At 71.9% G+C, this 57,671-nt stretch carries 51 protein-coding genes (1 of these 51 running past the window's edge); 34 read left to right on the top strand and 17 right to left on the bottom strand.

The window, feature by feature from the left end; all coding sequences use genetic code 11:
• The 3 genes in view from nirD to IL992_RS19160 are tightly spaced (each overlapping or abutting the next) and all read left to right on the top strand, a layout consistent with a single transcriptional unit that may run on beyond the window.
• A protein-coding gene (gene nirD / locus IL992_RS19170; RefSeq protein WP_193204705.1) for a nitrite reductase small subunit NirD crosses the window boundary here: on the top strand, window positions 1–101 show its end. 256 nt of this gene lie to the left of the window's left edge; only the last 101 of its 357 coding nucleotides appear in the window; its start codon lies off the left edge, out of view; its stop codon occupies window positions 99–101.
• Entirely contained in the window at window positions 98–1,261 is a 1,164-nt protein-coding gene (locus tag IL992_RS19165) for a uroporphyrinogen-III synthase (protein WP_193204704.1), read from the top strand. Before nirD ends, IL992_RS19165 begins: the two co-directional genes overlap by 4 nt.
• Window positions 1,258–1,989 (top strand): sirohydrochlorin chelatase, encoded by a 732-nt coding sequence (locus tag IL992_RS19160; RefSeq protein WP_319018666.1) that lies wholly within the window; start codon window positions 1,258–1,260, stop codon window positions 1,987–1,989. The genes IL992_RS19165 and IL992_RS19160 overlap by 4 nt, the downstream gene beginning before the upstream one ends.
• Window positions 1,990–2,027: 38 nt before the next feature.
• Here the strand turns inward: IL992_RS19160 and IL992_RS48410 are convergent, their stop codons facing one another.
• The gene (locus IL992_RS48410; protein WP_319018665.1) at window positions 2,028–2,309 is read right to left on the bottom strand and encodes a plasmid mobilization protein; all 282 of its coding nucleotides are present in this window, start codon (window positions 2,307–2,309) and stop codon (window positions 2,028–2,030) included.
• A gap of 668 nt (window positions 2,310–2,977) precedes the next feature.
• Between IL992_RS48410 and epsC the strand changes: the two genes are divergently transcribed.
• From epsC to IL992_RS19110, 8 genes are all read left to right on the top strand, one after another.
• Entirely contained in the window at window positions 2,978–4,948 is a 1,971-nt protein-coding gene (gene epsC / locus IL992_RS19145) for a serine O-acetyltransferase EpsC (protein ID WP_226873307.1), read from the top strand.
• Window positions 4,945–6,219: an ATP-binding protein gene (locus tag IL992_RS19140; protein WP_193204703.1), complete on the top strand. Its 1,275-nt coding sequence runs from the start codon at window positions 4,945–4,947 to the stop codon at window positions 6,217–6,219. The genes epsC and IL992_RS19140 overlap by 4 nt, the downstream gene beginning before the upstream one ends.
• Window positions 6,216–7,547, top strand: coding sequence for an MFS transporter (locus tag IL992_RS19135; RefSeq protein WP_319018664.1), 1,332 nt, complete (start codon window positions 6,216–6,218; stop codon window positions 7,545–7,547). The genes IL992_RS19140 and IL992_RS19135 overlap by 4 nt, the downstream gene beginning before the upstream one ends.
• Complete coding sequence (locus IL992_RS19130; protein ID WP_193204702.1) at window positions 7,547–8,224, top strand: TRM11 family SAM-dependent methyltransferase; 678 nt, start codon at window positions 7,547–7,549, stop codon at window positions 8,222–8,224. Before IL992_RS19135 ends, IL992_RS19130 begins: the two co-directional genes overlap by 1 nt.
• Entirely contained in the window at window positions 8,221–9,156 is a 936-nt protein-coding gene (locus IL992_RS19125) for a PLP-dependent cysteine synthase family protein (protein WP_193204701.1), read from the top strand. Before IL992_RS19130 ends, IL992_RS19125 begins: the two co-directional genes overlap by 4 nt.
• A gap of 97 nt (window positions 9,157–9,253) precedes the next feature.
• Window positions 9,254–9,652: an ArsR/SmtB family transcription factor gene (locus tag IL992_RS19120; RefSeq protein ID WP_319018663.1), complete on the top strand. Its 399-nt coding sequence runs from the start codon at window positions 9,254–9,256 to the stop codon at window positions 9,650–9,652.
• Window positions 9,585–10,067, top strand: coding sequence for an SRPBCC family protein (locus tag IL992_RS19115; protein WP_193204700.1), 483 nt, complete (start codon window positions 9,585–9,587; stop codon window positions 10,065–10,067). The genes IL992_RS19120 and IL992_RS19115 overlap by 68 nt, the downstream gene beginning before the upstream one ends.
• Window positions 10,054–10,629, top strand: coding sequence for a TIGR03086 family metal-binding protein (locus IL992_RS19110; RefSeq protein WP_193204699.1), 576 nt, complete (start codon window positions 10,054–10,056; stop codon window positions 10,627–10,629). The genes IL992_RS19115 and IL992_RS19110 overlap by 14 nt, the downstream gene beginning before the upstream one ends.
• A 76-nt stretch (window positions 10,630–10,705) precedes the next feature.
• On the opposite strand, the gene IL992_RS19105 is transcribed toward IL992_RS19110, so the two are convergent.
• A complete protein-coding gene (locus tag IL992_RS19105; protein WP_079315266.1) occupies window positions 10,706–11,560 on the bottom strand; it encodes a PAC2 family protein in 855 nt (284 codons plus the stop codon).
• Window positions 11,561–11,779: 219 nt separating this feature from the next.
• Between IL992_RS19105 and metH the strand changes: the two genes are divergently transcribed.
• From metH to IL992_RS19065, 8 genes are all read left to right on the top strand, one after another.
• Window positions 11,780–15,244 carry a methionine synthase gene (gene metH, locus IL992_RS19100; protein ID WP_193204698.1) on the top strand — a complete coding sequence of 1,155 codons (3,465 nt, stop codon included), beginning with the start codon at window positions 11,780–11,782 and terminating at the stop codon, window positions 15,242–15,244.
• 81 nt (window positions 15,245–15,325) lie between these two features.
• The gene (locus tag IL992_RS19095; RefSeq protein ID WP_079315265.1) at window positions 15,326–15,967 is read left to right on the top strand and encodes an HAD family hydrolase; all 642 of its coding nucleotides are present in this window, start codon (window positions 15,326–15,328) and stop codon (window positions 15,965–15,967) included.
• Window positions 15,968–16,036: 69 nt separating this feature from the next.
• Window positions 16,037–16,516 (top strand): cellulose synthase, encoded by a 480-nt coding sequence (locus tag IL992_RS19090; RefSeq protein ID WP_193204697.1) that lies wholly within the window; start codon window positions 16,037–16,039, stop codon window positions 16,514–16,516.
• Window positions 16,517–16,882: 366 nt separating this feature from the next.
• Window positions 16,883–17,875 carry an ABC transporter permease gene (locus tag IL992_RS19085; RefSeq protein WP_193204696.1) on the top strand — a complete coding sequence of 331 codons (993 nt, stop codon included), beginning with the start codon at window positions 16,883–16,885 and terminating at the stop codon, window positions 17,873–17,875.
• A 52-nt stretch (window positions 17,876–17,927) separates the two neighbouring features.
• Window positions 17,928–19,703 carry an ABC transporter substrate-binding protein gene (locus tag IL992_RS19080; protein ID WP_193204695.1) on the top strand — a complete coding sequence of 592 codons (1,776 nt, stop codon included), beginning with the start codon at window positions 17,928–17,930 and terminating at the stop codon, window positions 19,701–19,703.
• Between the two features lie 90 nt (window positions 19,704–19,793).
• Complete coding sequence (locus IL992_RS19075) at window positions 19,794–20,813, top strand: ABC transporter permease (RefSeq protein WP_193204694.1); 1,020 nt, start codon at window positions 19,794–19,796, stop codon at window positions 20,811–20,813.
• A complete protein-coding gene (locus IL992_RS19070; RefSeq protein ID WP_193204693.1) occupies window positions 20,810–21,835 on the top strand; it encodes an ABC transporter ATP-binding protein in 1,026 nt (341 codons plus the stop codon). The genes IL992_RS19075 and IL992_RS19070 overlap by 4 nt, the downstream gene beginning before the upstream one ends.
• Entirely contained in the window at window positions 21,832–22,869 is a 1,038-nt protein-coding gene (locus IL992_RS19065) for an ABC transporter ATP-binding protein (RefSeq protein ID WP_193204692.1), read from the top strand. Before IL992_RS19070 ends, IL992_RS19065 begins: the two co-directional genes overlap by 4 nt.
• Before the next feature lie 211 nt (window positions 22,870–23,080).
• On the opposite strand, the gene IL992_RS19060 is transcribed toward IL992_RS19065, so the two are convergent.
• The 4 genes from IL992_RS19060 to IL992_RS19045 all read right to left on the bottom strand — a co-directional run bounded on the left by IL992_RS19060 (window position 23,081) and on the right by IL992_RS19045 (window position 26,974).
• Window positions 23,081–23,764, bottom strand: a complete 684-nt coding sequence (locus IL992_RS19060; protein WP_193204691.1) for a response regulator — start codon at window positions 23,762–23,764, stop codon at window positions 23,081–23,083.
• 82 nt (window positions 23,765–23,846) lie between these two features.
• Complete coding sequence (locus tag IL992_RS19055) at window positions 23,847–25,046, bottom strand: sensor histidine kinase (protein ID WP_193204690.1); 1,200 nt, start codon at window positions 25,044–25,046, stop codon at window positions 23,847–23,849.
• 86 nt (window positions 25,047–25,132) lie between these two features.
• The gene (locus IL992_RS19050) at window positions 25,133–25,993 is read right to left on the bottom strand and encodes a RecB family exonuclease (protein WP_079315258.1); all 861 of its coding nucleotides are present in this window, start codon (window positions 25,991–25,993) and stop codon (window positions 25,133–25,135) included.
• A gap of 66 nt (window positions 25,994–26,059) precedes the next feature.
• The gene (locus IL992_RS19045) at window positions 26,060–26,974 is read right to left on the bottom strand and encodes a sensor histidine kinase (protein ID WP_193204689.1); all 915 of its coding nucleotides are present in this window, start codon (window positions 26,972–26,974) and stop codon (window positions 26,060–26,062) included.
• Between the two features lie 262 nt (window positions 26,975–27,236).
• Here IL992_RS19045 and IL992_RS19040 point away from each other — a divergent pair, with 262 nt between their 5' ends.
• Together IL992_RS19040 and IL992_RS19035 are read left to right on the top strand one after the other, a co-directional pair.
• Complete coding sequence (locus tag IL992_RS19040) at window positions 27,237–28,406, top strand: site-2 protease family protein (protein ID WP_193204688.1); 1,170 nt, start codon at window positions 27,237–27,239, stop codon at window positions 28,404–28,406.
• Between the two features lie 187 nt (window positions 28,407–28,593).
• A complete protein-coding gene (locus IL992_RS19035) occupies window positions 28,594–30,099 on the top strand; it encodes an FHA domain-containing protein (RefSeq protein WP_193204687.1) in 1,506 nt (501 codons plus the stop codon).
• A gap of 43 nt (window positions 30,100–30,142) precedes the next feature.
• Here the strand turns inward: IL992_RS19035 and IL992_RS19030 are convergent, their stop codons facing one another.
• Entirely contained in the window at window positions 30,143–30,733 is a 591-nt protein-coding gene (locus IL992_RS19030) for a TetR/AcrR family transcriptional regulator (RefSeq protein ID WP_193204686.1), read from the bottom strand.
• Between the two features lie 52 nt (window positions 30,734–30,785).
• On the opposite strand from IL992_RS19030, the gene IL992_RS19025 reads away from it, so the two are divergent.
• Window positions 30,786–31,706, top strand: coding sequence for a carbohydrate kinase family protein (locus IL992_RS19025; protein ID WP_193204685.1), 921 nt, complete (start codon window positions 30,786–30,788; stop codon window positions 31,704–31,706).
• Between the two features lie 48 nt (window positions 31,707–31,754).
• Window positions 31,755–32,978 (top strand): aminotransferase class III-fold pyridoxal phosphate-dependent enzyme, encoded by a 1,224-nt coding sequence (locus IL992_RS19020; protein ID WP_193204684.1) that lies wholly within the window; start codon window positions 31,755–31,757, stop codon window positions 32,976–32,978.
• Window positions 32,979–33,103: 125 nt separating this feature from the next.
• Here the strand turns inward: IL992_RS19020 and IL992_RS19015 are convergent, their stop codons facing one another.
• Window positions 33,104–34,216, bottom strand: a complete 1,113-nt coding sequence (locus tag IL992_RS19015; RefSeq protein ID WP_193204683.1) for a GNAT family N-acetyltransferase — start codon at window positions 34,214–34,216, stop codon at window positions 33,104–33,106.
• A 106-nt stretch (window positions 34,217–34,322) separates the two neighbouring features.
• Between IL992_RS19015 and IL992_RS19010 the strand changes: the two genes are divergently transcribed.
• From IL992_RS19010 to dop, 4 genes are all read left to right on the top strand, one after another.
• On the top strand, window positions 34,323–35,186 hold the full coding sequence (locus IL992_RS19010) for a tRNA (adenine-N1)-methyltransferase (protein ID WP_079315254.1): 864 nt from the start codon (window positions 34,323–34,325) through the stop codon (window positions 35,184–35,186).
• Window positions 35,187–35,391: 205 nt separating this feature from the next.
• Window positions 35,392–37,155, top strand: coding sequence for a proteasome ATPase (arc, locus tag IL992_RS19005; protein ID WP_193204682.1), 1,764 nt, complete (start codon window positions 35,392–35,394; stop codon window positions 37,153–37,155).
• A 235-nt stretch (window positions 37,156–37,390) separates the two neighbouring features.
• On the top strand, window positions 37,391–38,623 hold the full coding sequence (locus IL992_RS19000; RefSeq protein ID WP_319018662.1) for an acyltransferase family protein: 1,233 nt from the start codon (window positions 37,391–37,393) through the stop codon (window positions 38,621–38,623).
• A 75-nt stretch (window positions 38,624–38,698) separates the two neighbouring features.
• A complete protein-coding gene (gene dop, locus IL992_RS18995) occupies window positions 38,699–40,216 on the top strand; it encodes a depupylase/deamidase Dop (RefSeq protein WP_179155174.1) in 1,518 nt (505 codons plus the stop codon).
• Between the two features lie 28 nt (window positions 40,217–40,244).
• Here the strand turns inward: dop and IL992_RS18990 are convergent, their stop codons facing one another.
• Entirely contained in the window at window positions 40,245–40,724 is a 480-nt protein-coding gene (locus tag IL992_RS18990) for a septum formation initiator (RefSeq protein WP_193204680.1), read from the bottom strand.
• Between the two features lie 94 nt (window positions 40,725–40,818).
• Here IL992_RS18990 and IL992_RS18985 point away from each other — a divergent pair, with 94 nt between their 5' ends.
• From IL992_RS18985 to IL992_RS18970, 4 genes are all read left to right on the top strand, one after another.
• A complete protein-coding gene (locus IL992_RS18985; protein WP_193204679.1) occupies window positions 40,819–41,511 on the top strand; it encodes a response regulator transcription factor in 693 nt (230 codons plus the stop codon).
• Window positions 41,512–41,515: 4 nt separating this feature from the next.
• Window positions 41,516–42,796, top strand: a complete 1,281-nt coding sequence (locus IL992_RS18980; protein WP_193204678.1) for a sensor histidine kinase — start codon at window positions 41,516–41,518, stop codon at window positions 42,794–42,796.
• Between the two features lie 202 nt (window positions 42,797–42,998).
• Window positions 42,999–43,874 (top strand): hypothetical protein, encoded by an 876-nt coding sequence (locus tag IL992_RS18975; RefSeq protein ID WP_193204677.1) that lies wholly within the window; start codon window positions 42,999–43,001, stop codon window positions 43,872–43,874.
• Window positions 43,875–44,006: 132 nt separating this feature from the next.
• Entirely contained in the window at window positions 44,007–44,336 is a 330-nt protein-coding gene (locus tag IL992_RS18970; RefSeq protein WP_079315248.1) for a PepSY domain-containing protein, read from the top strand.
• Window positions 44,337–44,435: 99 nt separating this feature from the next.
• On the opposite strand, the gene IL992_RS18965 is transcribed toward IL992_RS18970, so the two are convergent.
• A complete protein-coding gene (locus IL992_RS18965) occupies window positions 44,436–45,515 on the bottom strand; it encodes a serine/threonine-protein kinase (RefSeq protein ID WP_193204676.1) in 1,080 nt (359 codons plus the stop codon).
• Window positions 45,516–45,819: 304 nt separating this feature from the next.
• On the opposite strand from IL992_RS18965, the gene IL992_RS18960 reads away from it, so the two are divergent.
• A complete protein-coding gene (locus tag IL992_RS18960; RefSeq protein ID WP_079315247.1) occupies window positions 45,820–46,029 on the top strand; it encodes a ubiquitin-like protein Pup in 210 nt (69 codons plus the stop codon).
• 230 nt (window positions 46,030–46,259) lie between these two features.
• On the opposite strand, the gene IL992_RS18955 is transcribed toward IL992_RS18960, so the two are convergent.
• The 7 genes from IL992_RS18955 to IL992_RS18925 all read right to left on the bottom strand — a co-directional run bounded on the left by IL992_RS18955 (window position 46,260) and on the right by IL992_RS18925 (window position 55,691).
• A complete protein-coding gene (locus IL992_RS18955; protein WP_319018661.1) occupies window positions 46,260–49,010 on the bottom strand; it encodes a glycoside hydrolase family 38 N-terminal domain-containing protein in 2,751 nt (916 codons plus the stop codon).
• A gap of 10 nt (window positions 49,011–49,020) precedes the next feature.
• The gene (locus IL992_RS18950) at window positions 49,021–50,235 is read right to left on the bottom strand and encodes a Gfo/Idh/MocA family protein (protein ID WP_319018660.1); all 1,215 of its coding nucleotides are present in this window, start codon (window positions 50,233–50,235) and stop codon (window positions 49,021–49,023) included.
• Window positions 50,236–50,301: 66 nt separating this feature from the next.
• Window positions 50,302–51,561, bottom strand: coding sequence for a CehA/McbA family metallohydrolase (locus tag IL992_RS18945; protein WP_319018659.1), 1,260 nt, complete (start codon window positions 51,559–51,561; stop codon window positions 50,302–50,304).
• A complete protein-coding gene (locus tag IL992_RS18940) occupies window positions 51,558–52,616 on the bottom strand; it encodes an ABC transporter ATP-binding protein (protein WP_193204675.1) in 1,059 nt (352 codons plus the stop codon). Before IL992_RS18940 ends, IL992_RS18945 begins: the two co-directional genes overlap by 4 nt.
• Entirely contained in the window at window positions 52,613–53,437 is an 825-nt protein-coding gene (locus tag IL992_RS18935; RefSeq protein ID WP_193204674.1) for a carbohydrate ABC transporter permease, read from the bottom strand. Before IL992_RS18935 ends, IL992_RS18940 begins: the two co-directional genes overlap by 4 nt.
• Window positions 53,434–54,324, bottom strand: coding sequence for a carbohydrate ABC transporter permease (locus IL992_RS18930; RefSeq protein ID WP_193204673.1), 891 nt, complete (start codon window positions 54,322–54,324; stop codon window positions 53,434–53,436). The genes IL992_RS18935 and IL992_RS18930 overlap by 4 nt, the downstream gene beginning before the upstream one ends.
• Window positions 54,325–54,326: 2 nt before the next feature.
• The gene (locus IL992_RS18925) at window positions 54,327–55,691 is read right to left on the bottom strand and encodes an extracellular solute-binding protein (protein WP_193204672.1); all 1,365 of its coding nucleotides are present in this window, start codon (window positions 55,689–55,691) and stop codon (window positions 54,327–54,329) included.
• Between the two features lie 233 nt (window positions 55,692–55,924).
• Here IL992_RS18925 and prcB point away from each other — a divergent pair, with 233 nt between their 5' ends.
• Entirely contained in the window at window positions 55,925–56,740 is an 816-nt protein-coding gene (gene prcB, locus IL992_RS18920) for a proteasome subunit beta (protein WP_193204755.1), read from the top strand.
• A 21-nt stretch (window positions 56,741–56,761) separates the two neighbouring features.
• A complete protein-coding gene (gene prcA / locus IL992_RS18915; protein ID WP_193204671.1) occupies window positions 56,762–57,583 on the top strand; it encodes a proteasome subunit alpha in 822 nt (273 codons plus the stop codon).
• Window positions 57,584–57,671: the final 88 nt, after the last annotated feature.

The following is a 57,671-nucleotide window of genomic DNA, read 5'->3' as shown; positions in this document are numbered from 1 at the left end:
TCTCGCTGGTGACGGGCGTGTGCGCGGACGACTCCGGTGTCGCCGTGCCGACCTACCCCATTCGAGTCACCGACGGAACCGTGGAGGTGAGCGTGGTATGACCGCGCTGGTGGACGAGACCTCGACGAGCCTGGAGACGGCGCCGGACGCGCTGGCCGGGTTCACGATCGGGGTGACGGCGACCCGCCGCAGCGAGGAGCTGGCCGCGCTCCTCGAACGGCGGGGCGCCCGGGTCGTGCGGGCGCCCGCGATCCGCATCGTGCCGCTCGCGGAGGACGCCGGGCTGCTCGCCGCGACCCGGGCCTGCCTGGAGGCGCCCGTCGACGACGTGGTCATCACCACGGGCGTGGGGTTCCGCGGGTGGATGGCGGCGGCGGAGGGCTGGGGCCTGTCCGCCGACCTGAACGCGCACCTGGGCGGCGCGCGGCTGCTCGCCCGCGGCCCCAAGGCGCGCGGGGCCGTCCGCGCGGCCGGCCTGGTGGACTTCTGGACGCCGGCCACGGAGTCGTGCGAGGAGGTCAAGGAGTATCTGCTCGCGCAGGACCTGCACGGCCGCCGCATCGCCGTGCAACTGCACGGCGAGCCGCTGGACGGCTTCGTCGCCTCGCTGCGGGAGGCGGGCGCGGAGGTGATCGAGGTGCCGGTCTACCGGTGGCTGCCCTACCGCGACACCTCGCCGCTGCGCCGCCTGATCAGCCAGGCGATCACCGGCTCGGTGGACGCGGTGGCCTTCACCAGCGCGCCCGCCGTGCTGGCCATGCTGGGCGCCGCCCGCGCCGACGGGCTGGAGGACGCGCTGCTCGCGGCGTTCGACTCCCGCGTGGTCGCGGCCTGCGTGGGCCCGGTCACGGCCGGGCCGCTGACCCAGCGCGGCGTGCGGGTCGTCCAGCCCGACCGGGCCCGCCTCGGCGCGCTCGCCCGGGCCCTCGCCCGCCACCTGCCGGAAAGCGGCGTCACGCGGCTCCTCGCGGGCGGGCACGAGCTGGAGATCCGCGGCCACGCCGTGGTGGTCGACGGTGAGCTCAAGCCGCTGCCGCCCGCCCCGATGGCCGTGCTCAAGCGGCTCGCCGAGCGTCCCGGGCACGTGGTGAACCGGGCGGACCTGCGGGTCGTGCTGCCCGGCGGCCCCTCCCGCGACTCGGCCGAGCACGCGGTCGAGATGGCCATCACCCGCCTGCGCCGGGCGCTCGGCCCCTCGGGCATCGTCGAGACCGTCGTCAAGCGCGGCTACCGCCTCGCCTGCGGCCGGGACGAGCGGTGACCCCGACTCTGGTGATGGCGGCGCACGGGGCGCGCAGCGGCCACTGGGAGTCGGTCATGGACTCCCTGGCGGCCCGGGTGCGCCGCGCCCGGCCCGGCGCGCCGGTCGAACTCGCGTTCCTGGAGATCAGCGCGCCGCTGCTGTCCGACGTGCTGTCGCGGGTGGCGGGACCGGTCGTGGTGGTCCCCATGCTGCTCGCCGGGGGATACCACGCGCACATCGACCTGCCGGCCGTCGTCGCCCGCGCCCGGCCCGACGCGGTCGTCGCCGGGCAGCTCGGGCCGCACCGGCTGCTGACCTCGGTGCTGACGCGCCGCCTGGCCGCGGCTGGCCTGCGGCCCTGCGACGCCGTGATCCTGGGCGCGGCCGGTTCGTCCGACCCCGCCGCGCTCGACGACGTCCGCGCCGCCGCCCGGCTGCTGTCCGTACGGCTCTCGCGTCCCGTCACCGCCGCCTTCGCCTCGGCCGGGACGCCCACGCTCGCCGAGGCGCTGGAGCGCGTCAGGGCCGGCCTCGCCCCGCGCGTCGCCGTCGCCTCCTATCTGCTCGCGCCCGGCTTCTTCCACGACCGGCTGGTGAGCGGCGGCGCCGACCTGGTCAGCGCGCCCCTCGGCGTGGACGACGACCTGGCCGCGCTCGTCTGGACCCGGTTCGACGAGGCCCTCGCCCGGCCCGGCGCGGCCGTCCCGCCCGCCCGCGCGTCCTACACCGCGGGCACTCGGGCCTGAGCAGAGGACTACGTCCGCGCCTTCCCCTGAACGTCGGATCAGGCGGCGTGGTCGCGGAGGTACTGGGCGAAGGCCTCCCTGGCCAGTTGCGACACGGTCTTGCCCTCCCGCTCCGCCAGCGCCCTGGCGGCCGCCTTCTCCTCCGGACTCAGGCGGAACGTCACCTGAGGGGAGCGCCTGCCGGGTGCCGTGAGAGAGGGACGGCCTACCGTCCGGCGCACATGCTCGACCGCGGCTTCGACATCGGCCTCGTCGATCCGATTCCCCCGCCTGTCGTAGAGCTCCTCCGCGCCCAGGTCGACGTCCGACTCGTCGTCCACGGTGAGCTCGACGTCCTCCGGGGGTCAGGGGCCGGTGTACTCGGTCATGCTCGTTCCTCCTGAGCGCGGTCGGCATCGCGTGGATCACCAGCAGGTACTTCTCGGTCAGAACGGCGATCACCTCGAGCTCCAGCCCGCGATCTGATTGTTTGCTCTCGGTTGCAGGTGTGCTGTGTCGATGAGGGCATCGGGCGCCGGGTGCGGACGACGACCTGGCCGCCCTCGTCTGGGCCCGGTTCGACGAGGCCCTCGCCCGGCCCGGCGCGGCCGTCCCGACCGCCCGCGCGTCCTATGTCGTCGGCATCCGGAGCCGACGCCTGCCTCTCGCCTTCTTTCTTTTCTCGCCGCGCCGGTCTGTTCGCAGGCCGGCGCGCGCGTTTTCCGGCTCCGCAGGCCCGGAGAACTCCCATGGGCTCGGAGAATTCGGTACGGCGCCTGTCCGGTCGGGGTAGTCGCCCCGCCGAGCTCGGGTCATCGGCCGGACGCGTAGGGGTTGACCTGTGGTTCCTGGACCATCACGCTTACCCAATAACCGAGGAAAAAGGGTCCGTAATTCACATTCCCGGAAATGGCTGTGGAGGGTCTCCAGGCCAGTGGCAGTCTGCCATCCCATCGATCCGGGCTTTCATTCATGGTTTATTCGCCGAGGTGAATGTGAGGAGGCGAAGATGCCGCATGCCGATTTCAGGTCCTCTCCGCCGCCCCCGGGAAGCGAACGGCCGGAGAGACTGCTCCGCCTTCTGGCCGAGGACCTGCGGACGATCGTCGAGCGGGACCCGTCCGTACGCGACCGGAAGGAGGCGTTGCTGCACCCGGTGCTTCCGGCGCTGTGGCTGCACCGGGTCGCCCACCGGCTGCACCGGCGCGGCCGGCGACTGCCCGCCCGGCTGCTGATGCTCCTCGCGCGCGCCGTCACAGGGGTGGAGATCCACCCGGGTGCGGTGCTCGGGCGCAGGGTCTTCGTCGACCACGGCGCGGCCGTGGTGATCGGGGAGACCGCGGTCGTGGGCGACGACGTGACCATCTACCACCAGGTGACCCTGGGGGCGGTCGGCTGGTGGCGCGACAACCTGCGCGCGGACGGGGAACGGCGGCACCCGATGATCGGTGCCCGTGTGGTGCTGGGCGTCGGCGCGACCGTTCTCGGCCCGGTGCGCGTGGGAGACGACGCCGTCATCGGGGCGCGGGCGCTGGTCCTCCACGACGTGCCCGCCGGCGCGCGCGCCCTCGCCCCCGCCGGGACCGTGTCACCGCCTCGCGGCGGCGCGTCTTCCCGTACGGCCCGAGCCGACCTGCCCCGACCCACCGACGAAAGGAATGGATCGATGAATCCGGACAGCACGGTCCTGATAGTCGGCGCCACCGACGAAACCGTGCGCACGGCCAAGGAGCTGGGGCTGACCGTCCTGCTGCTCCAGCACCCCACGAAGGTCAGCCCCGAGCAGGAGGAACTCGCCGACGTCCTGCGCGTCCTGGACTACACCGACTGGGCGGCCGTCGAGCCCGTCGCCAGGGAACTGTGGCAGGAGCCCGGGTTCCGCGTCGCGCTGTCCATCACCGAGCCGGGGCTGGAGAACGCGGGACGGGTCAACGACCTGTTCGGCCTGGGCGGCACCGGCTACGAGGTCACCAGGAGGTTCCGCGACAAACTGGCCATGCGCTGCCACCTCGCGTCGGTTCCGGGCGCGGAGCTCGACCCCTCGGCGGTGGCCGCCGCGCCGCTGCTGCGGCGCGAGGACCTGGACGCCTTCGGAGCCGTCCACGGCTACCCGTTCATCGTCAAGCCGACCGACGCGACCGCGAGCATCGGCGTCTTCCGGATCGGGGGACCGGAGGACGCCGAGGAGGTCTGGGCCACGGTGGAAGGGCTGCGCGGCACCCGGACCGACCGGGTCTCGACCATGTACCTCCTGCGGGACTTCCTCATGGAGGAGTACGTCGAGGGACCGGAGTTCAGCGTCGAGGCGTTCAGCTTCGCGGGCCGCCACGTCGTGGTGGCGATCACGGAGAAGTTCGTGCACGCCGACCGGTTCGCGGAACTCGGCCACGCCGTGCCCGCTCGGCTGGACGAGCCGGTGCGGGAGCGGATCCGCGAGTGCGTGCGCCGCTTCCTCGACCTGATCGGCCTCAGGGACGGCGTCACGCACACCGAGCTGCGGCTCGGCCCGCACGGGCCGGTGATCATCGAGAGCCACAACCGGGTCGCCGGCGACATGATTCCGGAACTCGTGCGCGGCGCGTACGGCATCGACCTGGTCGAGTACGCCCTGGGCTGGCCGTTCGGGCTGGTCCCCGAGCTGCCGGACCGGCCCGAGGCGCACGCGGGGGCCAGCGTGCGCTCCCTGGTGAGCGAGCCGGGGCGGGTCGAGTCGGTGGAGGGCGTCGCCGACGCCGCGGTGCGGGACGGCGTGCTGGACGTGCGCGTCACCGCCAAGCCCGGCGACACCGTCCACGCGTTGCGCGACAACTGGGACCGGCTCGGCCTGGTGGCGGTGACCGGCCCCGACACGGATGCGGCCATCCGCCGCGGCGCGGAGGTCATCGACGAGGTGATCCGGATCCGGGTCGTGGGCGAGGACGGGCGGACCTGGCTCGCGCGGGTGGCCGAGGCCCGATCCCTTGCGGAGGTGCCGGCATGAGTGTCGTCATCGTGCACCGCAACCCGCTGGAGCCGTTCCCGTACGACCGCTGGCTGCGCGACTACGAGGGTCCGGTGGTGATCCTCGCCGCCCGCGACAGGTTCGAACCGTTCGGCGAGCGGATCCCCGTCGGGAACCTCGGCTACACGCACCTGGAGCTCTTCGACCACGACGACCAGGTGGCCGGGCGGGTCGCGCGCCTCGCCGCCGAGTACGGCGCCACGCACCTGATCGGGGAGCACGAGGCCGACGTGCTGCGCGTGGCCGCCCTGCGCGAGGAGCTCGGGCTGCCCGGCGCACGGGCCGCCGACGTGCTGCCGTTCCGGGACAAGGCCCTGATGAAGGAGCACGCGGCGCGGGCCGGCGTGGAGGTCGCGCCGCACACCGTGCCGCGGACCGCGGCGGACGCGCTGGACTTCGCCGGCGTCCACGGGTTCCCCCTCGTGGTCAAGAACAGGGCCGGTTTCAACTCCATCGGCCTGCGCATCCTGCGCGACCGGGACGCGCTGACGGCCTTCCTCACCGAGGCGTACGGCGCGCAGCGGGACGAGCAGCGGGACGACCTGCTGCTGGAGGCGTACGTGCCCGGCCGCATGTGCCACGTCGACGGGCTGGTGGTGGACGGCGAGGTCGTGCTGGCCTGGCCCTCGCAGTACCAGTACGAACTGGCCTCCTTCGGCACCGACCCCGGCTCCCGGGTCGACCTGGCGCTCGACCCCGGCGACCCGCTCACCGGCCGCCTGCTGGAGCTGACCGGCCGGACGCTGGCGGCGCTGCGGCGGCCCGGCGGCCGGCTGCGCGACCACGCCTTCCACGCGGAGATCTTCCACACGCCCGACGACCGGCTGGTGCTGTGCGAGATCGCCTGTAGGTCCGGCGGCGGGAAGATCCGCGAGGTCTTCCACACCCTGTTCGGGGTCAACCTCGCCGAGTGCTCCATCCGGGCCCAGCTCGGCCTGCCGCTGCCCGACGTGGAGCGGGCCGTACGTCCAGGGCGGCGGCCGGAGCCGGCGCGGATGGCCGGTCAGGTGCTGATGATGAAGCGGCCGGGACTGATCCACGCGCTGCCCGACGCCCCGGGGGAACCCTGGGTGGAGCACTTCTGGCTCTACGCCAAGCCGGGTCAGGTGGTCCCGCCCGCCTCGGGCTCGGCCGACTTCCTCACCGTGGCCATCGCCTCGGCCCCCACCCGCGCGGAGTGCGAGCGCAGGCTGCGCTCGCTCGGCGCACGACTGGAGGAGCAGGTGCGGATCGAGGCGGTGCCGTCGTGACCCGCCCGTCGACGCAGGTGCGATACATGGCCGGAATGGTGGTCGACGCCACCGGCAGCGGCATGTACCTGCCCCTGTCCCTGCTGTTCTTCCATCACGTCACCGGGCTGCCGATCGAGCGGGTCGGCGTCATCATGACCGCGGCGGCGCTGTTCAGCCTGGTCGGCAACCCCATCGCGGGCGTGCTCGTCGACCGCTTCGGCGCGCGGGCCGTCGTCGTGGGCGGCTACCTGGTGCGCGCCGTGGGATTCGCCGCCTACCCGCTGGTGGACTCGCCGCTGACGATGTTCCTCGCGGTGGCGCTGGTGGCGCTCGGCGACGGTTCCTACCCGCCGTCGATCCAGTCGTTCGTCGCCGCGATCGCGCGGGGCGCGGACCGCGACAGACTCCTCGCCGCGCAGCGCAGCCTGCGCAACGCGGGCCTCGGCGCGGGCGGTCTCATCGCGGGCGCCGCGCTCGGCCTGGGCAGCGACGCCGCCTACCGGGTGATCGTCCTCGTCAGCGCGGCCGCGTTCGCCGGCGCCGCGCTGATCCTCCGTACGATTCCTGTTCCCGGCGGCGCTGTTCCCGGCGGCGCTGTTCCCGGTGGCGCGGGTCCCGGAGGTCGGGCCGGTACGGCCCCGCGTACGACGAGGGACCGGCGGAGCGGGGGATACCGCCTCGTCCTGCGCGACCGGACGTTCCTCGCGCTGACCCTGCAGAACGTGCCGACCGCCTTCGGCTACATGGTGCTGTCGGTGGCGCTGCCCGTCTACGTCACCCAGGAACTGGACGTCCCCGCGTCGCTGGTCGGCGTGCTGTACGCGGTCAACACCGTCGGCATCGCGCTGCTGCAGATCCCGGTGACGCGGCGGCTGATCCGGTATCGGCGCACCCGCACGGTCGCGGCCGGTGCCGCCACGTTCGCGGCGTCGTTCGCGGCGTTCGCCCTGCTGTCCGGGGTTCCCGCGCGGCCGGTCGCCCTGGCCGGGGTCTTCGCCGCGACGGCGCTGTTCACACTGGGGGAGATGCTGCACGGCGCGCCGCTGTCCGCGCTCGTGTCGAGCGCGGCTCCCGAGGAGACCCGCGGCAGGTACATGGCCGTCTACCAGTTCTCCTGGGCGATCCCGATCACGCTGGCTCCGGCCGTGCTGACCGCGCTGCTGAGCCTGTCGCCGGTCTCCATGTGGCTGCTGCTCGCGGGAGGCGTCGCCTGCTCGGCCCTCACCATGCTCCGCCTGGAGCCCCGGCTGCCCGCCCGGGCCGTCCACGCGCGGATCCCCGAAGACCCGGAAGAGACAGATGACCGTCGCGCCGCGACGGCGACACAGAAGGCTGGTGTGGACTGATGGGCAGATCGAGTTGGCATGTGCTGCAGGGAGAGGACCCCGCGTACGCGCTGCCGGAGGCCGCAGGCCAGTGCGGCTGGGTGAGCCAGTTGCGGCCCCTGATCGTGGAGATGAGCCGGCCGGGCGACGTCGTGCTCGATCCGTTCGCCGGCTGGGGGACCACGCTGGTGGCGTGCGCGGTCGAGTCCCGGAAGGGAATCGGCTTGGAGGTCTCGCCCGAGCGGGCGGAGCAGGCGCGAAAGCGCCTGGAGGCGTACCCCGGCCAGACGATGCTGTGCGCCGACGCCCGCACGCCGCCGCTGCCGGCGGAGTCGGTGGACTTCGTCCTGGCCGACCTGCCCTATTTCGGCACCAACCTCGACACCGACTCCACGGTGGAGGGCCAGTTCTACGCGCTGCGGGACTACGACGAGTACCTGAGCGCGCTCGACGAGGCCTTCGCCGCGGTGACGAAGGTCATGCGGCCCGGCGCGCGGGCGGTGCTGGCCGTGCAGAACCGCCGCCTGGCCGGCAGGTTCGTGCCGCTGGCCTGGGACGTCGCCCGGGTGCTCGGCCGGCATCTGACCCTCGGTGACGAGCGGATCCACTGCTACGACCGGCCGGTGAGCGACGACGACCCGATGCTGACCAACCGCTCGCACGAATACCTGCTGGTGGCCGCGAAGGAGCAGGCATGATTCCCCTGATCGGCCGCGACATGGCGACCAGGATCGACGATCTCATCGGCAACACGCCCCTGCTCCGCCTCGCCCTCGACGGCCTGCCCCCGACCGCGACCCTGCTCGCCAAGCTGGAGGCGGCCAACCCGCTGTCGAGCATCAAGGACCGGGTGGCGCTGCGCATGATCGAGGAGGCCGAGGCGTCGGGGGCCCTGACCCCCGGCGCGACCGTGATCGAGTCCACCTCGGGCAACACCGGCATCGCCCTGGCGGCGCTCGCGGTCAGCCGGGGATATCCCTGCGTCGTCGTGATGCCGGACAACGCGTCGCGCGAGCGCACGCTGACCCTGCGCATGCTGGGCGCCCGGGTCGAGTTCACCGACCACGTCCTCGGCTTCCAGGGGTGCGTCGACCGGGCGACGGAACTGCACGCCGCCGACCCCGGATCCTGGTACGCCCGCCAGCACGAGAACCCCGCCAACGTCATGGCCCACTACACGACCACGGGACCGGAGATCTGGGCCGCCACCGGCGGCGAGGTGGACGTGCTGGTGTGCGGGGTCGGGACCGGCGGCACGCTCACCGGAACGGCCCGCTACCTCCGCGAGCGCAATCCCCGGCTGCGCGTCGTCGCGGTGGAGCCGGAGGGCTCGCCCCTGCTGTCGGGAGGCGCCCCGGGGCCGCATCGGATCCCCGGCCTCAACGGTGGCTTCACCAGTCCCGTCACCGACGTCACGCTGATCGACGACGTGATCACCGTGCCGGACGCCGAGGCGGCCGGCATGACCCGGCTCATCGCGGCCACCACCGGGCTGCTGGTCGGGGTCTCCTCGGGCGCGGCGGCGTACGGCTGCGCCGAACTCGCCCGGCGGCGGGACCTGTCGGGGCAGACGATCGTGACGATCTTCCCGGACACCGGCGAGCGCTACCTCAGCTGGTGGCCGGCCTGACCGGCGTACGGCGTGAGCAGCACTTTCAACCGCAGGGTTGACGAAGGAGGGAGTTGCGGCCTATGGTCCTTTAAACCATTGGGTTGAAACTGAGGGGGTGTCGGTCACGGACGCGCTGTCCCGAGTTTTCGCGGCCCTCGCGGATCCGACCCGCCGCGACATGGTCGCCCGGCTCTCGGAGGGCGACGCGACCGTGAGCCAGCTGGCCGAGCCGTACCGGATGACGCTGCAGGCCGTCTACAAGCACCTGCGGGTGCTCGAGGACGCCGGGCTCGTCAGCCGGCCGCGAGGGCCGCAGCCGCGGCCGGTACGGCTGGAAATCGAGGCCCTCGACCTGATGGACACCTGGATCGAGCGGCACCGGGACCGCGTCGAGCAGCGCTACCGCCGCCTCGACGCGGTCCTGGCGGAGATGGAGAGAGGCGAGCATGAAGAGGATCACGGAGACGGTCGTCGAGGCCGACCCGAGGCTGCCGGTCATCCGGATGACTCGTGACTTCGCGGCGACGCCGGAGCAACTGCTGCGCGCCCACACGGATCCCGCGTTGTTCGTCCGGTGGGTGGGTCCCGACGCCACGGTCACCCGGATCGAGCACTGGGACGCGCGCACCGGCGGCAGCTGGCGGTACGTCTCGGCGCACGACGGCACGGAATACGGGTTCCACGGCTGTTTCCACGAGGTTCGGCCGGACCGTATCGTGCAGACCTTCACGTTCGAGGGCGATCCCGACGGAGTCGCGCTGGAGACGCTGTGGTTCGAGGACCTGGGCGACGGCCGTACGCGGCTGCGCGCGCAGTCGCTGGTCGACAGCTTCGAAAGCCGCGACGCGTGGCTGCGCAGCGGCATGGAGACCGGCGTCGACGAGGGGTACGCGAAGCTCGACCGGATGCTCGCCGATGGCGCTGTCTGACGACCGCCCGGCCGAGCGGCACCGGCAGGTCGCCGGGCTGTTCACCGACCGGGTCCGCGGCGCCCGGTCGTGGGACGCGCCGTCCCCCGTCCCGGGCTGGACCGCCCGTGACGTCGTGCGTCACCTGATCGAATGGCTCCCCGGGTTCCTCGCCTCCGGCGCCGGTGTCGCCCTGCCGTGTGGACCGTCCGTGGACGAGGACCCGGTCGCCGCGTGGCAGGTTCACTGCGACGGGGTGCAGGCGGTGCTCGACGATCCGGAGACGGCGCACCGGGAACTCACCAACCCGCACGTCGGCAGCCTGCCGCTGGAGACCGCGATCGACCGGTTCTACACCACTGACGTGTTCATGCACACCTGGGATCTGGCCAGGGCCACCGGCCAGGACGACCGGCTGGACCCCGGCTTCTGCGCCCGGCTCCTCGCCGAGACGGAGCCGATGGAGCAGACGATCCGCTCCTCCGGCCAGTTCGGCGCCCGGGTCGAGGTGCCTGGCGACGCGGATGTCCAGACCAGGCTGCTGGGGTTCATCGGCAGGGACCCGTTCTGGCCGGGGCGGTGAGCAGGACGCTCCCCGGACCGGGCGACGATCGGCGAACGGCCGGCTCAGGAACGGGCCCGGACGCCGCCTCGCCGGGTCAGCGGTCGGTGCCGCGGTCGCGGCGGCGCAGGTAGCGCTCGAACTCCGCCGCGATGGCGTCGCCGCTGGCCTCGGGCAGCTCGGCCGCGTCCTTGCGCTCCTCGAGTTCCCGCACGTACTCGGCCACCTCGCTGTCCTGGGCGGCCAGCTCGTCCACGCCGTGCTCCCAGGCCCGCGCCTCCTCGGCCAGGTCGCCGTACGGCATCGGGATGTCGAGCATGTCCTCGATGCGGCGCAGCAGCGCCAGGGTGGCCTTGGGGTTGGGCGGCTGGGCGACGTAGTGCGGGACCGACGCCCACAGGGACACCGTCCGCAGCCCGGCGGTGCCCAGGGTGTGCTGCAGCACGCCCACGATGCCCGTCGGGCCCTCGTACTTGGTCAGCTCCAGGTTGAGCGCGCGGGCCATGCCGGGGTCGCTGACCGAGCCGGTGATCGGCACAGGCCGCGTGTGCGGCGAGTCGTTGAGCAGCGCGCCGAGCAGGATGGCCAGCTCGATGCCGAGATCGTGGCAGAGCCCGACGATCTCCGCGCAGAACGACCGCCACCGCATGTTGGGCTCGATGCCGCGCAGCAGCACCACGTCGCGCTTGGCGCCCGGCGGGCGGGCCAGCAGCAACCGGGTCGTCGGCCAGACGATGGAGCGGGTCACGCCGTCGCCGAGCTCGACCACCGGCCGGGTCACCTGGAAGTCGTAGTAGTCCTCCGGGTCCAGCTCGACGAGCGGGGTGGCCTTCCACTCGGACTCGAGGTGCGCGAGCACGCCGCTGGACGCCTCGCCGGCGTCGTTCCATCCCTCGAACGCGGCGATCAGCACCGGGTCGACGAGCTCGGGGAGCCCTTCGAACTCGATCACGCGCCGCCTCCTCACTGGCCTTGTGCAGTATGGCTCAGTCCAAGACTATTCGGTGAGGGGCCCCGTACGTCACCTCCGCCGGGCACCGGCCCGTCGCGCTGCCGTGACCTGCGGCGCCACGCCGGCGAATGTGGGCCCGCCGTTCCCTCGCGGAACCGGTATTCCCGTTTCGCGCGCGCGGACGATATTCCATTCGGCGGGGCCGATAGGCTTGCCTCCATGACCAGCAGACCGTCGTTCCGAGAAGTGCTGTCCGAGCGAGTTCTGATCGCCGACGGAGCCATGGGGACGATGCTGCAGTCCTACGACCCCACCCTTGACGACTTCCAGGGCCACGAGGGCTGCAACGACGTGCTCAACGTGAGCCGCCCCGACATCGTGCGGGCCGTGCACGACGCGTACCTGGAGGTGGGCGTCGACTGCATCGAGACCAACACCTTCAACGCCAACCGCGCGGCCCTGGGCGAGTACGGCATCGAGGACCGCATCTTCGAGCTCTCCGAGGCCGGCGCGCGCCTGGCCAGGGAGCGCGCCGACCACTGGTCGACGCCGGACCGGCCCCGGTTCGTCCTCGGCTCGATGGGCCCCGGCACGAAGCTCCCCACGCTCGGCCACCTGCCGTACGAGACGCTGCGCGACGCCTACCGGGACAACGCCGCCGGCCTGATCGCGGGCGGGGCCGACGCCCTGATCATCGAGACCTGCCAGGACCTGCTGCAGGTGCGGGCGGCGGTCGTCGGCGCCAAGCGCGCGGTCGAGGCGGCCGGGCGGGACGTGCTGATCATCACGCAGGTCACCATCGAGACCAACGGCGCGATGCTGCTCGGCTCCGAGATCGGCGCCGCGCTGACCGCGATCGAGCCGCTCGGCGTCGACCTGATCGGCCTCAACTGCGCCACCGGCCCCACCGAGATGAGCGAGCACCTGCGCTACCTGGCCAGGCACTCGCGGATCCCGATCTCCTGCATGCCGAACGCCGGCCTGCCGCAGCTCACCGCCGACGGCGCGTACTACCCGCTGAGCCCCGGGGAACTGGCGGACGCGCATGAGGCGTTCACCCGCGACTACGGGCTCGCGCTCGTGGGCGGGTGCTGCGGCACCACTCCCGAGCACCTGCGCCAGGTGGTCGAGCGGGTTGGCGGGCGCGCCCGCGGCGAGCGGCGGCCCCGCCCGGAGGCGGGGGCGGCGTCGCTCTACCAGCACGTGCCGTTCCGGCAGGACACGTCCTACCTCGCCATCGGCGAGCGGACCAACGCCAACGGTTCCAAGGCGTTCCGCGAGGCGATGCTGGCGGGCGACTACGAGGAGTGCGTGGAGATCGCCAGGGCGCAGGCCCGTGACGGCGCGCACATGCTCGACCTGTGCGTCGACTACGTCGGCCGCGACGGGGTCGCCGACATGAAGGAGCTGGCGTTCCGGTTCGCCACCGCCTCGACGCTGCCGATCGTGATCGACTCCACCGAGCCCGCCGTGCTGGAGGCCGGGCTGGAGATGCTCGGCGGCCGGGCCGTGGTCAACTCGGTGAACTACGAGGACGGCGACGGCCCGGATTCGCGCTACCAGAAGATCATGCGCCTGGTGAAGGAGCACGGCGCGGCCGTGGTCGCGCTGACCATCGACGAGGAGGGCCAGGCCCGCACCGCCGAGGGGAAGGTGCGCATCGCCACCCGGCTCATCGAGGACCTGGTGAACACCTGGGGCATGCGGGTCGAGGACATCATCGTCGACTGCCTGACGTTCCCGATCGCCACCGGCCAGGAGGAGACCCGGCGCGACGGCGTCGAGACGATCGAGGCGATCCGCGAGCTCAAGCGCCGCTACCCGGGCGTGCAGACCACGCTGGGCGTCTCCAACGTGTCGTTCGGCCTCAACCCGGCCGCCCGCATGGTGCTGAACAGCGTCTTCCTCAACGAGTGCGTCAACGCGGGGCTCGACTCCGCGATCGTGCACGCCTCCAAGATCCTGCCGATGAACCGGATCCCGGACGAGCAGCGGCAGGTCGCGCTCGACCTCGTGTACGACCGCAGGCGCGAGGGCTACGACCCGCTGCAGCGGTTCATGGAGCTGTTCGAGGGCGTGGACGCGGCGTCCATGAAGGCCGGCAAGGCGGCCGAGCTGGCCGGGCTGCCGCTGTGGGAGCGGCTCAAGCGGCGCATCATCGACGGCGAGCGCAAGGGCCTGGAGGCCGACCTCGACGAGGCCCTGGCCCAGCGGCCGGCCCTGGAGATCATCAACGACGTGCTGCTCGACGGCATGAAGGTCGTCGGCGACCTGTTCGGCTCCGGCGAGATGCAGCTTCCCTTCGTGCTGCAGTCGGCCGAGGTGATGAAGACCGCCGTGGCCTACCTCGAACCGCACATGGAGAAGGTCGAGGGCAGCAGCAAGGGCCGCATCGTGCTGGCCACGGTCAAGGGCGACGTCCACGACATCGGCAAGAACCTCGTGGACATCATCCTGTCCAACAACGGCTACGACGTGGTGAACCTCGGCATCAAGCAGCCGGTCTCGGCGATCCTGGAGGCCGCGGAGGAGCACCGCGCCGACGTGGTCGGCATGTCCGGGCTCCTGGTCAAGTCCACGGTGGTCATGAAGGAGAACCTCGAGGAGATGAACTCCCGGGGCATCGCGGAGAAGTACCCCGTGCTGCTCGGTGGCGCCGCCCTGACCAGGGCGTACGTCGAGCAGGACCTGGCCGACCTCTACCGGGGCGAGGTCCGCTACGCGCGTGACGCGTTCGAGGGCCTGCGCCTCATGGACGCCTTCATGGCGGTCAAGCGCGGCGAGGACGGCGCGACGCTGCCGCCGCTGCGCGCACGGCGGGTGAAGACCGGCGCCGTGCTGAAGCGGACCGCCGAGGAGGACCTGCCGGCGCGCTCGGACGTCGCGGCCGACAACCCGGTGCCCACCCCGCCGTTCCTCGGCGACCGGGTCGTGAAGGGCATCCCGCTGGCCGACTACGCCGCCTTCCTCGACGAGCGGGCGACGTTCATGGGCCAGTGGGGCCTCAAGGCCGCCCGGGGCGGCGAGGGCCCGTCGTACGAGGAACTGGTCGAGACCGAGGGCAGGCCCCGGCTGCGGATGTGGCTGGAGCGGCTGCAGACGGAGAACCTGCTGGAGGCGGCGGTCGCCTACGGCTACTTCCGCTGCGTCAGCGAGGGCGACAATCTGATCATCCTGGACGACGACGGGAAGGAGCGGACCCGCTTCACCTTCCCGCGGCAGCGGCGCGACCGGCACCTGTGCCTGGCCGACTTCTTCCGCTCCCGGGAGTCCGGCGAGACCGACGTCGTCGCCTTCCAGGTGGTCACGATGGGCAACCGGATCAGCGAGGCCACCGCCGAGCTGTTCGCCAAGGACGCCTACCGCGAATACCTGGAGCTCCACGGCCTGTCGGTGCAGCTCACCGAGGCGCTGGCCGAATACTGGCACGCGCGGGTGCGGTCGGAGCTGGGCATCGGCGGCGACGAGTCGCTGGCCGACATGCTCAAGGTGAACATCACCGGCTGCCGCTACTCCTTCGGCTACCCCGCCTGCCCCAACCTCGAGGACCAGGTGCAGGTCGTGGAACTGCTCGACCCCGCACGCATCGGCGTGACGCTGTCGGAGGAGTTCCAGCTCCACCCCGAGCAGGCCACCTCCGCCCTGGTCGTCCACCACCCCGAGGCGAAGTACTTCAACGTCTGACCGGCCGCACCGGCGTTCACGCGCGCCCCTTACCATGTTGGTCCCCCCCTGATCGGGGGTCTCACCGGGGGAAGGGGCCACGTGGACGCCGTGCTGTTCGACATGGACGGATTGCTCGTCGACACCGAAGGGGTGTGGTTCGAGGTCGAGACCGAGGTGGTCACCCGCCTCGGCGGGGCCTGGGGCCCGGAGCACCAGGAGCAGCTCGTGGGCGGTTCCTGGGACCGCACCGTCGCGTACATGCTGGAGCTGACGCAGGCCGACGTCGACCCCGCGGTGGTGGGGGAGTGGCTGATCGACGGCATGGAGAGCCGGCTGTCGACAGGCGTCGAGCCCATGCCGGGAGCCCTCGACCTGCTTCGGGGGCTCGGCGACCAGGGCGTGCGCACGGCGCTGGTCACCTCGTCGCTGCGGATCATCGCCGACGCCGTGCTCAAGGCCGTCGGCCGGGAGCACTTCGAGGTCGTCGTGACGGCCGACGACGTCTCGCGCACCAAGCCGCACCCGGAGCCGTACCTGACCGCGGCCGACCTGTTGTCGGTGGACCCGGAGCGGTGCGTCGCGCTGGAGGACTCGCCGAACGGCGTCGCCTCGGCGACCGCCGCGGGCTGCCGGGTCGTCGCCGTGCCGGGCGTCCTGCCGATCGCCCAGGCGCCCGGGCGGGTCGTCATGCCCTCGCTGCTCGACGTGGACGTGGACTTCCTGCGGTCGCTCGTCCGGTGACGCGGGCCCCCGCATGATCGCCTGCGGAGTGCCAGGATGGGGGTACGCCGTGGACGAAGGGGACCCGCCATGACATTCAACGACATCGCCTGGCTGCCGCTGTGCGCCGGCCTCACCGCGGTGGGAATCGGGCTCAGTTATCTGGCCTTCCGGCGCAGGGGGGTGACCGCCGGTCTGCGGGCCACCGCGTGGTCCCTGCTGCCGCTGGCCGCCTACCTCACCGGCGCGCTGCAGACGCTCTGGAACATCGGCGCGGCGGCGGTGGGCTTCGTGACCGGCCTGGTCCTGTCGCCCGCGGTGTGGGCCGGGGTGGTTCTGGCCGGGCTGTCGGCGCTGCTGTTCGTCGTCTCCGGCACGCTGCGCGGCCGCACCCTGTCCCGGGCCCGTACGGCACGGCCGGAGCCGGGCGGAGCCACCGCGGCGCCGGAGCGGCCTGCCGCGCCTAAAACGGCACAGACCGGAAAGACGGCACCACGACAGGTGGAACAGCCCGCCGGGGATGATTTCTCGGACATCGAGGACATCCTCAAGCGTCGGGGGATCAGCTGAACATCCCACATCGTGGGACCAAGTTACCGGCCAGTGCAATGTTACGGTTCCACGACATAATCGAAACGGGACGCGGACAAACCCTTCAAGATCAACACGAATGAGTTTCGCGTGAATCACAGTTGAGCCACAGGGCACCTCTGGGGACTGGTCAGCCCAGCTCAGACCATAGATTCTGCCTCCGGGGGTCGCACACCACGCGACCCCTTCGGACAATGTCGTCTGGGATCCAGGGGGCCTGCACCAAATGGCCGTGCGAGGCAAGGTCGTGAGCGGCCGCCGCTTCTCTGTCGCCGGATCGATCCCGGGCTACCCCGAGCGCGTCACCGCGGGCGCGGTCCGTTCGGGCAGGGCGAAGGAGGATCGATGACCGCGCCGATGGACGTCACCGGTGGGGACGCGCAGGCCACGCCGGAGGCCGTCGTCGAGGTGTCGGACGCGAAGGCGATCCAGGGCCGGTCTCTCGGTCAGATCGCCTGGATGCGCCTCAAGCGCGACAAGGTCGCCCTGGCCGGCGGACTGATCGTCATCCTCCTGATCCTGATCGCCGTCTTCGCGCCGGTGATCGTCGGGGCGTTCGGGCAGGACCCGACCCAGTTCAACTCCGACCTCATCGACTCCTCGACGATGGCGCCCAAGACGGGCACCGGCATCAGCGCCGAGCACCTGTTCGGCATCGAGCCGGTGAACGGCCGCGACATCTTCAGCCGGGTCGTGTACGGCGCGCGGATCTCGCTGCTCATCGCCTTCCTGGCCACCCTGCTCTCGGTGGTCATCGGCACCCTGCTCGGGGTCACCGCCGGATACTTCGGCGGCCTGGTCGACTCGATCATCAGCAAGGCCATGGACGTCTTCCTGGCGTTCCCGATCCTGGTCTTCGCGATCGCACTGGCGGGCATCGTCCCCGACTCGGCGTTCGGCCTGACCGGCGACACACTGCGCGTCTCGCTGCTGGTGTTCATCATCGGCTTCTTCAACTGGCCGTACATCGGGCGCATCATCCGGGGGCAGACGCTGTCGCTGCGCGAGCGGGAGTTCGTGGACGCGGCGCGCAGCCTCGGGGCGCGCGGGCCGTACATCATCTTCCGCGAGCTGCTGCCGAACCTGGTCGCGCCGATCCTCGTCTACGCGACGCTGCTGATCCCCACGAACGTCTTGTTCGAGGCGGCGCTGTCGTTCCTCGGCGTCGGCGTGCGCCCGCCCACCCCCACCTGGGGCGGCATGCTGTCGGACGCGGTGCGGTTCTACACGATCCCGCACTTCATGTTCTTCCCCGGCATGGCGATCTTCATCACGGTCCTGGCGTTCAACCTGTTCGGCGACGGCCTGCGGGACGCTCTCGACCCGAAGGCCCGCTGAGCCCTCCCTTCTCCGTAAAAGTCCCCCGGCTCCTATCACCAAGGGGTTTGCAATGCTAAGAAGAAGACTGGGTGTGGCGGCCACCGGCGCCGTGCTCGCCCTCGCCGTGGCCGCCTGCGGCGGCGGTTCGGGCACCAGCACGCCGTCGTCCTCCGGCGGCGCCGCGGCCGGCTCCGACGCCAAGAGCGAGTTCAACGCCGCTCTGACGCAGGTGGTCAACCCGTCGGACAAGAAGGGCGGCATCCTCAAGTTCGCCAACGGCGGTGACTGGGACTCCCTCGACCCGGGCGACACCTACTACGGCTACTCCTGGAACTTCATCCGCCTGTACGGCCGGTCGCTGCTGATGTTCAAGTCCGCCGTGGGCAAGGAGGGCAACCAGCTCGTCCCCGACCTCGCCGAGGACATGGGCACGCCGAGCGACGACGCCAAGACCTGGACGTACAAGCTCAAGAAGGGCATCAAGTTCGAGGACGGCACCCCGGTCACGTCCAAGGACGTGAAGTACGCCGTGGAGCGGTCGTTCGACAAGGAGGTGTTCCCCGACGGGTACACCTACTTCAACGACTTCCTCGACTGGCCGAAGGGCTACAAGGGCGCGTACAAGTCCAAGGACGTCAACACCGACAGCGCGATCGAGACGCCCGACGACTACACGATCGTCTTCCACCTCAAGCAGCCGCTGAGCAACTTCGACTACTTCGCCCAGCTTCCCGCCACGATCCCGGTCCCCAAGGACAAGGACACCGGCGCGAAGTACAAGGAGCACATCATCTCCACCGGGCCGTACAAGTTCGAGAAGAACGAGATCGGCAAGGGCTTCACGCTGGTCCGCAACGACCAGTGGGACCCGGCGACCGACCCGAACCGCAAGGCGCTGCCGGACGGCTACGAGGTCTCCACCAACGTCAACGCCGACGACATTGACAACCGGATCATCGCCGGCGACCTCGACGTCGACGTCGCGGGCATCGGCGCACAGCCGGCGGCCCTCGGCCGGCTCCTGTCCGACCCCGCGATGAAGGCGAACACCGACAACCCGACCAGCACCCGCCTCTGGTACACCTCGATCAACGGCAACGTCGCGCCGTTCGACAACATCGAGTGCCGCAAGGCCGTCGAGTACGCCGCGGACAAGGTGGCCCTCCAGACCGCCTGGGGCGGCGAGTTCTCCGGCGGGCAGATCGCGACCAGCATGCTGCCGCCGGCGATCCCCGGCCATGAGGACTTCAACCTCTACCCGCCGGGCGCCGACAACAAGGGCGACCTGACCAAGGCCAAGGAGGCGCTGACCGCCTGCGGCCAGCCCAACGGCTTCGAGACCAACATCTCCTACCGGGCCGAGCGGCCGAAGGAGAAGGCGGCCGCCGAGGCGCTGCAGCAGTCCCTCGGCCGGGTCGGCATCAAGCTCACGCTCAAGCCGTTCCCGCAGGCCGACTACTTCGCGCTGTACGCCGGCAAGCCGGGCTACGCCAAGGACAACAAGATCGGCCTGGCCATGAACGGCTGGATGTCCGACTGGCCCGACGGCTTCGGCTTCCTCCAGCAGATCGTCGACAGCCGCGTCATCCGCGACACCGGCGGCTCCTCCAACATCAGCGTTCGCGACCCCGAGGTCGACAAGCTCATCGACCAGGCGATGAAGGAGACCGACACCGCGGCCCGCAACGCGCTCTGGACCCAGATCGACAAGAAGGTCATGGAGGGCGCCTACGTCCTGCCGAACGTGTGGACGAAGACCCTGCTCGTGCGCAGCAAGAACGCGACGAACATCTTCGTCAACGAGGCGTACGGCATGTACGACTACCTCGGCATGGGCGTGAAGTAAGCGTCCGCCGAGACCAGACAGATCCGATAGACGCGTGAACGCGGCAAGGGGGCCGGTCCCACCGGGCCGGCCCCCGGAGCCGGGGGGACTGTGGTCACATACATCATCCGGCGGCTGATCTGGGCGGCCGCGATGCTCACCATCGTGAGCATCGTCACGTTCGGCATCTTCTTCCTGGTGCCCCGCCTGGCCGGCGCCACCTCGGAGAGCCTGGCCGCGCGCTACGTGGGGCGCACCGCCTCGGCGGAGCAGGTCAAGATCGCGGCTGAGAAGCTCGGCTTCAACGATCCGCTGGTCGTGCAGTACGGGCGGTTCGCCAAGGGCATCGTCGCCGGCGCCGACTACGACTACGGCCCCGGCGTGGAGCACTGCCCCGCGCCCTGCTTCGGATATTCCTTCCTCACCCGGCTCCCCGTCTGGCCCGACCTGATGGACCGGCTGCCCGTGACGATCTCGCTGGCCATCGGGGCCGCCGTCATCTGGGTGATAGCCGGTGTGGCGACCGGCGTCCTGTCCGCGCTGAAACGCGGCAGCGTGTTCGACCGCGCCGCGATGAGCGTCGCCCTGGCCGGCGTGTCACTGCCGATCTTCTTCACCGGCATCGTCTCGCTGGTCGTCTTCAGCTACGGCACGCCGTTCCGCATCACCGCCCCGGGCGGCAGCTTCACGCCGTTCGAGGAGAACCCGGCCATGTGGGCCTACAACCTGATCCTGCCGTGGATCACGCTGGCCTTCCTGTACGCCGCCGGCTACGCGCGGCTCACCAGGGCGGGCATGCTGGAGACGATGAACGAGGACTACATCCGCACCGCCCGGGCCAAGGGCCTGAACGAGCGGACCGTCGTGGTCAAGCACGGCCTGCGCGGCGCGCTGACCCCGATCCTCACGATCTTCGGCCTCGACCTCGGCCTGCTGCTCGGCGGCGCCGTGCTCACCGAGAGCACCTACTCGCTGCCCGGGATGGGCAAGTACGCGATCGACGCGATCCTCGCCCAGGACCTGCCGAAGGTCATGGGTGTGACGCTCGTCGCCGCGTTCTTCGTGGTCTTCGCGAACCTGATCGTCGACCTCCTGTACGCCGTCGTGGACCCGAGGGTGAGGCTGGGATGAGCTTCCTGGAACTGAAGGACCTGCGGATCCACTTCCCGACGGACGACGGCCTGGTCAAGTCCGTCGACGGGCTGTCGTTCACTCTGGAGCGGGGCAAGACGCTCGGCATCGTCGGCGAGTCCGGCTCCGGCAAGAGCGTGACCAGCCTCGGCATCCTCGGCCTGCACAAGGGCGGGCGCGCCCGCATCTCCGGCGAGATCTGGCTGGACGGCGAGGAACTCGTCGGCGCCAGCCAGGAGCACGTCCGGACGCTGCGCGGCAAGAAGATGGCGATGATCTTCCAGGACCCGCTGTCGGCGATGCACCCGTTCTACACGGTCGGCGACCAGATCATCGAGGCCTACCGCATCCACAACGACGTCAGCAAGAAGGTCGCCCGCAAGCACGCGATCGACATGCTCGGCCGGGTGGGCATCCCGCAGCCGGAGCGCCGCGTGGACAGCTACCCCCACGAGTTCTCCGGCGGCATGCGGCAGCGCGCCATGATCGCGATGGCGTTGAGCTGCGACCCCGAGCTGCTGATCGCCGACGAGCCGACGACCGCGCTCGACGTGACCGTGCAGGCGCAGATCCTCGACCTGATGCGCGACCTGCAGCGCGACTTCGACGCCGCGCTGATCATCATCACGCACGACCTCGGCGTCGTCGCCGAGCTGTCCGACGACATCCTCGTGATGTACGGCGGCAAGTGCGTCGAGTACGGCACCTCCGACGACATCTTCGAGCGGCCCGAGCACCCCTACACGTGGGGCCTGCTCGGCTCGATGCCGCGGCTGGACCGCGAGCCGACCGAGCGGCTGATGCCCATCAAGGGCTCGCCGCCCTCGCTGATCAACGTGCCGTCCGGCTGCGCCTTCCACCCGCGCTGCGCCTTCGAGGAGCGTACGGGCGGGCGGGCCGGCACGCAGGTCCCCGAGTTGCTGGAGACCGAGGGCGGCCACCTCGTGCGCTGCCACCTGCCGCGCGAGCGGCGGCGCGCCATCTGGGAGAACGAGATCAAGCCGAACCTGGAGGCTTCGTGAACGAGGAGCCCTTGCTGTCCGTACAGGGGCTGGAAAAGCACTTCCCGGTCACGAAGGGCCTGCTCAAGCGGCAGGTCGGCGCGGTCAGGGCCGTCGACGGCATCAGCTTCGACGTGAAGAAGGGCGAGACCCTCGGCCTGGTCGGCGAGTCGGGATGCGGCAAGACCACCACCGGACGCCTCATCACCCGGCTGATCGAGCCGACCGGCGGGAAGATCCTGTTCGAGGGCAACGACGTCACGCACATGTCCCAGGGCCGGATGCGTCCGCTCCGCCGGGACGTGCAGATCATCTTCCAGGACCCTTACAGCTCGCTCAACCCCCGGCACACGGTCGGCGCCATCGTGGGCGCGCCGTTCCGGATCCAGGGCATCAAGACCGAGCAGGGCACCAAGAAGGCGGTCCAGGAGATCCTCGAGCTGGTCGGCCTCAACCCCGAGCACTACAACCGCTACCCGCACGAGTTCTCGGGCGGTCAGCGGCAGCGCATCGGCATCGCCAGGACGCTCGCGCTCAAGCCCAAGCTGATCATCGCGGACGAGCCGGTGTCCGCGCTCGACGTGTCGATCCAGGCCCAGGTCGTCAACCTGCTGGAGGACCTGCAGAGCGAGCTCGACCTCACCTACGTGGTGATCGCGCACGACCTGTCGGTGGTGCGGCACATCAGCGACCGCGTCGCGGTGATGTACCTCGGCAAGATCGTCGAGATCGCCGACCGCAAGGGTCTGTACGAGTCGCCGATGCACCCGTACACCAACGCGCTGCTGTCGGCGGTCCCGATCCCGGACCCCAAGCGGCGCAAGGAGCGGGAGCGCATCCGGCTGCAGGGCGACGTGCCCTCCCCGCTCAACCCGCCGCCCGCCTGCCGGTTCCACACCCGCTGCTGGAAGGCGCAGGAGATCTGCAAGCAGGTCGAGCCGCCGCTGGAGACGCTCGCCCCCGGCCACCAGGTGGCCTGCCACTTCCCCGAGAACGCCCCGCTTGGCGGCGCGGCCGCGGCCCCGCAGGAGACGGCCGCCGCGCCCGCGGACTGAGTCTTTCCGCCGGTACGGCCCCCGCCGTCTTTCCCCCCAGACGGTCCGCGGGAGCCGTACCGGCGGGGCGTGTTCCGCCACCTCGGCCACGCCCCTGTCACGACGGTACCGGGGCGCGCCCCCGCCCGGCATCGGCCTTCCGTACGGCTCTCGCCCACGACCACGGGAGGACCGGGCCCGCCTCGCTCCTCCCGTGGTCGTAGGCCGAAGGTCAGGAGAAGGCGCCGGGGACGATCAGGCCGGTCTCGTACGCGAGCACGACCGCCTGGACGCGGTCGCGCAGCCCCAGCTTGGTCAGCACGTTGCCCACGTGGGTCTTCACGGTCGTCTCGCTGACCACGAGCTGGGCGGCGATCTCGGCGTTCGACATGCCCTTCGCGATCAGGCGCAGCACCTCCAGCTCGCGCTCGGTGAGCCGGTCGAGCCGCGCGGGGGTGGCCTGCTGGTGGGCGGGGGGCAGCCGGGTGGCGAACCTGTCCAGCAGCCGCCGGGTGACGCTCGGCGCCACGATCGCGTCGCCGGCCGCCACCACGCGGATCGCCTGGACCAGCTCGTCCGGCGGCACGTCCTTGAGGAGGAACCCGCTCGCGCCCGCGCGCAGCGCCTCCACGATGTACTCGTCCAGGTCGAACGTGGTCAGCACGAGCACCTTCGGCACGTGGGCGCTTGGCGCGGCCTCCCGCACGATGCGGCGGGTCGCCTCGATGCCGTCGGTGCCGGGCATGCGGACGTCCATGAGCACCACGTCGGGCAGCAGGGCCCGGGACTGCTCCATGGCCACCGCGCCGTCGCCCGCCTCGCCCACGACGGTGACGTCAGGCTCCGCCTCCAGGATGAACCGGAACCCGGTGCGCAGCAGCGGCTGGTCGTCGACCAGCAACACCCGGATCGTCATGATGCGTCCGTCCTGGGATGGGCGGTGGACCGCCGGGTGGAGGGGGACACCCTGATCGTCATGGTCTGTCCTTGAAGGGGCTCTACTTGAGGGGGAACTGGGCGCGGACCTCGAACCCGCCCCCGGCGCGGGGACCGATCCGCAGAACTCCACCATAGAGCGCCACACGCTCGCGGATGCCGACGAGGCCGTGTCCCTTGCCCCCGATCCGCACCGACTCCTCCGCCGCGCCGCGCCCGTCGTCCTCGACGTGGACGCTCAGCTCGTTCGGCTCGTGCCGTACGGTGACCCAGGCGCGGGCGGCGGGCCCGGCGTGCCGCAGGCTGTTGGTCAGCGCCTCCTGCACGAGCCGGTAGGCGGCCAGGTCCACCCCGGGCGGCAGGCCGCGCCGCTCGCCCTCGATCCACAGCTGGGTCCGCAGCCCCGCCTCGCGCATCTGCTCCACCAGCGCGGGCAGGTCGTGCATGCCCGGCTGCGGCCCGCGCTCGGCCGGGCCGTCGGTGCGCAGCACGCCGACGATGCTGCGCATCTCCGCCATCGCCGTACGGCCCATCTCCTCGATGGCGGTGAGGGCGTCCCGCGCGACGTCGGGCTTGGTGTCGAGCATCTTGCGGGCCGCGGCGGCCTGGACCGTCATCACGCTGACGTGGTGGGCGACGACGTCATGCAGCTCCCGGGCGATGCGGGAGCGCTCCTCGGCCCTGGCGGCCCTGGTGTCGGCCTCCCGCGCGCGCTCCAGCCGGTCGGCCCGCTGCACCAGCTCCGCGAGGTAGGCGCGGCGCAGCCGCACCGCCCGGCCGCACACCCAGCACAGCAGCAGGACGGCGGTGACGACGACGTGGTCGGTCCAGGACGGGGCGATGACCCCGGCGACGACGCCGGCGACGTAGGAGGAGAAGGAGACGACGAGGGCGGCCAGGCTCAGCGCCAGCCCCCGGCAGACGGCCACCGAGTAGAGCAGGACGAGCCCCCCGAACTCGCTCAGGCCGGGGTCGTAGTGGAGCGCGTCCAGCGCCGCCTGGGGGACGCAGGTGGCCACCAGCAGCACGAAGGGCCGGCTACGCCGCAGGGCCACGGGCAGCGTGCAGGCCGCCGCGAGGATCAGGTTCAGCGCGTCCGCCGGGTGCGGCGGGACGGACCGCAGCCACCCGGCTCCCTCACCGGGGCCGGTCGAGGCGATCCACCACAGGGACGCGGTCGTCAGCACCACCGCGAGGATCGAGTCGGAGACCAGGGGATGAGCCCGAAGCCAGGACCGCGTACTGCCGGGGGTGGTGCGCACGAACCAAATCTAGGCGTTCGCCGCCCGCGTCCACCCTGCCCGGGAGGGATATCCGGCCTCCTCCCCACGGAGGAGTTCCCCGGGGGTCACAGTTCGTCGCTGGCCGACCTTCTGCTGACGCGGGCGGAGAGCCCGGGCTCGCGGTCGGGCACGGGCGGCGGAGTGCCGCCGAACTCCGGGCACAGCGCCTGGTGGTCGCACCAGTCGCACAGCCGCGAACGGCGGGCGCGCCACTCGCGGGTGCGCACGGCGCGCTCGATGGCCGCCCAGAGCGCCTCGACCTTGCGCTCGGTCGCCCGCAGGTCCGCCTCGTCGGGGACGTAACGGACGATCTCGCCGTTGCCCAGGTACATGAGCTGGAGCATCCGGGGGACCTGGCCGCTGCGCCGCCACAGCGCCAACGCGTAGAACTTCATCTGGAACAGCGCCTTGGCCTCCCACTCGCGCCCCGGCGCCGTGCCCGTCTTGTAGTCCACGACCCGCATCTCGCCGGTCGGGGCCACGTCGAGCCTGTCGATGTAGCCGCGCAGCAGCAGCCCGCTGTCGAGCACGACCTCGACGTACATCTCCCGCTCGGCGGGCTCCAGCCGCCGGGGGTCCTCCAGCGTGAAGTAACGCTCGACCATGCCGCGGGCCTGCGTCAGCCAGGCGTCCCGCTCCTCGTCGTCCTCGAACAGCCCCGCGTAGTCGGGCTCCTCGGAGAGCAGCCGCCGCCACTGGGGCTCCAGCAGATCCTGGGCGGCGGCGACCGTCCGCGCCTCCGCGGGCAGATCGTAGAGCCGTTCCAGCACGGCGTGAACGAGCGTGCCCCTGACCGCGGCGGCCGAGGGCCGCTCGGGGAGCTGGTCGATCACCCTGAACCGGTAGAGCAGGGGGCAGGTCATGAAGTCACCGGCCCGGGAGGGGGAAAGCGCCCCGATGACGGCGCGCTCTTCGGCGAGGGTCATGCCCGAACTGTAGGACACCGGGCCGACAGAACGCTCCCGCACCTCTCCATGCGCGCCGTGGCGGGCTCAGGCCGAGCCCGCCCCCGCGGCGGCGAGTACCGGCACATCGCGCCTCACCGGATCGATGGCGGGCAGCCGGACCACGAAGCGCGCGCCGCCGGCGGGGGAGTCCTCGATGTGTATGGTGCCGCCGTGCGCCGAGGCCATCTCCCGGCAGATCGCCAGACCGAGCCCGGCGCCGTGAGGATCGACGCGGAGCGACTTCTCCGACCTGACGAACCGCTCGAAGAACCGCTCCCGATCGGCGGGCGGCACCCCGTCCCCGTCGTCGTCGACGGCCATCTCCGCGATGTCACGATCACGCCGCACGGTGACGACGATCGATCGCCTGGCGTGCCGCTGGGCGTTGCTCAGCAGGTTGAGCAGGATCCGGCCGAGCTGTGTCGGCACGCCGTTCACGTACACGCCGGGCTGGAGCCGGAGCAGGACCGGGACGGGTCCGCTCTGCCGCGAGACGTCCTCCTTCACCACCTCGGAGACGTCGACCGGGCGCGGCCGGGTGGTCGCGATCCCCGCCCGCAGGCGGCACAGCGTGAGGAGGTCGTCGATGATGGATTCCAGCCGGTCGACGTCCCGCAGGCCCTCGCGGAGCAGTTCGTCCAGGTCGGTCTCCGGAATGTGAAGCTGCGCCTCCTCGAGCCTCACCCGCAGGGCGGTGAGGGGGCTGCGGAGCTCGTGCGAGACGTCGGAGGCGAACCGGGAGCACCGAGCGGCGTGGTCGAGGGTGGCGTTGATGCTCTCGGCCAGCGGGGCCAGTCCCGTGTGGTGCTCCGGCTTCTGGATCCGCCCGCTGCCGTCACCGCTGTTGATCTCGTCGAGGCGCCGGCGGAACCGCTCGACGAGGGCGGGCTCGGGCCGGACGAGCCGATGCGCCAGCCATCCGATGCGCATGAGCAGCGTCGTCGTCAGGGCGCTGGTCATGCTGTCGAACAGACGTGCGCGCAGGCCCATGTGCGCCCGACTACCCAGGAGAGCGGGGGTGACCCACGCGCCGCGAAAGTATGTGCGAATCTTTACCCTCGACACGCGGGAATCCGCATCGGTCGCCGTGCCGGTCCGCCGGCCGCCGTCCCGGCCGGCGCACCGGGACGATCACACGGTGCGCGAGGGGTGGGCGAGCTCTTAGGCTGACCTCACGGCCCGGCGCGTAGCATCGAGGGGCGTGGGAGGGGAAGGCGGCCACATGAGCACACCGGTCAAGGAGTCCACCGGACTGCGGATGGGACGGCCGTTCGGCATCCCGGTCTACGTCTCACCCACCTGGCTCATCGTGGCGGCGTTCATCACCTACAGCTTTCAGCCGGTCTTCGCCGCCAGTCTTCCCGGATACGGGCTCATCGGCAGCTCCGCGGTGGCGCTGGTCTTCGCCGTCCTGCTCTACGCCTCGGTCCTGCTCCATGAACTGGCGCACTGCGTCGTCGCCAAGTACTACGGCCTTCCCGTGCGCAGGATCACCCTCTACATGCTCGGCGGCGTCTCGGAGATCGAACGTGAGCCCGAGACGGCGGGCCGGGAGTTCAACGTCGCGCTCGCCGGGCCCCTGCTCTCGCTGGGCCTTGCGACGATCGGTTACGTGGTGTCCGCGGTCGCGTTCGTGACCGGTCCCGTCGATCCGCTGTCCATGTTCCTGCACCCGCCCGACGGGCTCGTGCCGGTGCTGATCTGGCAGCTTTGGTCGTCCAACCTGATCGTGGGGATCTTCAATCTCCTCCCCGGACTGCCGCTCGACGGCGGCCGGATGCTGCGGGCCGCCGTGTGGAAGGTCAAGCGCGACGCGGGCACCGGCACGATGGCCGCCGCGTGGGTCGGCCGCGGCGTCGCGATCGCGGTGGTCGTGGTGCCGCTGCTGATGAACCTGATGGCCGGGCAGGAGCCCGGTGTCGGAAGCATGCTCTGGACAGTGGTGCTGGCGTCGTTCATCTGGCTCGGGGCCTCCCAGTCGCTGCGGGTGGCCCGCGTACGGGCCCGGCTGCCGCAGTTGCGGGCCCGGGTGCTGGCCCGCCGGGCGATCCCGGTCACCGCCGAGGTGCCGCTGTCGGAGGGCCTGCGCCGGGCGCGGGAGGCGGGGGCGGGGGCCATGGTGGTGGTCGACCACGACGGGCGGCCGGTCGGCATCGTCAACGAGGCGGCGGTCAACGCCACTCCGGAGCAGCGCAGGCCGTGGGTGAACGTCGGCGCCCTGTCCCGCTCCCTGGAGCCCTCGCTCGTGCTCGGCGCCGATCTGGAGGGGGAGTCCCTGCTCGACGCCATGCGGGAGACCCCGGCGCCGGAATACCTGCTCGTCGAGCGGGGCGGCGAGATCTACGGCGTGCTCGCCACCGCCGACGTCAACCGCATGTTCAGCGGCGTGTGAGCGCGGCGTCGCCGGGGACTAGGGTGCTGATCGAGACCGGGGCGGGGTGCCGTCCGGCCGCCCGCCGCGGGCTCCGGCAGGCCGGTTCACCACTCTTTTTTGCTACTTTCTGGGGTGATCGATCCGGCACATGGCGTGCCGGCGATGGTGCCGGTCATCCGGTGGCGTTTCCGGAGGGAGAACTTCTGTGACGGAACAGGGCGTGGGGGTGGTCCGCCCGCTGCCGGGGGAGGGCGTGGTCGCCCATCTGAACGGTTTGCTGCTCGTGTGCGGCACCGGCGGCGACCAGCCGGTCGAGGACCTGCTGGGTGCGCTGAGCGAGACCGCCACGACGGGCGGGGACGGCCGGGCGCTGGCCCGGCGGGTGGCCCAGGTCCTCGCGCGCGCCATGGACAGGTCGCTCGGCGGTGAGCCGGTGGCCTGTGCGGTCGCCGGGCCGGCCGGGGGCGGCGTGGCCGTGCTGGTCAGCGGGGCCGCGTACGCGACCGTGTCGGGCGGGCCCGACGGCGAGGTCCGCCTCGCCGGGCACGACGCGCTGACCTGGACCGACCGTCTCGTCAACGGCCCGGTGTCCCGGGTCGAGCTGCGCCTGCCCGGAGCGGGCCCGTCGAGCCCGTACGCCAGGCTGGACGGCGGTGTGGTCACCGGGGCCGGGCTGGAGTGCGACTTCACCCGGCACGGCGACCTCGCCTTCCCGCCGCTGCCCCCGCGCCCGCCCCAGCCGCAGCAGCAAGGACAGCAGGGCGTCCAGCCCCCGCCCATCGGCGCTCCGGAGCCGATCGCCCCGCGCGGGCCCGTAGTGCCGTCGCCCGTGCCCCCGCCGCCCGTGCCGCCGTTCCCGTCCGGTCCGATGCCCGGTGGCGGGCCGTCGGCCGAGCAGGGGGCGTCGTCCCCGGGGTCGTCCCAGCCGCTCGCGCCGCCGCCCGTACAGCCGCCGTCCCACGTCTCCCAGCCGTTGCCGCCGCTGCCGCCCGCTCTCTCCGACCCGGGGCCGCTGCACCACTCGGGACCGCAGCCGATGCCCCCGCTGCCCGAGCCCGCCGAGGACCGCGGCGCCCCGCACGACCTGAACCCCCCGTACGACCTGGGCGGGCCGCATGACCACGGCGGGCCGGACGGCCCGCCGAGCGGGCCGTTCGAGCCGGTGCCGCAGGCATCCGCCGACGAGGAGCCGGGCGAGGCGACCCAGATGGACGCGGCGCCCGAGCCGGAGCAGCGGCCGATGGTCTACGGCGTCGACTGCAAGAACGACCACTTCAACGACCCGCGCGCGCCCTACTGCGCGGTCTGCGGCATCCCCATCGACCAGCGGGCGGTGGTGCCCTACAAGGGGCCCCGGCCGGTGCTCGGCGTGCTGGTGCTCGACGACGGCATGGCGCTGCCGCTGGAGGCCGACTACCTGCTGGGCCGGGACCCCGAGCGCGCGCCCGAGGTGCAGTCGGGCGAGGCCAGGCCGGCCAGGGTCACCAGCCCCGACGGCTCGGTGTCGCGCCGCCACCTGCGGGTCTTCCTGGACAACTGGGACGTCAACCTGCTCGACCTGGGCTCGGTGAACGGCACCCAGATCCAGCCGCCCGGCGACCCCAACTTCTACGACATCCCGCCGAACGAGCCGGTGCCGATCCTGCCCGGCACGACCGTGCGTGTCGGCGTCTCGCGCACGATGCGGTACGAGGCCCACCGCAACGCCTGACGAACCCCGAGGCCGCCGGGGTCACCTGCTCCCGGCGGCCGGATCAGGGGCGGAGCCGGTCGATCTCGCTCAGGATCAGCCGCTCCAGCCGCTCGCCGGTGACGTGCGCCGGATACAGCAGCCGGTGGACGCTCAGCCCGTCCACGAGCGCCAGCAGCCGTTCCGCGACGTCCTCCTGGTCCTCGTCCGTACGGATCTCACCGGCCTCGGCGGCGCATCTGAGCAGGCTCGTCACCAGATAGCGGAGCTCGGCGGCCTCCCGCCGCTGGACCTCCAGCAGCGCGGGGCTGGTCAGGCTGCGCCCCCAGAAGCCCACCTCCAGCCCGGTCTCCCCGGCCCGCTCGTCGTCCAGGGGCACGTTGTCGAGCAGCAGTTCGCGCAGCGCCGCCAGTCCGGTGCGGCCCGACAGCTTCTCCCGCAGCCGGTCGGCGATCCGGCGATGGGACGCCTCCAGGGCCGACAGCAGGATCTCGTCCTTGTCGGCGAAGTAGTGCGTGAGCACCCCGTTGGAGTAGCCGGCCTCCTTGGCGATGGCCCGCGTCGTCGCGGCCTCGATGCCCTCGCGCAGGATGATCCGGCGGGCCGCCGCGACGACCTCGCCCCTGCGCTCCTCGTGATTGACGATCTTCGGCATGGTCCACCACCTCGGTTGACATTTTAGTCGAGCGCCCGTCTATTATCCGCTCATGACGGTAGTGACGGTCGGCGTGCATATCGTCGACGTCCTGGCCCGCCCGGTCGAGTCCATCCCGGCCGGTCAGGACACCCACCTGCTTGAGCAGATCCGCATCACCGCGGCCGGCGCGGCCGCGGGCACGGCCGTGGCCCTGGCGAAGATCGGCGTGCCGGTCGCCTCGATGGGCGCCGTCGGCGACGACGAGCTCGGCGACTTCCTCCTGATGATCATGGCGCGGCACGGTGTGGACGTGAGCGGCGTGGTGCGCAGGCCGGGGGAGCAGACGGCGGCCTCGATCCTGCCCATCCGTCCCGACGGCGGACGGCCCTCGTTCCACGTGCCCGGGGCCAACCTGGGCCTGGCGACCGCCGACCTCGACGCGGACCGTCTCACCGCCGCGAAGGTGGTGCACCTCGGCGGTATGGACGTCACCTGGGGCCTGCACGACCCCGCCTTCTTCGCGCTGCTCGACAAGGCCCGCGAGGGCGGCACGGCCGTCACGCTGGACCTGCTGTCGAACATGCCCGACCTCATGCCCGGCGTCCGCGCGTTCCTGCCCCACGTCGACTACCTCCTGCCGAACGAGGAGCAGGCGCTCATGCTGAGCGGAGCGCCGACGCCGGAGGAGGCCGCGGCCGCGCTGCTCGCCGAGGGCCCGAAGGGCGTGATCGTCACCCTGGGAGCCGCCGGCAGCCTCGTGGCCACCGCCGGCGGGGTCACCCGCGTGCCCGCCCTGGACGTGCCGGTGGTCGACACCACAGGCTGCGGCGACGCGTACTGCGCCGGATTCGCCGCGGGACTGCTGCGCGGCCGGGACGTCCTCGGCGCCGCCCGCCTCGGCACCGCCGTCGCCGCCCGGGTCGCGGGCGGCCTCGGCTCCGACGCCGGCCTGGACGGCTCCGTTCCCGAAGACCCCGGCCCGGACGCCTGACCCCGGCCCCTCACCTCGCCGATTTCCCCGACCTCAGGAGTGCCGCCCATGTCCCTCGACGCCTCCCTGCGGGCCCGTGCCGCGAAGGTCATCCCCGGTGGCATGTACGGCCACCTCAACGCGGCCCTGCACGGGGACCGCTACCCCCAGTTCTTCGTCCGCGCCGAGGGCGCCCGGCAGTGGGACGCCGACGGCCGCGAGTACGTCGACCTGATGTGCAGCTGGGGGCCGATGATCGTCGGCCACCGCAATCCGCGAGTGGAGGCCGCCGCCGCGGCGCAGCAGGCGGAGGGCGACTGCCTGAACGGCCCCGGCCCGGTCATGGTGGAGCTCGCCGAACTGCTGGTGGACCTCATCCCCTCCGCCGACTGGGCCATGTTCTCCAAGAACGGCACCGACGCCACCACCCAGGCCCTGATGGTGGCCAGGGCGGCGACGGGCAGGACGAAGGCGCTGGTCGCCCACGGCGCCTACCACGGCGCCGACCCCTGGTGCACGCCCGGCCTGTCGGGCGTCACCCCCAACCAGCGGGCCGACACGATCGAGTTCACCTACAACGACCTGGCCAGTGCCGAGGCCGCCGCGGCGCAGGCGGACGGCGACGTCGCCGCCATCCTGGTCACCCCGTTCAAACACGACTCGTTCGAGGACCAGGAGCACGCCGACGGGGAGTTCGCCCGGGGCGTGCGGGCGCTGGCCGACCGGATCGGCGCGGCGCTGGTCATCGACGACGTACGCGCCGGGTGGCGGCTGGACCTGCGCGGCTCGTGGGAGCCGCTCGGCGTGCGCCCCGACCTGACGGCCTGGAGCAAGGCGATGGCCAACGGCTTCCCCATCGCGGCGCTCACCGGGACCGACGCGCTGCGCGGGGCGGCCCAGACGCTGTATTCGACCGGTTCCTTCTGGTTCTCTGCCACCGCCATGGCCGCGGCCAAGGCGACGATCGAGATCCTGCGCGAGACCGACGGCGTCGCGCTCATGCACCGGGCCGGGACCCGGCTGCGCGAGGGCCTCGCCGTCCAGGCGGCGGCGCACGGCTTCGTGGTCCGCCAGACCGGCCCGGTGCAGGTGCCGTGGCTGTCCTTCGAGGGCGACGACACCCTGGAGAAGGGCATCGCCTGGGCCGGAGCCTGCCTGGAGGAGGGGGTCTACCTCCATCCCTGGCACAACTGGTTCCTGTCGGCCGCCCACACCGACGAGGAGATCGACCGGGCGCTCCAGGGCACCGACGCCGCCTTCGCCAAGCTGAGGGCCGCGTACGGAGCCGACTGAGGGAGCGGCCGGCACCGGCGTGGCCGGGACGCCCGACGGGCGTCTCGAGCCGCGGACGGCCCCGCGCTCGGGCACCGGGTTCCGGGCGGCGCCCGAGCGCGGGAGGTCCGTTCCGCTCCGAGGCCTCAGGGGCGTGTCCTGGCCCACTGGACGTCGTCCAGGCGGGTCCCCCCGGGGCCGGGCAGCAGCCCCTCGACCAGGTACTCCCGGGCGAAGCCCGCCCGTTCGAGCACGCGGTGCGACGAGACGTTGTCCGGCGTGGTCCCCGCGATGATCCGGCGCAGCGGCGTGTTCGCGAACGCCCACTCGACCAGCAGGTTCGCCGCCCGCGTCACCAGGCCCCTGCCGCGGAATTCCGGACGGAGGCTGTAGCCGAGCATCGCCTGGCCGAGCGGCGGGATGACGCCGGTGAGCTGGATGTCCCCGGCGTACTCGCCGGTCCCCGCGTCCCTGATGGCGATGTCCGCCCGCTGCCCGATCAGCCACCGGTGCCCCGCGTACCGGCACACGATCTCGCTGCCCGCGTACTCCGGCTGTCCGGGCGGCACGTGCGAGTCCATCACGTCCGGCACGGACGCCAGCGCGAAGTAGTCGGCGGCGTCGGCGGTGGTCAGCGGCGTGAGCCGGACGACGCCGTCGGTGAGCGACCCGTGGGGGAAGCCCCCGGGGAAGAACGGCAGGAAGGGCGTGATCGGGTCGCCGGGGTCGGTGCTCAGCCGCCCGAACGCGGCGACGTCGGCGGGGGTGCCGCCCCGGGGAGTGCCGGCCCCGCGCAGCACGCCCTCGAAGGCGAAGCCGCACCGCAAGGCGACCTGCTGGCTCGTGACGTTCTCCACGTCGGCGAGCAGCCCGATCCGGGGGACGCCCCGGGCGAAGGCCCGCTCGGCGAGCGTCCGCACTGCGGCCGTGGCGACGCCGCGCCCCCGGGCCCACGGTGCCAGCCAGTAGCCCACCTCGGAGGCGCCGAAGCGGTCCGGCGGCTTGAGCCCCGCGGTCCCGAGGATCTCGTCCGTGACCGGGTCCGCGACGACGAAGCCGGCACCGCCGTTCTCCCACATCTCGGGCACGGTCTTGGTGATCCACGCCAGCGCGTCGTCTCGGGAGTATGGCGAGGGGAGGAAGGGGATGAACCTCGCGATATCGGGGTCGGCACAGGCTCGGGCGATCTGGTCGGCGTCCCCCTCGGCGGGCAGGCGCAGAACGGCCGGCCCGGCGGGGATCGCCTCTTGGGGCAACATGTCCCATTGTTACCAGCAGTGACACCGCACCGGCCAGGTGTTTTCCCGGCCTCCGCCGCTCCCGCCCCTGGCAAATCTCGTCGGTCGCGGCACTAGCCTTTTCCGCATGGGTTTTCGCAGGCACGGCCCGTTCCGGGCCGGAGATCAGGTCCAGCTCACCGACCCCAAGAACAAGCGGCACACGGTGACGCTGAAAGAGGGCGGCGTCTTCCACACGCACAAGGGGTCGATCCCGCACGACGACCTGATCGGACAGCCCGAGGGCTCTGTGGTGCGGTCCTCCGGCGGCACGGCCTACCTGGCGTTCCGGCACCTGCTGGCCGACTACGCGGTGTCGATGCCGCGCGGCGCCGCGGTGGTCTACCCGAAGGACGCGGCGCAGATCGTCGCCATGGCCGACATCTTCCCCGGCGCGCGGGTGGTCGAGGCCGGCGTGGGGTCCGGCGCGCTCACCTGCTTCCTGCTGCGCGCGGTCGGCCCGGAGGGGAAGGTCACCTCCTACGAGCGGCGGGCGGACTTCGCCGAGGTGGCCACCAAGAACGTGGAGAAGTTCTTCGGCGGTCCGGTGGGGCAGTGGCGCCTGGTGGTCGGCGACTTCGTCGACGCGCTGGACGAGGCGGACGTCGACCGCGTCGTCCTGGACATGCTCGCGCCTTGGGAGTGTGTTGACGCGGCGGCGAAGTCCCTTACCCCTGGGGGAGTTATTTGCTGCTATGTTGCGACAACGACCCAAATGTCCAGAACGGTGGAAACCCTGCGGGAGCACGGGAGTTTCACCGAGCCTCACGCGTGGGAGACCCTGGTTCGCGACTGGCATGTCGAAGGGCTCGCCGTACGGCCCGACCACCGGATGGTCGGCCACACGGGATTTCTCGTCACGGCCCGTCGCATGGCGGACGGTGTCACGCCCCCGCCGCGGCGCAGGCGTCCCGCCAAGGGGGCGTATGGAGAGGGGATCGAACAAGTGTGACGATTCGGCCACAACCCGGCAAAGCCGCGTGACACGGGAACATATGGGTGTGTTCCTAATGGTGACCCGAACAATCGGTCCATAAGGTATCAAACGCCGAACACCCAACGTAACTACACGAACACTGCCCGGCCAGGTTACGTACAGCGCCAAGATAGGTAGGGTCTTGAGTAGTCGTTCTCGACGGGGAAGGAGGTGACGGGGCGTGGCAGCTCGCGACGACGCTGAGGCTCGAGCCGCGCAGCGCGAACGGGAGGTCGCGGATCTCACAACACAGGTCTCCTTCCTGCAAGAGGAGATCACCGCGTTGCGCCGGAAGCTGGCCGAGTCTCCCCGGCAGGCCAGGGTTATCGAGGAGCGTCTCCACGAGGCGCAGGCACAGGTGGCCGCCCTCACAAGCCAGAACGAGCGTTTGGTCTCCACCCTCAAGGAGGCCAGGGATCAGATCGTCGCCCTCAAGGAGGAGGTCGACCGGCTGGCACAGCCGCCGTCCGGATTCGGTGTTTTCCTCGAGGCCAGGGATGACGGCACGATCGAGGTGTTCACTGGCGGGCGCAAGCTCCGTGTGAACGTCAGTCCGGCGGTCGACGTCGACTCGCTCAAGCGTGGCCAGGAGGTCATGCTGAACGAGGCGCTCAACGTCGTCGAGGCCCTCGGCTACGAGGACGTCGGCGAGATCGTGATGCTCAAGGAGTTGCTGGAGAGCGGCGACCGCGCGCTCGTCATCTCGCACGCCGACGAGGAGCGGGTCGTCAAGCTCGCCCACTCGCTGCTGGACCAGCCGCTGCGGGCCGGCGACTCCCTCCTGCTCGAACCCCGTTCCAACTACGTCTACGAACGCATCCCCAAGTCCGAGGTGGAGGAGCTCGTCCTCGAGGAGGTCCCCGACATCTCCTACGAGGAGATCGGCGGCCTCGGCCGGCAGATCGAGCAGATCAGGGACGCCATCGAGCTGCCCTACCTGCACGCCGACCTGTTCCGCGAGCACAAGCTCCGGCCGCCGAAGGGCGTGCTGCTGTACGGCCCGCCCGGCTGCGGCAAGACGCTCATCGCCAAGGCGGTGGCCAACTCCCTGGCCAAGCAGGTCGCGGAGAAGACCGGCCAGTCCGGCAAGAGCTTCTTCCTGAACATCAAGGGCCCCGAGCTTCTCAACAAGTACGTCGGCGAGACCGAGCGGCACATCCGCCTGGTCTTCCAGCGGGCGCGTGAGAAGGCGTCCGAGGGCACCCCGGTGATCGTGTTCTTCGACGAGATGGACTCGATCTTCCGCACCCGCGGCTCCGGTGTGTCCTCCGACGTCGAGAACACCATCGTTCCCCAGCTCCTTTCGGAGATCGACGGTGTCGAGGGCCTGGAGAACGTCATCGTCATCGGCGCCTCCAACCGCGAGGACATGATCGACCCGGCGATCCTGCGGCCCGGCCGCCTGGACGTCAAGATCAAGATCGAGCGGCCCGACGCCGAGGCGGCGAAGGACATCTTCTCGAAGTACCTCGTCAGCGACCTGCCGCTGCACCCGGACGACCTGGCCGAGCACGGCAGCAGCCGCGAGGGCACGATCGCCGCGATGATCCAGCGGGTCGTCGAGCGGATGTACGCCGAGAGCGAGGAGAACCGCTTCCTCGAGGTGACCTACGCCAACGGCGACAAGGAAGTCCTCTACTTCAAGGACTTCAACTCCGGCGCCATGATCCAGAACATCGTGGACCGGGGCAAGAAGATGGCCATCAAGGAGTTCCTCGACACCGGGCAGAAGGGCCTGCGGATCTCGCACCTGCTGGCCGCCTGCGTGGACGAGTTCTCCGAGAACGAGGACCTGCCCAACACCACCAACCCCGACGACTGGGCCCGCATCTCCGGCAAGAAGGGCGAGCGGATCGTCTACATCCGCACGCTCGTGCAGGGCAAGCAGGGCACCGAGGCCGGGCGGTCGATCGACACGGTCGCCAACACCGGCCAGTACCTGTAACACCCCGGCTCCGGCCGGACCGGTGCCATCGAGGAGCGGCGCGATCCCGGATCGCGCCGCTCCTCCGGCTTTCCGGGCTCTTTCCGAGACCGGCACACGGACAGGGTGGCAGTAGGCGGGCCAAAAGCGACCTTCCGTGACGATCGTGATCCGAGGGAACCGAAACCCGGAGTGATCACGTCAAAGAGGGCATGATCTTCCTTGGCTCGCGCGGATGACCGCTGTGGGACAGCCTGTGAGACAGCCCGTGCGGCAGTCCGCTCCGGCCTCGGCCGCGCGGGACGCGGTCCCGGCGCGGGGCGCCGCCGCGGACGCCAAGGGCCGCCGCCTGGTCGAGCTCGACGTCCTGCGCTTCGTGGCCGCGTTCGCCGTCATGGCCTTCCACTTCATGGCGGCCAGCAGATCCCTGTGGGACGAGTACCCCACCAAGCTGTTCGAGCCGGTCGCCCGCCTCACCACCCTGGGCATCCTCGGCGTGGAGCTGTTCTTCCTCATCAGCGGGTTCGTCATCCTGATGAGCGTCTGGGGGCACACGGTCGGCGAGTTCGCCGTCTCCCGGGTGTCGCGGCTGTACCCGGCGTACTGGTTCGCCGTGCTCGTGATCTTCATCATGTATCGCTTCAGCGGGGTCGCCGGATTCGACCCCAAGCTCGAAGACGGCGAGTACCTGCTCAACCTGACCATGCTCCAGGGGGCGTTCGGCGTGGGCCACGCCGGCGGCGTCTTCTGGTCCCTCTGGGTGGAACTGCGGTTCTACGTCCTCGTGGCGCTGTTCTCCCTCGTGGGGATCACGCTGCGGCGCTGCCTGGTGTTCCTGGCGGCCTGGTTCGGCCTGGCGCTGCTGGCCGAGTTCACCCAGAACGAGACGCTCGTCTTCGTCTTCATGCCGCGGCAGGCGCCGTACTTCATCGCGGGCATGGCCTTCTTCCTGATCCACCGCTTCGGGGTGCGTTCGGGGGCTCTCGTCCCATGGCTGCTCGTGGCCGCCGGCTACGGGATGTCCCTGTACGCCGCCATGGAGCGCGTGGGGGAGCGGGTGCGCCTGGTCGGCATCGCGCGCTACCCGGCGCCTCCGGAGGCGGTCGTCGTCGCGATCACGGTCGTCTACCTCCTGATGGCCGCGGTCGCCCTCGGCTGGCTGCGGTGGGTGCGCTGGCGTCGCCTGGTCGCCCTCGGGGCCCTCACGTATCCGCTCTATCTCCTGCACCAGACGGTCTCGGCCGTCGTGATCCCCGCGTACCGGGACGTGATCGACCCGTGGCCGCTGGTCGCGATCACGATGGCGGTCTCGATCGGGCTCGCGTATCTGATCTACCGTATGGTCGACAAGCCCGGTCAGCGCTGGCTTCGTGCCAGGCTGGGGGCCCTGCTCGACCGCTCCCGGAGGTCCCGTCCCCGGGGCCGCGGGGGTACCTCCCGGACTGCGACGGCCATTCCGGCGCAAAGTCCCGAGGCATCTGTGCCGTAACTGTTCGGTAGCAGGGCATAGAGAAAGGGCTAGGCTCGGATATGACTACGACGGCCTGAAACAGGCGGGGTGCGAATGACGGTTCGGCGGGTGATGGGCATCGAGACCGAGTACGGCATCGCCGTGCCCGGTCAACCGGGAGCGAACGCGATGGTGACCTCCTCACAGGTCGTCAACGCGTACCTGGCGGCGTCGGCCGCCCGGGCTCGCCGGGCCCGGTGGGACTTCGAGGAGGAGAACCCGCTCCGCGATGCCCGGGGATTCGACCTGGCCCGTGAGGTGGCCGACCAGAGCCAGCTCACCGACGAGGACCTCGGGCTCGCCAACGTGATCCTCACCAACGGCGCGCGCCTGTACGTCGACCACGCGCACCCGGAGTACTCCACGCCCGAGTGCACCAACCCCCGGGCCGCGGTGATCTGGGACAAGGCGGGGGAGCGGGTGATGTACGACGCCGCCGTGCGGGCCTCCTCCATGCCCGGCAACGCCCCCATCCAGCTCTACAAGAACAACACCGACGCCAAGGGCGCGTCGTACGGCTGCCACGAGAACTACCTCATGCGCCGCGCGACGCCCTTCGCCGACATCGTCAGGCACCTGACGCCGTTCTTCGTGTCGCGGCAGGTCGTCTGCGGCGCGGGCAAGGTCGGCATCGGGCAGGACTCGCGTGGCGAGGGCTTCCAGATCAGCCAGCGGGCCGACTTCTTCGAGGTCGAGGTCGGGCTGGAGACCACGCTCAAGCGGCCGATCATCAACACCCGGGACGAGCCGCACGCCGACCCCGAGAAGTACCGGCGGCTGCACGTGATCATCGGCGACGCCAACATGTCGGAAATTTCGACATATTTGAAGCTCGGCACGACGGCGCTGGTCCTGGCGATGATCGAGGAGGGGTTCCTCACCATCGACCTGACCCCCGAGTCGCCGGTCGCGGCGCTGCGCGCGGTCTCCCACGACCCCACCTGCAAGTACGAGATCGCGCTGCGCAACGGGCGGAAGATGACCGCCGTGCAGTTGCAGATGGAATACCTGGAGCAGGCCCGCAAGTACGTCGAGGACCGCTTCGGCTCGGGCGTGGACGACCTCACCAAGGACGTGCTCAACCGCTGGGAGTCGGTGCTCACCCGGCTCGCGGAGGACCCGATGCAGCTGTCCCGGGAGCTCGACTGGGTCGCCAAGCTGGAGATCCTGGAGGGCTACCGCACCCGCGACAACCTGCCGTGGTCGCATCCGCGGCTGCAACTGGTCGACCTGCAGTACTCCGACATCCGCCCCGACCGCGGCCTGTACAACCGGCTGGTCGCCAGGGGCCGCATGCAGCGCCTGGTGACCGACGAGGACATCGACCGGGCGGTCGAGATGCCGCCCACCGACACCCGGGCCTACTTCCGCGGCCGGTGCCTGCGGCAGTACAGCGAGTCGGTCGCCGCCGCCTCCTGGGACTCGGTCATCTTCGACATCCCCGGCCGCGAGTCGCTGCAGCGCGTGCCGACCTTGGAGCCGCTGCGCGGCACCAAGGCGCACGTGGGCGACCTGCTCGACCGGTGCCGTACGGCCGCCGACCTCGTCGCCGCCCTCACCGGCGAGGGCTGAGAGGAAGCGGCGCCGGCCGGTGACCCGGTCAGTCGTCGTGCCGGGTGACCCGGGGGACCGGCACGCCGCCGGCGCAGCGAACCTCGATCTCGAGCCTGCCCTCGTCCGACTCGAACTTCACCCGGGCGCGGTCGTCCGGCCCCGGGTCGACGTCGTCCACCTCGAAGCCCTGCGCCGGGGTCCACGACTGGAGCCGGACCAGCCCGCCGTCGCATCGGGCGATCAGGCTGCCCGCGCCGGTGGAGACGAGCCTGCGTCCCGTCGCGGCATCCGGCGTCTCGCCGCCGGATGAGCCCGCCGGGGTCGCACCGGCGGGGGTGGAGGCCGGGAAGGGCGGGCCGGGGGTGTCCCGGGCGAGCGCGAGGCGGATCTCCTCTGCCGTCATCGGCCGCTCCGCCTGGCCGGTGAGCGGCCGGCCGAGCAGGCCGAGCACCGCGACGCCCGTGCCGGTGGCGAGGGCGGCGGCCAGGAGCCACCCGGCGACGGCGAATACGAGGCGGCTGTTCACGCCGCCCACTCTCCCACCGCGAACGCTAAGGGATTGCTAAGGCCCGGATAACGGACTTATGCCGCTTTCGTCGGGCGGCTACCGTAGCGCTCAAATGCCAAGCGTGCTGCTCATCGAAGACGACGCCCCCATCCGCACCTCCCTCACCAGGAGCCTGCGCGATCGCGGCCATGCCGTCTCCTCCGCCTCCACCGCCCTCGACGGCCTGCGATCGGCCGTCGAGGACCGCCCCGACCTGATCGTGCTCGACCTCGGCCTGCCCGACATGGACGGCGCCGACCTGCTGCGCATGCTCCGTGCGGTGAGCCGCGTCCCGGTCATCGTCGCCACCGCCAGGGACGGGGAGGCCGACATGGTCCGCCTGCTCGACGCCGGCGCGGACGACTACGTGGTCAAGCCCTACAGCGCCGCGCAACTCGACGCACGCATCCGCGCCGTGCTGCGCCGGATCGACACCGGGCGTACGGACACCTCCCTGACGGTGGGGACGCTGCGCGTGGACCCGGGCAGCAGGGAGGCGACGCTCGACGGCGCGGCACTGGACCTGACGCCGCGGGAGTTCGACCTGCTGCACTATCTGGCGTCCCGGGCCGGGCAGGTCGTCACCAAGCGTGAGTTGCTCACCGAGGTCTGGCGCATCCCCTACGGGGGCACCGACAAGACGGTCGACGTCCACCTGTCCTGGCTGCGCCGCAAACTCGGCGAGACCGCCCAGCGGCCGCGCTATCTCCAGACGGTCCGCGGGGTGGGCGTGCGCCTGACCGCGCCGCCTTCGCCCGGGGAGTGAGCCGATGAGGCGCTGGCTCGCGGCCCTCGTCGCGGCGACCACGTCGCTCGTCCTGGTGTCGCTGCTGGTGCCGCTGGCGTTGCTGGTGCGGTCGGTGGCGCACAGCGAGGCCGTCGCCTCCGCGACCCGGGCCGCCGAGTCCGTCGCGGTGGCCGTCGGCGCGGTGGACGAGGAGACGCTGCGGCTGACCGCCGAGCAGGCAGGGGCGTCGAGCGGGCACCCCGTCACGGTCTTCCTCGCGGACGGCCGTGTGCTCGGGGCCGTGGCGGCCCGCACCCGCGCCGTCGATCTCGCCGCACGCGGCCGGAGCCTGACCGCTGCCGTGCCGGGCGGCAGGGAGATCCTGGTGGCGGTGCAGGGGGCGCCGGGCGGCACCGCCGTCGTCCGCGCCTTCCTCGGCGACGACGACCTCGACCGCGGTGTCCACCGGACGTGGCTCGCGCTGCTGGTCCTCGGGGTCGCCCTGGTGGGGGTCGGCATCCTGGTCGCCGACCGTCTCGCCCGCGCGGTCGTGCGGCCCACCACCGCGCTCGCCCGGGTCTCCCACCGCCTCGCGAAGGGCGACCTGACCGCCAGGGCGACCCCGCAGGGCCCGCCCGAGGTCCGTACGGCGGGCCTGGCCCTCAACCACCTCGCGGGACGCATCTCCGACCTGCTCGCCGAGGAGCGCGAGATGGTGGCGGACGTCTCCCATCGGCTCCGCACCCCTCTGACCGGCCTGCGGCTCGAAGCGGAGTCGCTGGCCGACCCCGGCGAGGCGGCCAGGATGGAGGCCCGCGTCGACGCGCTGGAGCGGGCGGTCACGGCCGTGATCAACGATGTGCGGCGGCGGTCGCGGGAACGGGCCTCCTGCGACGCCGTCGCGGTGGTGCGCGGCAGAGTGGAGTTCTGGTCGGTGCTGGCGGAGGACCAGTCCAGGACCTTCGCGCTCGACCTCGCGCCCGGCCCGCTGCCGGTGGCGGTCCCGGCCGAGGACCTGGCCGACTGCGTCGACGCGCTCCTCGGCAACGTCTTCGCGCACACCTCCGACGGGACGTCCTTCCGCGTGCGCCTGGCCTCCGGGCCGGGTGAGGCGGTGACCCTGACGGTCTCGGACGCCGGGCCCGGCTTCGGCCCCGGCGATCCGCCGCGACGCGGGGAGAGCGGCGCGGGCTCGACGGGGCTCGGGCTGGACATCGCCCGCCGTGTGGCCGAGGACTCGGGGGGCTCCCTGGCCGTCGGCCGATCGGACCTCGGGGGCGCCGAGGTGCGCCTGCTCTTGGGCTCGGGCCCTGTTCCCGGGTGAGGCCGTGTGGCGGTTCGAAGGCCGCGGATCCGGACCAGGACGCCCATGAGCCTCGCGCGGCCGGGCCGGGGCTGGCACCGGGACCGATGTCCGTGCTGACACGGATCACTCGCAGCCGCTCGCGCGCCTAACTTGGGAGCCGTGGCCACGACCGCGATGCCACTGGGGCGCTCGGGCCCGATCCTCGGCGATGGGAGAGACGATGCGCACTCCACGGAAGATCACGGTAGCCGCCGCGATGGTCCTGGCCGCTCTTCCGGCGGTCGCGCCGCCGGCGTCGGCGGGCACCAGCGCCGGCGCCCCGTATCAGTACCGCGCCTACCACGGCCTGAACCACCTCGACTCCTACCGCCGTGACAAGTTCATTCGGAACACGCACAAGACGTTGCGCCCGGTGGCCATATCGGTCGGGCTTCAGGATTCTCAGGAAAGATACGCGATGTTCTGGGACAGCAGGCCCGGCCCCCAGTGGCTCAAGCGGGTGGTCAACGCCACCGGAGCCACCGGTGGCTATACCGGCGGATACCAGAGGCTGTTCGACCAGCTCACCTCTGACGGCTACCAGCCCAGCGTGGTGAGCGCGACCGGCAGCGGGTCAGCCGCCACGTTCGCCGCCATCTTCGAGAAGAAGGCGGGCACGTTCGTCGCCCGCCACGGCATCAGCGCCGGCGAGTTCGAGGCGATCAGCTTCGACATGCTGAACACCAAGGGTTTCATCCCCGTCTCGGTCAACGTGTACGGTACGGCGTCCGACCCGCGCTATGTGGCGGTCTGGGTGGCCAACCCGGCGGGCGTCGCCTGGAACTACACCCTCTCCGTGCCGGCATCCGCCTATCAGTCCCGGTTCGATGACAGGGTCAGGGCCGGATATCGGCCGTCCGTCATAGCGGTCGGTCCTGACGGCAAGACGTACTCCACCGTCTGGGTGAAGGACGGGATCCGCACCTGGTACGCCTTCCACGGAATGAGCGCCGCCCAGTACCAGAAGCGGTTCGACGAGATGGCGGCCAAGGGGCTGTACCCGGTCAGCGTCGACATGGAGAACGGCGTCTACGCCGCTGTGTTCACCGCCAGGTGACAGGCATTCACAGCCCCGGTCGTGCGGGCCCGACCGCGGTCCGACGGTTCGAGTCCGCGACGAGCAGAGGGAAAACCACGCTTTAGGGATCGCTTAGCGCGGCCCTAGCATGATCGCTGCGAACCTCGGGGCATGAGAAAGACAACGAAGATCGCTCTCGCCGCCGCCGTCACCGTCGCCGCTCTGGCCGCCGGGGGAACCGCCGTCGCCGCCGCCGTGCCCGCCCCTCTCTCCGCGAACGCCTCCGCTTCCGTCTCCCAGACCTCGGTCACCCGGAGCCAGGCGATCGCGATCGCGACGAGGCGGGTGCCCGGCGCGCGGGTGACCGAGGTCGAACGCGAGTGGGAGCACGGCCACCGCACCTGGAAGGTCGAGCTGCGCAAGAGCCACCGGGAGTACGAGGTCTACGTCGCGATCGCGACCGGGCGGATCGTCAAGTTCCGCGCCCACCACGACGACTGATCACAGGGAGGCGGGCACGGGCGGCTTCCCCGGCCGCGAACCCGGGGGAGTCGTCCGGCCCGTCCCGCCCCGCGAAGCCGCAGGCCGGCGGCCCGGGGGCTACGGGAGGCGTGGAGGCCTGGGCCGGCGGGGCCCGGTCGTGGGGGTGGGCCAGTAGGGATTGTCCCGGCGGCGTGAATCCACGTCGTAGAAGCGCCCGGTGGTGAGTTCCCCGGGCGCTGTGAGTTCCCGGGGTGCAAGGGGCCACCCGTGGCCGGAGGAACGGCCAGAGGGGTGCGCTCCGCTCATTTTGGGCGCCGTGTCGGGCGTGGTGCGGCTGGGCAGCTCGCCTGCCGTACGGCCCGGCGTCGCGGCCGGGATGCCCTGCCGCCGCAACACGTCCACGAGCACGTGCATCGCCTGGTCGACCGTGAGCCGTTCGTCCGGGTCGTGCCGCAGCAGGCCCTCGATCAGCGGTCGCAGGGGGCCCGCCCGGTGCGGCGGCTCAGGCTCGCGGCCCAGCAGCGCCGCGGCCGGCAGCGGGCCCGAGGCCGGGTACGGCGGCCGCCCCTCGACCCCGCAGTACAGCGTGGCGCCGAACGACCACAGGTCGGCGGCGGGGGCCAGGCCCTTCCCGCGCAGCCGCTCCGGGGCGAGAAAGGCGCCCGACCGCGCCACGGGCACGGTCGTCGACCCGGCGGGGTCCCGGTCGAAGGCGGCGATGCCGAAGTCGGTCAGCACTACCCGGTCCTCGGTCAGCATGACGTTGGCGGGCCGGATGTCGCCGTGGACGACGCCCATCGCGTGCGCGTGCCGTACGCCCGACAGGAGCTGGAAGCCCACCCAGGCGGTCCAGTGGACCGGCAGCCGGCCGAGGTGGCGGACGGTGTCGCCCAGCGTGAGGCCCTGCAGGAGCTCTGTCACGATCCAGAGCCGGCCCTTGTCCTCCAGCAGGTCGTGCACGGTGATGACGGCCGGGTGGCTGAGCCGGGCCGCGGAACGGGCCTCCCGCAGGGCCTGCCGGCGAGCGGCCGGCAGGTCGGCCACGTCCACCCGGTACGGCGGTTGCACTTCCTTGATCGCGACGTCGCGCTTGAGGCGAAGATCGTGCGCCTGCCACATGATCCCGCCGCCGTCGCGCCGGAAGGGCGTCAGCAGCTTGTACCGATCCGCCAGCAGTTGCCGTGCGTGCGATGCCATCGACCACCCGTGCGCTAGGTCGTGCCGTGATCCATCAATTGTCGTCCCGGACGCGGTCGCTCTGTGCCGAAAGGCGGCCACGAAGAGTGTGACCTCGATAACGATCCGGTCTAACGCGGTCGGCTCCCACGCCCCGGCGTGCCCGCCGCCGGGCCGGATACCGCGCGTTTGCCTTCCCGGCGCTCACCGGGTTGTCTGGCCACAGCGGCCGGGCCGAAGATCGCGCGCTCTTTCGCGCGCATTGTCGGTCGGTTCGGGGAAGATATGGGGAGAGGCGTCCCCCCGAGCAGCGGAGGTGTCAGGGATGGCGACCAAGGAAACCGGCGGCCAGAAGCAGACCGGGCGTCAGGAGCACGAAGTCGAAGAGACCGAGGCGCAGGCGTCCCCGGACGTCCAGGAGCGTCACGAGAAGCTCACCGACGACGTGGACGCGATCCTGGACGAGATCGACGAGGTCCTCGAGGAGAACGCGGAGGAGTTCGTCCGTTCCTACGTGCAGAAGGGCGGGCAGTAGCCCCGGTGGGAGGCGTCCGGGCCGGTGGCGGCCGCGCCGGGGGGATCACCCCCGGCAGGGCCGCCGTCGGGCCCGGAAACTCCCGCCGGACGCGCCCTCTGCGCCGCGCCGCGATGAGGGGCGCACGAAGCCGCCCTCGGCGACGATGCCGCAGACCATTCGGTGAGCGACGCCGGCAGACCGCCCCGGTTCCACCGGCCCCGTGAAGGCCGGCTTGTCAGGCTGAGGGGTCAGGCTCCGCCGAGTCGAACGGTCGCGATCTCGAAGGGCTTCAGCGGGACGCGCACCGCCCGCCACGACGCCGCGGGCCCCTGCCCGTCGGCCCCGTCGTCTGGCAACACCTCGTCGCGGGACACCTCCAAAGGGCTCAGGGGAGAGCCCGGCACGCCGGCCGTCCAGGCCGCGGTGAAATCTCCCCGGACGACCGCCTCGGTGGCCGTGGGATGCTCGGCCACCAGGCGGACCTCCAGCCGTCCGTCCCGCTCGCGCAGGGCGGCCATCATGACGCCGTCCCCACTGACCTCGAGGCGACCGCCCGCGCCCGGGCCGTCCGCACCGGCGGCGCCGGCGCCCGGTACGGCCAGCAGATCGTGGCGGAACTCCTCGGCGAGCCTCGGCAGCCCGGCCTCGTGCCACTCGCCCGCGTACGGCAGGACGGCGAAGCGCACGGTCAGCGGCCCCTGGCACTGGGCGGCCGGGGTGGGCACCTCGGGCCCGGCGGGCTCGTCGCGGTAGGGGTTGCGGTTCCTGGACAGGTAGCCGACGGACCGCACGAGCGTCAGCGCCATCTCGGTCCCGTCCCCGCCGATCTCGTCCCTGGTGATCTCGTATTCGGTGACGTGGTCGAGCAGCACGGCCAGGCCGCCGGCGGCGGCGAAGGACTCGGCGGGGAAGGTCGGGATCGGCCGCTCGCCGCCCCCGCCCTCGGCCGCCAGGCCGCGCCGCACCACCGCGAACTGTCCCTCGGCGTACGACTCGGCCGCCGCGCGGGGCAGCGGCGCGTGCCAGCGGACGCGGTGGTCGCGGCAGCGCACATCCATGGTGATCTCACACCGTGCGAACGGCTCGCCCGCCCTGAGCTCCACCCGGGTCGTGACGGCCGTCGGCACGGTCTCGCCGTCGCCGTCGCCGTCGCCGTCGCCGTCGCCGTCGCCGAGGCCGGCCGGCCAGTCGTACACCCGCGTGATCTCGTACGCGCCGGTCAGCGGGCCGGAGCAGATCTCCTCGACGACGACCCGGGAGGGCCGGTCGAGGAGCCGGTCGTCCGGCGGGGGCGCGTGGTTGTAGGTGTCCCCGGCGTCCCCGCCGTGGACGATCCGTCCGACGCCGTGGACCTCGGCCCCGTCCGCGCCGCGCAGCGAGAGCGTCCCGTCGCCGGCCACCCGCACCCGCAGCAGCCCGTTGTCCAGCACCGGCTCGAATCCGTACGCGTCGGTCCGCAGGGCGTCCGCGACGGGGGCGGGCCGGCCGGGCGCGGGCGGACGGGCGGTGAGGACGGCCCGGCCGAGCGGTGGCACGGTGACCAGCGCGGCCACGGTGACCACGGGCTCGGCCACCGTGCGGACCACCCACGGCCCGGGACCGGCCTCCAGGACGGCCCGGCGCAGGTCCTCGTAGGCGTACGCGCCGGAGGCGTGCCGGCTCACGGTGACGGTGAACACGCCGTCCCCGGCGTGCCAGGAGACGATCTCGTGGCCGTACAGTTCCCGCTCGTGGACGCGCCCCAGAAGCTGTGCGAGGTCGTCCATGACGGTCTCGTCGAGCAGTGTGGGGGCGTGTTCGAGCCGCTGCAGCGGGACGGGACGCCCCCGGCCGTCCGCCAGGGACGCGCGGTCCTCCGGCAGGTCGGCGAGCACCAGGCCGGTCCGCTCGAACGGGGACGGGTTGACGACCACGAGCGCGCCCTTCGGCGCGGCCTCGGCGAGGGACGCCGCGACCAGGTCCACGACCGCCTGGGCCGTCTGCCCGGCCTCGGCGATCCGCGCGGCCACCTGCTGGGCGGTCTCGTCGGAGCCGCACCCGGTGACCGAGTCGTGCCCGCTGCAGGCGATCACCGACCGCCAGGCCATGTCGACGAGGCGTTCGCAGGCGGACCGGTCGGCGAGCCACAGCGCGGACAGCGGTTCGGCGTAGCGGGTGAGGACCCGCTCGGCCCGCGCCATGGCCTGCTTCAGCGGCACCCGGGCCGAGATCACGCCGGGCAGGATGTTGGCCCGCGCGTGCGAGCGCAACTCCCCCCGCACCCGTGGCACCTCCCCGTCACCCGGATCGCCGGTCAGCGCTTCGGCGAGGGTGGCGACGCGGAGCCCCGAGGCGGTGATCTCTCGGGCCGGCGCCGAGTGGTCCGCGCCGTACATCGCCAGCAGCGTCCTGCCCGTCGCCCAGCCCTCCGCCGTGGAGACGAAGGCCGTCACGCGGTCGGGCATGCCCTCGGCCGGGCCGGTGAACAGGCCGAAGGCGTTGCCGTACCCGCCGGGCAGGTATGCGGTCCTGATCGTGGTGCCGTCGGCGCCGGTCCAGTCGAAGGCGTCGCGGTCCACGTGCGCGGGCACGCCGCGCCACAGGCACGCCAGGCGCAGCCCGGCCAGCGCCAGCATCTGCGGCATCTGGGCGCAGTGGCCGAACTGGTCGGGCAGATAACCGACGGGCATGGCGCCGCCGAGCGCGGCGGCGCCCCGCATGCCGTACTCCAGGTTGCGCAGCAGGGTCTCGCCCGAGCACAGGAACTCGTCGGCGAGGATCAGCCAGGGCCCGACGGCCAGCCGTCCCTCGGCGACGAAGCGGGCGACGTCGCCGCGCCGCGCGGGCCGGATCTCCAGGTAGTCCTCGATCGCCGCGAGCTGGCCGTCCATCGTGAAGCGGTAGGCGGGGTCGGCGGCCATGGCGTCCAGGACCTCGTCGAGCACCCGCACCAGCCCGACCCGGAACCGCTGGAAGGGCAGATACCACTCGCGGTCCCAGTGCGTGTGCGGGACCACCACGATCCTGTCGCTATCTGCTGAGGCTCTCCTCGGCGTGCCCGCTGGCTCCACTCCCGCCCTCCTCGGCGTAGCTGCTGACGTCGGCCCCGGCGGTCGCCTCCCGCGGGGCGCCGGTGACCTCCTGGGCGCACTCCCCGCCGATGGGGATGCCCGCCCACCGCGCGTACCGGTGCACGATCCGCTGCGCCGTGACGATATCCTCCAGGGCCCCGTCGAGTCCGGTGAGCGGCGGTTCTTCCTGGGTGACGAAGCGGTGGAAGGCGCGCAGCTGGCGCTCGAACGCCTCGGCGACGTCCTCGTTGACGACCGTCCGCTCGGTGGTGCCGATTCGGCAGGTGACCGTAAGCCGGGTGGGCGCGTTCAGCAGATAAGGGGAGGGGAAGCGCAGCTCCAGCGAGCCGTGCTCGTGGTGGAGCGTCATGACCTGGTGGTAGGCCGGGTAGCTCGGCAGGTAGTGCCAGCGGATGCCGTACCTGCCGGAGCACTCGCCTCCGAGCGTCCCGCTCACCTCGAGGGACGGCGGGAACACCTCCGTCGGCCACACGGCCACGTGGTCCACCGTGTCGGGAGACCCGGTGAACAGCCGAATCAGCGACAGCTCGTGGGACATGCTGCTCAGCAGCACCTCCGCGTACAGCCGCCGCAGCCGCTCGGACGATGTGCCGAGCGCGGCGGTGAGGGCCCGCTCGTCGGCCTCCGCGTAGGGGGCCACCCGTTCGGGCGCGGGCCGTCCGGGCCGCGCCCGGGCGAACAGCAGCTGCGACTCCTCCGACGGGTGCAGCACGGTGGCGTCCAGGTGGCGGACGACCTCCGGCCCGCCGGCCTCGTGCAGCGCCTCCACGAGCCGCTGGGAGGCCGGGTCGTACTGCTTCATGTAGCCGGCCATCAGCCGTTCGCCGGAAAAGCCGCTCAGCTCGGCCCGGCTGTAGGCGAGGGGCTTCTCGCACAGCACCCACAGGCCGCGTTCGAGGGCGGCCCGCACCAGCGGCCCGTGGGACCCCGGCGTGAGCACGATCAGCGCGTCGAACCCGCCCCTGTCGAGCATCGTCAGCGGGTCGTCGTACGCCGGGACGCCCGCCTCCCGGCCGACCGTCTCCGCGTGCCCGCGGTCGAGGTCGCACACGGCCGCGACCCGGAACAGGTCGCGCCGCCGCGCCAGCAGGGGCAGGTAGACGACCTGCGCGACCACGCCAAGCCCGGCGATCCCCACCTTCACCGTCTCCACGTCCTCACCCTCCTCCGCTCGGCGACCTGCCCTGCACCTCCCCATCGGTGGCGGCGCACAACCCCGTCACGTGCAGACGGCCATCACCTCGTTGGCGGGCGTCTCCAGCCGGTGCACCCCCGGCCGGGCCGGCAGGAGCGCGAGGTCCCCACGGACCACCCGCCGGGTCTGCGGGCCCCACAGCACCAGCCCGTCGGCGTCCACGGCGAGGAACTCGTCCTCCATCCGCAGCAGCAGCGGGGCGCCGGGGGAGGCCGACACCGCCGTCCGCCCCTCCGCCACGGCCCGTACGACCGCCCCGGCCGCCTCGGGACCCCGGCCGTCGCCCTCGGCGAGCACCCACGTCGTCGGCGCGCCGGGCGGGTGACCCTCCTCGGGCCGGTGGTAGTCCCCGCCGCCCACCACCACGAGGTCGCCGGCCGGGTCGCCCGTCCACGCCTGCGACCAGGCCAGCGGCGCCCCCCAGCTGCGGTCCCACCAGCTCCAGTGCCACAGCTCGACGACCCGCGGCCGGTCGGCCATCGGGTGCCGCCAGGCGCAGTCGGCCGCCACCGGGTGGTTGACCGACAGCACCCCGCCCCGGTCCCGTACGGTCTTCGCCCACTCGTCGGGGGGCCGCCGGAAGTCGATCCAGCCGACGTCCCCGAGCGCGCCGGCGTGCCCGAGGTCGGTGGTCACCTCCTGCCCCGGCACGAGCACGAGACCGGCCAGCGCCGAGGCCGCCGCCAGTTCCGTGTGATGGCTGACGGTGTTGTGGTCGGTCACCGCGAGGAAGTCCAGCCCGGCCGCGGCCGCCACGCAGGCCAGTTCGTAGACGCTCAGCGTCCCGTCCGAGTGGTCGGTGTGCGCGTGCAGGTCCCCGGCGAGCCAGCGGTATCCCGGCGGCGACGGCAGGCGGCGCCGTACGGCGGCGGGCTCGGGCGGGACGGGCCCCGGCACGCGGGAGAAGCGGGTGCGGCGCCGGCGCGGCCGGGCGGGCGGGCGCACGTGCCTGATCACCCGGATCTCGTACGGCAGACCGCCGAGGGGCACCCGGTGCAGCCCGACCAGCACCCGCCACACCCCCGGCTCGATCTCGCCGGGCAGGTAGCCGGGGGTGGCCCAGGAGGGGGTGATGGTGTACTCGGAGCGCGCGTCGCCCGACCAGCCGCGGAATCCGGCCGGCCCGGCGCAGCCGAGGTCGAGCACGCCGGCCGACCGGTCGTAGGACAGGCGCACCGTGAGGGCGGCCGTGCCGGGCCGCACCTCCACCGGCACCTCGGCCACCGGCCCGGCCAGCCGGTCGTCCAGCGTCCACGTGCCGCTGATCGCGGCCCTGGTCGTCACGCGCCACCCACCAGGGTGTCGTCGCGGTAGAGCAGCGCCCGGCCGGGGCGGGGGACCGCCCAGGCGGCCGTCCCCGGCGGGGGCTCGGCACCCTCGGGAACCACCACCTGCAGCAGGTGGTCCGCGCACTCCAGCGTGACGAGATGGGCCGTGCCGAGATTCTCCACCACCGCCACCTTCCCCCGGAACGCCCCCTTCTCCCCGGGCTCCCGAATGGTCAGGTCGGCGTACTCGGGCCGCAGGCCGTACAGGACCTCGCCCTCGGGCGTGCCGTCGGGAAGGGGGAACTCGGCCCCGGCCACCCGCAGCACGCCGTCCAAGGCGACGCCCGGCAGCAGGTTCATCGGCGTGGACCCGATGAAGGAGGCCACGAACGTGGTGGCCGGGCGGCGGAACACCTCGGACGGCGTGCCGAGCTGCGTGATCCGCCCGGCCGACATGACCGCGATGCGGTCGGCCAGCGCCAGCGCCTCGCTCTGGTCGTGCGTGACGAAGACCGTGGTCACCGCCAGCTCGCGCTGCAGGCGCTTGAGGAACGTGCGGGCCTCCAGCCGCAGCCGCGCGTCCAGGTTCGACAGCGGCTCGTCGAACAGGAACAGCTTCGGATGGCAGGCGACCGCCCGGGCGAGCGCCACCCGCTGCTGCTGCCCGCCGGACAGCTGCCCGGGCCTGCGGTCCAGCAGCTCCGACAGGCTGAGCCGGGAGGCGGTCTCGGCGGCCTTCGCCTCGCGCTCGGCCCGCGGGACCTTCCTGATCCGCAGCGGATAGGCGATGTTGGCGGTCACGTCCATGTGCGGGAACAACGCGTAGTCCTGGAAGACCATCGCGACGTCCCGCCGTCCCGGAGGCGTCCCGGTGACGTCCACGCCGCCGATCTCGATCCGGCCCGAGGTGGGGGTCTCCAGTCCGGCGATCGTCCGCAGCAGCGTCGTCTTGCCGCAGCCCGACGGGCCGAGCAGCGCGAAGAACTCGCCGTCGCCGATCTCCAGGTCGAGCGAGTCGACCGCCCGCACCCCGCCGGGGAACTCCTTGGTCAGGCCGCGCAACGCGATCACCGCTTGATCCCCCCGTGGAAGCGGAAGCCGTACCTCCGGCTGACGAACACGTACATCACCACCACCGGCAGCGAGTAGAGCAGCGAGAACGCCGAGATCACGTCGAGGCGCGGCGCGCCCCCCTCGGTGTAGAGCGTGTAGAGGATGACCGCGCCCGGGGCCTTGTCCGGGTCGCGCAGCAGGATGAACGGCTGCAGGAAGCTGCCCCACACGTTGGCGACCGCCCACACCGCGATCGTCGCCAGGCCGGGCCGCACCAGCGGGATCACGACGTGCCGCAGCACCTGTCCCGGCGACGCGCCGAACACCCGCGCCGACTCCTCGTAGGACGTGGGCGTGGCGTCCATGAAGTCCTTCAGGATGAAGATCGCGGCGGGCAGCAGGCCGCCCGACAGCGTGAGGACGACGCCGAGGTGGGTGTCGATCAGGTTCAGCCGGGTCGCCAGCTCGAACAGCGGCACCATCGCCGCCGTCCCCGTCACCACCGACGACAGGAGCAGCAGCACGTACAGCAGCGCGTCCCGGCCGGGCACCCGTGCCCGCGACAGCGCGTACGCCGCCAGCGCGGCCAGCGTCACGACCAGGGCCGCGCTGCCGCACGCCTGGAGCAGCGAGTTGCGCAGCGAGCCCAGCGCGTACGGGTTGTCCAGCAGCGCCCGGAAGTTCGCCAGCGTGAACTCCGGCACCGACGCCGTGATCGACGGATGCGCGTCGAACGGCGCCGAGGCCAGCCACAGCAGCGGCAGCGCGAAGAACCCCAGCACCAGGGCGAGGAACGCGGTCCGCCCGATGGTCCCCAGCACGTGGCGCACGGGCGTCATGACGGCCTCACCTCCCCCCGGGACCGCAGGAGGCGCAGGTAGGCGAACGCCAGGACCAGGTTCACCACGAGGACGAGGAAGGAGACCGCCGCGCCGAAACCGAGCCTGCCGCCGCTCATCGCGACGTTGTAGATGTAGACGGGCAGGATCTCCGACCGCCCGTCGGGGCCTCCGGCGGTGAGCTGGAAGGCCGTGAAGTCGTTGAACGTCCACAGCGTGATCAGCAGCAGGTTCGTCAGCACGTGCCCCTTGACGTGCGGGAAGACCACGTCCCTGAGCTGCTGGAACGTCGAGGCGCCGGCGAGCCGGGCGGTCTCCAGGTGCGACGGCGGCACGTTCTCCAGCGCCGCGCCGTACAGCATCATCGAGAACGCCGTGCCCCGCCAGACGTTGAACACGATGATCGACGCCATGGGGTGGTCGAGCAGCCAGGCGAGGCCGGGCGTGTGCAGGATCGCGTTCAGCGTCCCGCCGTCGCGGTCGAGCAGCGCGATCCACAGGAACGCGACGACCGACGACGGCAGGATCCACGCGAGCAGCACCAGCCCCTCGGTGACGCTCTTCAGCGGCCCCCGCCGGTCGCGCAGCGCCCACGCGATCGCGAACCCGAGCACCGCCTGCCCGAGCACGGCCGAGCCGAGCACGAACTGCACGGTGAGCCACAGCGACGCGCGGAACCGCTCGTCGCCCAGCGCCTCGGCGTAGTTGGCCGCCCCGACCACCCGGGGATCGGCCGCCGCCAGGCCCGTCAGCCGGTAGTCCGTAAGGCCCAGGTAGATGGTCCACAGCGCGGGGAAGACCAGGAACACCCCGATCAGCACCAGCGCCGGCACCACGAACCCCACAGCGGGACGGCGGCCCAGCGTGCCGGACTCAGCTCGTGACATGCTCAGCTCGCGACATGGGCGGGGCCGCCGACGAGGGACTCGACCTTGCGCTGGTAGGCGGCGGCCGCCTCGTCCACGCTCGTGCCCGACACGACCGCGGCCGTGGCCTCCTGCAGGGCGACCGACACCTGCGGATAGACGGCCAGCGGCGGCCGGTACGCCGTCAGGGGCAGGACCTCGTCGGAGACGAACTTCAACATCGGGTCGGCCCCCAGCACCGTGTCGTTCACGTCCTTGCGCGCCGTGATCCTGGCGGCCCCGGCGAGCTGCGACGTGGTGGCCTCGGCCGAGTGCATGAACGACAGCAGCTCCCAGGCCAGCTTCGGGTTCTTGGAGTTGGGGTTGAGCACGCGTACGGCGCCGCCGGACATGCTGACGAAGTCCTGGCCGCGGATGCCCGCGCCGGGGCGCTGGGCGGGGATCAGGGCGTAGCCGACGACGGAGTCGCGGTCCTTCATCGGGGCGACCCCGGCCTTCGGCTCGATCACCGACCGCCAGAAGTAGTCGCCCTCCGCCAGGATCCCGATCTTGCCCGCGGCGAACTGGGCGAACGACTTGTCCCGTCCCCGTGCCTCCTGCTGGAGCCTGGGGTCGCCGAGGCCGCCGGAGTAGACCTGCCGGTAGAAGTCCAGCACGTCCCTGAGCGCCCGGGAGGCGCCGGTCCACTTGCCGTCGGCGTAGATCTGCGCCCCCGCGCCCGCCAGCAGCGGCAGCGCGCCCTGCATGGTGGTCGCCTCGCCCATGGCGGTGCCGGCGTCGATCTGGATCGGGACCGGGACCCCGGCCCTCCTGAGCGCCGCGCCGGCGTCGAGGATCTCCTGCCAGCTCCGCGGCTGCCAGCGGTCCGGCAGGCCGGCCTTGCGGAACAGGGCCCTGTTGTAGAACAGCACCCGCCCGTCGGTGCCCTGGGGCAGGCCGTACCTCTTGCCCTCGAACGTGCCGAGGCCCTGCACGGCCCGCGGGATCTGGCTCCAGCCCTCCCAGGAGTCCGCCGCGGGACCGGCGACCTCGGCGAGCGGCTTGATGTACCCGGCCTGGGCGAACTCGCCCACCCAGATGCCGTCGAGGTCGATGACGTCGGCGCCCGCCCGCGACTTGAGGTCGAGGGCGACCTTCGTCTTGTACTGCTCGTCGTCCACGCCGCTCGGCTGGAACACCACGCGGACGTCGCGGCCCTTGGCCTTCTGCGCGGCCTCGAACCGGGGGATGACCCACGTGGCCGTCCAGTCGGCGGTCTCGGCGTTCTTGCCGCCGGAGATCGCGTTGGCCGTGATGGTCAGGGTGACGGCCTCGTCGCCGGAGCCGCCGGTGCCACAGGCGCCCAGAGTCAGCAGGGCCACCGCCGCCACCGCGAGCGCAGGTCTCATGATCGACCTCCCCGTAAGTCCTGACGTACGGACAAATCGACCCTCGCACGCGATTACCAACACGTAAAGAAACGGTTTGGTGAACGAGTAAGGGACGCACGCCCGGCCTCTTGTGGGATGTCTGGTTCGCGCTGAGCTGATCGGGAAGAGTGCAACCAGTGCTGAGACCTGAGTATGGTCGGGCGTAACAACGCACGCTTGGAGGGAGTCGCGTGGCATCTCAGCCAGCCTGGATGAACAGCCTCTTCACATATACGGGATCGTCGTCGTTCTCGGAGTTCCTAGGCGTGCACGCGCCGAACCTGCTGCCCGCCCGCAACGAGTCGCTGGCGGCGCCGGTGGGTGACGAGATCCCGCACGCGACCACCATCGTCGCGGCGACCTGCGCCGGCGGCGTGGTGATGGCGGGCGACAGGCGTGCGACCTCCGGGAACATCATCTCGCAGCGGGACATCGAGAAGGTGTTCCGCACCGACGACTACTCCTGCATGGGCATCGCGGGCACCGCGAGCACCGGCCTGGAGTTGGCCCGGCTCTACCGGGTCGAGCTGGAGCACTACGAGAAGACCGAAGGTCGCTCGCTGTCGACCGAGGGCAAGGCGCACCGCCTGGCCACCATGATCCGCGGAAACCTGCCCATGGCCATGCAGGGCCTGGTGGTCGTGCCGCTCTTCGCGGCCTACGACCCGGCCCGCGACCTCGGGCGGATCTTCAGCTACGACGTGGGCGGCGGGCCGTACGAGCAGAAGGAGTTCCATTCGATCGGCTCGGGTTCGATCTTCGCCCGGGGCTCGCTCAAGAAGCTCTACCGGGAGAACTCCAGCCCGCAGGACACCGTCCTGGCCTGCCTGCACGCCCTGTACGACGCCGCCGACGACGACTCGGCGACCGGCGGCCCCGACGTGATGCGGAAGATCTGGCCGGTCGTGTCCGTCATCACCGCCGACGGTTTCCGCCGCCTCCCGGACGACGAGGTCGCGGAGTTCGTGGAGTCCATGCTGGAGAGGCGGATGACCGCCCCCGAAGGCCCGACCGCGCCGCTGCGCTAACCCAAGAGAGGATCACCCCCGGTGTCCATCCCCTTCGGAGGATATGCCTCGCCCGAGCAGATCATGCGGGACAGGGCGGAGTATGCCCGCAAGGGCATCGCTCGCGGTCGCAGCGTGGTCGTGATGCAGTACGCCGACGGCATCCTGTTCGTGGCGCCCAACCCGTCCAAGGCGCTGCACAAGATCAGCGAGATCTACGACCGCATCGGCTTCGCCGCGGTGGGGCGCTACAACGAGTTCGAGTCGCTCCGCCTGGCCGGCATCCGCTACGCGGACATCAACGGCTACACGTTCAACCGCAACGACGTCACCGGCCGCGGTCTGGCGAACCTGTACGCCCAGCACCTCGGCATGATCTTCACCGAGTCGATCAAGTCGTTCGAGGTGGAGATCGTCGTCGCGGAGGTCGGCGACGCCCCCGAGGACGACCAGATCTACCGGATCACCTTCGACGGCTCCGTCTTCGACGAGCAGGGCATGGCCGTGATCGGCGGACAGGCCGACGCCGTCGGAGGACGCCTGAAGGAGCGCTACAGCGAGGGACTGCCGCTGCCGCAGGCCCTCGACGCCGCGCTGGCCGCCCTGACCGAGCCGGGTGGGGAGCGTCCCCCGGCGACCCAGATCGAGGTCGCCGTCCTCGACCGGGGCAGGGAGCACCGCAAGTTCCTGCGCCTGTCCGGCCCCCGCCTGGAGAAGCTCCTGGAGGCCGCCAAGGAGGGCCAGGAGGGCGCGCAGCAGCCCGCCGAGCAGGCCCCGGTGGATCAGGCACAGGCCGAGCAGGCTCCCGGCGCCGCCCCGCCGATCGCCCCCGAGGGCGACATCGACACGGGCTCCGGCGAGTAGCCCCGTCCTTTCGTCCGTACGGCCGCGGGGGCGCGCCCCCCGCGGGGGCGGGGGGGCGCCCGCGGAGGGGGGGGGGGGGGCGGGGGGG

This window comes from Microbispora sitophila, from assembly GCF_014892245.1.
Classification (GTDB): Bacteria; Actinomycetota; Actinomycetes; order Streptosporangiales; family Streptosporangiaceae; genus Microbispora; species Microbispora siamensis.
The sequence above is the reverse complement of the archived record's forward strand: the minus strand, read 5'-3'. Positions and strand labels throughout refer to the sequence as shown.

Excerpts from the sequence above, each read along its gene's own strand:
- IL992_RS19165 (WP_193204704.1), top strand. The coding sequence starts at position 98 with ATGACCGCGCTGGTGGACGAGACCTCGACGAGCCTGGAGACGGCGCCG.
- epsC (WP_226873307.1), top strand. The coding sequence starts at position 2,978 with ATGCCGCATGCCGATTTCAGGTCCTCTCCGCCGCCCCCGGGAAGCGAA.
- IL992_RS19140 (WP_193204703.1), top strand. The coding sequence starts at position 4,945 with ATGAGTGTCGTCATCGTGCACCGCAACCCGCTGGAGCCGTTCCCGTAC.
- IL992_RS19130 (WP_193204702.1), top strand. The coding sequence starts at position 7,547 with ATGGGCAGATCGAGTTGGCATGTGCTGCAGGGAGAGGACCCCGCGTAC.
- IL992_RS19125 (WP_193204701.1), top strand. The coding sequence starts at position 8,221 with ATGATTCCCCTGATCGGCCGCGACATGGCGACCAGGATCGACGATCTC.
- IL992_RS19115 (WP_193204700.1), top strand. The coding sequence starts at position 9,585 with ATGAAGAGGATCACGGAGACGGTCGTCGAGGCCGACCCGAGGCTGCCG.
- IL992_RS19110 (WP_193204699.1), top strand. The coding sequence starts at position 10,054 with ATGGCGCTGTCTGACGACCGCCCGGCCGAGCGGCACCGGCAGGTCGCC.
- metH (WP_193204698.1), top strand. The coding sequence starts at position 11,780 with ATGACCAGCAGACCGTCGTTCCGAGAAGTGCTGTCCGAGCGAGTTCTG.
- IL992_RS19090 (WP_193204697.1), top strand. The coding sequence starts at position 16,037 with ATGACATTCAACGACATCGCCTGGCTGCCGCTGTGCGCCGGCCTCACC.
- IL992_RS19085 (WP_193204696.1), top strand. The coding sequence starts at position 16,883 with ATGACCGCGCCGATGGACGTCACCGGTGGGGACGCGCAGGCCACGCCG.
- IL992_RS19080 (WP_193204695.1), top strand. The coding sequence starts at position 17,928 with ATGCTAAGAAGAAGACTGGGTGTGGCGGCCACCGGCGCCGTGCTCGCC.
- IL992_RS19070 (WP_193204693.1), top strand. The coding sequence starts at position 20,810 with ATGAGCTTCCTGGAACTGAAGGACCTGCGGATCCACTTCCCGACGGAC.
- IL992_RS19060 (WP_193204691.1), bottom strand. The coding sequence starts at position 23,764 with ATGACGATCCGGGTGTTGCTGGTCGACGACCAGCCGCTGCTGCGCACC.
- IL992_RS19050 (WP_079315258.1), bottom strand. The coding sequence starts at position 25,993 with ATGACCCTCGCCGAAGAGCGCGCCGTCATCGGGGCGCTTTCCCCCTCC.
- IL992_RS19045 (WP_193204689.1), bottom strand. The coding sequence starts at position 26,974 with ATGACCAGCGCCCTGACGACGACGCTGCTCATGCGCATCGGATGGCTG.
- IL992_RS19040 (WP_193204688.1), top strand. The coding sequence starts at position 27,237 with ATGAGCACACCGGTCAAGGAGTCCACCGGACTGCGGATGGGACGGCCG.
- IL992_RS19030 (WP_193204686.1), bottom strand. The coding sequence starts at position 30,733 with ATGCCGAAGATCGTCAATCACGAGGAGCGCAGGGGCGAGGTCGTCGCG.
- IL992_RS19025 (WP_193204685.1), top strand. The coding sequence starts at position 30,786 with ATGACGGTAGTGACGGTCGGCGTGCATATCGTCGACGTCCTGGCCCGC.
- IL992_RS19020 (WP_193204684.1), top strand. The coding sequence starts at position 31,755 with ATGTCCCTCGACGCCTCCCTGCGGGCCCGTGCCGCGAAGGTCATCCCC.
- IL992_RS19015 (WP_193204683.1), bottom strand. The coding sequence starts at position 34,216 with ATGTTGCCCCAAGAGGCGATCCCCGCCGGGCCGGCCGTTCTGCGCCTG.
- IL992_RS19010 (WP_079315254.1), top strand. The coding sequence starts at position 34,323 with ATGGGTTTTCGCAGGCACGGCCCGTTCCGGGCCGGAGATCAGGTCCAG.
- dop (WP_179155174.1), top strand. The coding sequence starts at position 38,699 with ATGACGGTTCGGCGGGTGATGGGCATCGAGACCGAGTACGGCATCGCC.
- IL992_RS18985 (WP_193204679.1), top strand. The coding sequence starts at position 40,819 with ATGCCAAGCGTGCTGCTCATCGAAGACGACGCCCCCATCCGCACCTCC.
- IL992_RS18980 (WP_193204678.1), top strand. The coding sequence starts at position 41,516 with ATGAGGCGCTGGCTCGCGGCCCTCGTCGCGGCGACCACGTCGCTCGTC.
- IL992_RS18975 (WP_193204677.1), top strand. The coding sequence starts at position 42,999 with ATGCGCACTCCACGGAAGATCACGGTAGCCGCCGCGATGGTCCTGGCC.
- IL992_RS18970 (WP_079315248.1), top strand. The coding sequence starts at position 44,007 with ATGAGAAAGACAACGAAGATCGCTCTCGCCGCCGCCGTCACCGTCGCC.
- IL992_RS18965 (WP_193204676.1), bottom strand. The coding sequence starts at position 45,515 with ATGGCATCGCACGCACGGCAACTGCTGGCGGATCGGTACAAGCTGCTG.
- IL992_RS18960 (WP_079315247.1), top strand. The coding sequence starts at position 45,820 with ATGGCGACCAAGGAAACCGGCGGCCAGAAGCAGACCGGGCGTCAGGAG.
- IL992_RS18935 (WP_193204674.1), bottom strand. The coding sequence starts at position 53,437 with ATGACGCCCGTGCGCCACGTGCTGGGGACCATCGGGCGGACCGCGTTC.
- IL992_RS18930 (WP_193204673.1), bottom strand. The coding sequence starts at position 54,324 with ATGTCACGAGCTGAGTCCGGCACGCTGGGCCGCCGTCCCGCTGTGGGG.
- IL992_RS18925 (WP_193204672.1), bottom strand. The coding sequence starts at position 55,691 with ATGAGACCTGCGCTCGCGGTGGCGGCGGTGGCCCTGCTGACTCTGGGC.
- prcB (WP_193204755.1), top strand. The coding sequence starts at position 55,925 with ATGAACAGCCTCTTCACATATACGGGATCGTCGTCGTTCTCGGAGTTC.